General features: G+C 33.6%; 55 protein-coding genes, 1 riboswitch and 3 other annotated features (1 of these 59 running past the window's edge). Of the genes, 48 read left to right on the forward strand and 7 right to left on the reverse strand.

Annotated features, from left to right (window positions below; genetic code table 11):
- Window positions 1-296: 296 nt before the first annotated feature.
- From gap to RSB60_RS00100, 20 genes are all read left to right on the forward strand, one after another.
- Window positions 297-1,310, forward strand: a complete 1,014-nt coding sequence (gene gap, locus RSB60_RS00005) for a type I glyceraldehyde-3-phosphate dehydrogenase (RefSeq protein ID WP_323382421.1) — start codon at window positions 297-299, stop codon at window positions 1,308-1,310.
- Between the two features lie 185 nt (window positions 1,311-1,495).
- Window positions 1,496-3,499, forward strand: coding sequence for a helix-turn-helix domain-containing protein (locus RSB60_RS00010; RefSeq protein ID WP_332613701.1), 2,004 nt, complete (start codon window positions 1,496-1,498; stop codon window positions 3,497-3,499).
- Window positions 3,500-3,513: 14 nt separating this feature from the next.
- A complete protein-coding gene (locus RSB60_RS00015; RefSeq protein WP_332613703.1) occupies window positions 3,514-3,705 on the forward strand; it encodes a GYF domain-containing protein in 192 nt (63 codons plus the stop codon).
- An 85-nt stretch (window positions 3,706-3,790) separates the two neighbouring features.
- Entirely contained in the window at window positions 3,791-4,507 is a 717-nt protein-coding gene (locus tag RSB60_RS00020; RefSeq protein WP_332613705.1) for a hypothetical protein, read from the forward strand.
- Between the two features lie 32 nt (window positions 4,508-4,539).
- Window positions 4,540-4,725, forward strand: a binding site (T-box leader).
- Window positions 4,726-4,759: 34 nt separating this feature from the next.
- Complete coding sequence (gene cysS / locus RSB60_RS00025) at window positions 4,760-6,094, forward strand: cysteine--tRNA ligase (RefSeq protein WP_332613707.1); 1,335 nt, start codon at window positions 4,760-4,762, stop codon at window positions 6,092-6,094.
- Window positions 6,094-6,477, forward strand: a complete 384-nt coding sequence (locus tag RSB60_RS00030; protein WP_323381389.1) for a Mini-ribonuclease 3 — start codon at window positions 6,094-6,096, stop codon at window positions 6,475-6,477. The genes cysS and RSB60_RS00030 overlap by 1 nt, the downstream gene beginning before the upstream one ends.
- A gap of 1 nt (window position 6,478) precedes the next feature.
- Window positions 6,479-7,198, forward strand: a complete 720-nt coding sequence (gene rlmB / locus RSB60_RS00035; RefSeq protein WP_332613710.1) for a 23S rRNA (guanosine(2251)-2'-O)-methyltransferase RlmB — start codon at window positions 6,479-6,481, stop codon at window positions 7,196-7,198.
- A gap of 14 nt (window positions 7,199-7,212) precedes the next feature.
- Window positions 7,213-7,827 carry a sigma-70 family RNA polymerase sigma factor gene (locus RSB60_RS00040; RefSeq protein ID WP_332613712.1) on the forward strand — a complete coding sequence of 205 codons (615 nt, stop codon included), beginning with the start codon at window positions 7,213-7,215 and terminating at the stop codon, window positions 7,825-7,827.
- 103 nt (window positions 7,828-7,930) lie between these two features.
- On the forward strand, window positions 7,931-8,089 hold the full coding sequence (rpmG, locus tag RSB60_RS00045; protein WP_323381386.1) for a 50S ribosomal protein L33: 159 nt from the start codon (window positions 7,931-7,933) through the stop codon (window positions 8,087-8,089).
- Between the two features lie 12 nt (window positions 8,090-8,101).
- Window positions 8,102-8,287 (forward strand): preprotein translocase subunit SecE, encoded by a 186-nt coding sequence (gene secE / locus RSB60_RS00050; protein ID WP_323381385.1) that lies wholly within the window; start codon window positions 8,102-8,104, stop codon window positions 8,285-8,287.
- 1 nt (window position 8,288) lies between these two features.
- Window positions 8,289-8,861 (forward strand): transcription termination/antitermination protein NusG, encoded by a 573-nt coding sequence (nusG, locus tag RSB60_RS00055; RefSeq protein WP_323381384.1) that lies wholly within the window; start codon window positions 8,289-8,291, stop codon window positions 8,859-8,861.
- A gap of 92 nt (window positions 8,862-8,953) precedes the next feature.
- On the forward strand, window positions 8,954-10,045 hold the full coding sequence (gene msrB, locus RSB60_RS00060; RefSeq protein WP_332613715.1) for a peptide-methionine (R)-S-oxide reductase MsrB: 1,092 nt from the start codon (window positions 8,954-8,956) through the stop codon (window positions 10,043-10,045).
- 197 nt (window positions 10,046-10,242) lie between these two features.
- Window positions 10,243-10,665, forward strand: a complete 423-nt coding sequence (gene rplK, locus RSB60_RS00065) for a 50S ribosomal protein L11 (protein ID WP_323381382.1) — start codon at window positions 10,243-10,245, stop codon at window positions 10,663-10,665.
- Window positions 10,666-10,668: 3 nt separating this feature from the next.
- Window positions 10,669-11,346, forward strand: coding sequence for a 50S ribosomal protein L1 (rplA, locus tag RSB60_RS00070; RefSeq protein ID WP_323381381.1), 678 nt, complete (start codon window positions 10,669-10,671; stop codon window positions 11,344-11,346).
- Between the two features lie 111 nt (window positions 11,347-11,457).
- Window positions 11,458-11,958, forward strand: coding sequence for a flavin reductase family protein (locus tag RSB60_RS00075; RefSeq protein WP_332613718.1), 501 nt, complete (start codon window positions 11,458-11,460; stop codon window positions 11,956-11,958).
- Between the two features lie 60 nt (window positions 11,959-12,018).
- Window positions 12,019-12,678 (forward strand): helix-turn-helix transcriptional regulator, encoded by a 660-nt coding sequence (locus RSB60_RS00080; RefSeq protein ID WP_332613720.1) that lies wholly within the window; start codon window positions 12,019-12,021, stop codon window positions 12,676-12,678.
- Window positions 12,679-12,944: 266 nt separating this feature from the next.
- On the forward strand, window positions 12,945-14,135 hold the full coding sequence (locus RSB60_RS00085) for a MalY/PatB family protein (RefSeq protein WP_332613722.1): 1,191 nt from the start codon (window positions 12,945-12,947) through the stop codon (window positions 14,133-14,135).
- Window positions 14,136-14,138: 3 nt separating this feature from the next.
- Window positions 14,139-15,359 carry an amidohydrolase gene (locus RSB60_RS00090; protein ID WP_332613725.1) on the forward strand — a complete coding sequence of 407 codons (1,221 nt, stop codon included), beginning with the start codon at window positions 14,139-14,141 and terminating at the stop codon, window positions 15,357-15,359.
- Window positions 15,346-16,530: a hypothetical protein gene (locus RSB60_RS00095; protein ID WP_332613728.1), complete on the forward strand. Its 1,185-nt coding sequence runs from the start codon at window positions 15,346-15,348 to the stop codon at window positions 16,528-16,530. The genes RSB60_RS00090 and RSB60_RS00095 overlap by 14 nt, the downstream gene beginning before the upstream one ends.
- 190 nt (window positions 16,531-16,720) lie before the next feature.
- On the forward strand, window positions 16,721-17,914 hold the full coding sequence (locus tag RSB60_RS00100) for an amidohydrolase (protein ID WP_332613730.1): 1,194 nt from the start codon (window positions 16,721-16,723) through the stop codon (window positions 17,912-17,914).
- 24 nt (window positions 17,915-17,938) lie between these two features.
- Here the strand turns inward: RSB60_RS00100 and RSB60_RS00105 are convergent, their stop codons facing one another.
- Window positions 17,939-20,305 carry a PRD domain-containing protein gene (locus RSB60_RS00105; RefSeq protein ID WP_332613732.1) on the reverse strand — a complete coding sequence of 789 codons (2,367 nt, stop codon included), beginning with the start codon at window positions 20,303-20,305 and terminating at the stop codon, window positions 17,939-17,941.
- Between the two features lie 302 nt (window positions 20,306-20,607).
- Between RSB60_RS00105 and RSB60_RS00110 the strand changes: the two genes are divergently transcribed.
- From RSB60_RS00110 to RSB60_RS00130, 5 genes are read left to right on the forward strand one after another with little or no spacing between them, the layout of a single operon-like run.
- Window positions 20,608-21,000 carry a PTS sugar transporter subunit IIA gene (locus RSB60_RS00110; RefSeq protein WP_323381373.1) on the forward strand — a complete coding sequence of 131 codons (393 nt, stop codon included), beginning with the start codon at window positions 20,608-20,610 and terminating at the stop codon, window positions 20,998-21,000.
- 18 nt (window positions 21,001-21,018) lie between these two features.
- Window positions 21,019-21,498, forward strand: a complete 480-nt coding sequence (locus RSB60_RS00115; RefSeq protein WP_323381372.1) for a PTS sugar transporter subunit IIB — start codon at window positions 21,019-21,021, stop codon at window positions 21,496-21,498.
- Between the two features lie 27 nt (window positions 21,499-21,525).
- Window positions 21,526-23,124: a PTS system mannose/fructose/sorbose family transporter subunit IID gene (locus tag RSB60_RS00120; protein ID WP_332613734.1), complete on the forward strand. Its 1,599-nt coding sequence runs from the start codon at window positions 21,526-21,528 to the stop codon at window positions 23,122-23,124.
- Between the two features lie 31 nt (window positions 23,125-23,155).
- Window positions 23,156-23,995 (forward strand): class II fructose-bisphosphate aldolase, encoded by an 840-nt coding sequence (locus RSB60_RS00125; RefSeq protein ID WP_332613735.1) that lies wholly within the window; start codon window positions 23,156-23,158, stop codon window positions 23,993-23,995.
- Between the two features lie 4 nt (window positions 23,996-23,999).
- Window positions 24,000-25,040, forward strand: coding sequence for a zinc-dependent alcohol dehydrogenase (locus tag RSB60_RS00130; protein WP_332613737.1), 1,041 nt, complete (start codon window positions 24,000-24,002; stop codon window positions 25,038-25,040).
- Window positions 25,041-25,142: 102 nt separating this feature from the next.
- On the opposite strand, the gene RSB60_RS00135 is transcribed toward RSB60_RS00130, so the two are convergent.
- From RSB60_RS00135 to RSB60_RS00145, 3 genes are all read right to left on the reverse strand, one after another.
- Entirely contained in the window at window positions 25,143-25,511 is a 369-nt protein-coding gene (locus RSB60_RS00135) for an IS3 family transposase (RefSeq protein ID WP_332613739.1), read from the reverse strand.
- Between the two features lie 44 nt (window positions 25,512-25,555).
- The gene (locus RSB60_RS00140) at window positions 25,556-26,269 is read right to left on the reverse strand and encodes a transposase (protein ID WP_332613741.1); all 714 of its coding nucleotides are present in this window, start codon (window positions 26,267-26,269) and stop codon (window positions 25,556-25,558) included.
- 103 nt (window positions 26,270-26,372) lie between these two features.
- Entirely contained in the window at window positions 26,373-26,675 is a 303-nt protein-coding gene (locus RSB60_RS00145; RefSeq protein WP_332613743.1) for a Dabb family protein, read from the reverse strand.
- Window positions 26,676-26,921: 246 nt separating this feature from the next.
- On the opposite strand from RSB60_RS00145, the gene RSB60_RS00150 reads away from it, so the two are divergent.
- From RSB60_RS00150 to RSB60_RS00170, 5 genes are all read left to right on the forward strand, one after another.
- Entirely contained in the window at window positions 26,922-28,253 is a 1,332-nt protein-coding gene (locus RSB60_RS00150; protein WP_332613745.1) for a dicarboxylate/amino acid:cation symporter, read from the forward strand.
- Window positions 28,254-28,303: 50 nt separating this feature from the next.
- Window positions 28,304-28,468, forward strand: a riboswitch (Lysine riboswitch).
- A gap of 76 nt (window positions 28,469-28,544) precedes the next feature.
- Window positions 28,545-29,381, forward strand: a complete 837-nt coding sequence (locus RSB60_RS00155) for a transporter substrate-binding domain-containing protein (protein WP_332613747.1) — start codon at window positions 28,545-28,547, stop codon at window positions 29,379-29,381.
- Between the two features lie 2 nt (window positions 29,382-29,383).
- Window positions 29,384-30,151, forward strand: a complete 768-nt coding sequence (locus tag RSB60_RS00160) for an amino acid ABC transporter permease (RefSeq protein WP_323381365.1) — start codon at window positions 29,384-29,386, stop codon at window positions 30,149-30,151.
- A 1-nt stretch (window position 30,152) separates the two neighbouring features.
- Window positions 30,153-30,884, forward strand: a complete 732-nt coding sequence (locus RSB60_RS00165) for an amino acid ABC transporter ATP-binding protein (protein WP_323381364.1) — start codon at window positions 30,153-30,155, stop codon at window positions 30,882-30,884.
- Between the two features lie 268 nt (window positions 30,885-31,152).
- Entirely contained in the window at window positions 31,153-33,822 is a 2,670-nt protein-coding gene (locus RSB60_RS00170; protein WP_332613750.1) for a calcium-translocating P-type ATPase, PMCA-type, read from the forward strand.
- Between the two features lie 38 nt (window positions 33,823-33,860).
- Here the strand turns inward: RSB60_RS00170 and RSB60_RS00175 are convergent, their stop codons facing one another.
- Window positions 33,861-35,786, reverse strand: coding sequence for a BglG family transcription antiterminator (locus RSB60_RS00175; RefSeq protein ID WP_332613752.1), 1,926 nt, complete (start codon window positions 35,784-35,786; stop codon window positions 33,861-33,863).
- Between the two features lie 174 nt (window positions 35,787-35,960).
- Between RSB60_RS00175 and RSB60_RS00180 the strand changes: the two genes are divergently transcribed.
- From RSB60_RS00180 to RSB60_RS00210, 7 genes are all read left to right on the forward strand, one after another.
- Window positions 35,961-36,269 carry a PTS sugar transporter subunit IIB gene (locus RSB60_RS00180; RefSeq protein ID WP_323381361.1) on the forward strand — a complete coding sequence of 103 codons (309 nt, stop codon included), beginning with the start codon at window positions 35,961-35,963 and terminating at the stop codon, window positions 36,267-36,269.
- 12 nt (window positions 36,270-36,281) lie between these two features.
- A complete protein-coding gene (locus RSB60_RS00185) occupies window positions 36,282-37,526 on the forward strand; it encodes a PTS sugar transporter subunit IIC (protein WP_323381360.1) in 1,245 nt (414 codons plus the stop codon).
- Window positions 37,527-37,529: 3 nt separating this feature from the next.
- Window positions 37,530-37,865 (forward strand): PTS lactose/cellobiose transporter subunit IIA, encoded by a 336-nt coding sequence (locus tag RSB60_RS00190; RefSeq protein ID WP_323381359.1) that lies wholly within the window; start codon window positions 37,530-37,532, stop codon window positions 37,863-37,865.
- Window position 37,866: 1 nt separating this feature from the next.
- On the forward strand, window positions 37,867-39,288 hold the full coding sequence (locus RSB60_RS00195; RefSeq protein WP_332613755.1) for a glycoside hydrolase family 1 protein: 1,422 nt from the start codon (window positions 37,867-37,869) through the stop codon (window positions 39,286-39,288).
- 172 nt (window positions 39,289-39,460) lie between these two features.
- Window positions 39,461-39,675, forward strand: a binding site (T-box leader).
- A gap of 147 nt (window positions 39,676-39,822) precedes the next feature.
- Window positions 39,823-40,632: a transporter substrate-binding domain-containing protein gene (locus RSB60_RS00200; protein ID WP_332613758.1), complete on the forward strand. Its 810-nt coding sequence runs from the start codon at window positions 39,823-39,825 to the stop codon at window positions 40,630-40,632.
- A 1-nt stretch (window position 40,633) separates the two neighbouring features.
- The gene (locus RSB60_RS00205; RefSeq protein WP_323381356.1) at window positions 40,634-41,311 is read left to right on the forward strand and encodes an amino acid ABC transporter permease; all 678 of its coding nucleotides are present in this window, start codon (window positions 40,634-40,636) and stop codon (window positions 41,309-41,311) included.
- Entirely contained in the window at window positions 41,304-42,026 is a 723-nt protein-coding gene (locus RSB60_RS00210) for an amino acid ABC transporter ATP-binding protein (RefSeq protein ID WP_332613760.1), read from the forward strand. Before RSB60_RS00205 ends, RSB60_RS00210 begins: the two co-directional genes overlap by 8 nt.
- A gap of 51 nt (window positions 42,027-42,077) precedes the next feature.
- Here the strand turns inward: RSB60_RS00210 and RSB60_RS00215 are convergent, their stop codons facing one another.
- Window positions 42,078-42,464 carry a PepSY domain-containing protein gene (locus tag RSB60_RS00215; RefSeq protein WP_332613762.1) on the reverse strand — a complete coding sequence of 129 codons (387 nt, stop codon included), beginning with the start codon at window positions 42,462-42,464 and terminating at the stop codon, window positions 42,078-42,080.
- Between the two features lie 231 nt (window positions 42,465-42,695).
- Window positions 42,696-42,831: a sequence feature (ribosomal protein L10 leader region), on the forward strand.
- A gap of 33 nt (window positions 42,832-42,864) precedes the next feature.
- Between RSB60_RS00215 and rplJ the strand changes: the two genes are divergently transcribed.
- The 7 genes from rplJ (at window position 42,865) to RSB60_RS00250 (ending at window position 53,588) form a co-directional block, all read left to right on the forward strand.
- Window positions 42,865-43,488, forward strand: coding sequence for a 50S ribosomal protein L10 (rplJ, locus tag RSB60_RS00220; protein WP_323381353.1), 624 nt, complete (start codon window positions 42,865-42,867; stop codon window positions 43,486-43,488).
- 21 nt (window positions 43,489-43,509) lie between these two features.
- The gene (gene rplL, locus RSB60_RS00225) at window positions 43,510-43,878 is read left to right on the forward strand and encodes a 50S ribosomal protein L7/L12 (protein WP_323381352.1); all 369 of its coding nucleotides are present in this window, start codon (window positions 43,510-43,512) and stop codon (window positions 43,876-43,878) included.
- A 54-nt stretch (window positions 43,879-43,932) separates the two neighbouring features.
- Window positions 43,933-44,529 (forward strand): class I SAM-dependent methyltransferase, encoded by a 597-nt coding sequence (locus RSB60_RS00230; protein ID WP_323381351.1) that lies wholly within the window; start codon window positions 43,933-43,935, stop codon window positions 44,527-44,529.
- Window positions 44,530-44,639: 110 nt separating this feature from the next.
- Window positions 44,640-48,770 carry a DNA-directed RNA polymerase subunit beta gene (rpoB, locus tag RSB60_RS00235; protein ID WP_332613765.1) on the forward strand — a complete coding sequence of 1,377 codons (4,131 nt, stop codon included), beginning with the start codon at window positions 44,640-44,642 and terminating at the stop codon, window positions 48,768-48,770.
- Between the two features lie 11 nt (window positions 48,771-48,781).
- Entirely contained in the window at window positions 48,782-52,633 is a 3,852-nt protein-coding gene (gene rpoC / locus RSB60_RS00240; protein WP_332613767.1) for a DNA-directed RNA polymerase subunit beta', read from the forward strand.
- Window positions 52,634-52,833: 200 nt separating this feature from the next.
- On the forward strand, window positions 52,834-53,106 hold the full coding sequence (locus RSB60_RS00245; protein ID WP_332613769.1) for a hypothetical protein: 273 nt from the start codon (window positions 52,834-52,836) through the stop codon (window positions 53,104-53,106).
- A 2-nt stretch (window positions 53,107-53,108) separates the two neighbouring features.
- Window positions 53,109-53,588 carry a hypothetical protein gene (locus tag RSB60_RS00250; protein WP_332613771.1) on the forward strand — a complete coding sequence of 160 codons (480 nt, stop codon included), beginning with the start codon at window positions 53,109-53,111 and terminating at the stop codon, window positions 53,586-53,588.
- 83 nt (window positions 53,589-53,671) lie between these two features.
- Here RSB60_RS00250 and RSB60_RS00255 read toward each other — a convergent pair whose 3' ends face one another.
- Window positions 53,672-53,932 carry a zinc ribbon domain-containing protein gene (locus RSB60_RS00255; protein WP_332613773.1) on the reverse strand — a complete coding sequence of 87 codons (261 nt, stop codon included), beginning with the start codon at window positions 53,930-53,932 and terminating at the stop codon, window positions 53,672-53,674.
- A gap of 333 nt (window positions 53,933-54,265) precedes the next feature.
- On the opposite strand from RSB60_RS00255, the gene RSB60_RS00260 reads away from it, so the two are divergent.
- From RSB60_RS00260 to RSB60_RS00275, 4 genes are all read left to right on the forward strand, one after another.
- The gene (locus RSB60_RS00260; RefSeq protein ID WP_332613775.1) at window positions 54,266-54,601 is read left to right on the forward strand and encodes a hypothetical protein; all 336 of its coding nucleotides are present in this window, start codon (window positions 54,266-54,268) and stop codon (window positions 54,599-54,601) included.
- Between the two features lie 133 nt (window positions 54,602-54,734).
- Window positions 54,735-56,750 (forward strand): hypothetical protein, encoded by a 2,016-nt coding sequence (locus tag RSB60_RS00265; protein WP_332613777.1) that lies wholly within the window; start codon window positions 54,735-54,737, stop codon window positions 56,748-56,750.
- Between the two features lie 4 nt (window positions 56,751-56,754).
- The gene (locus tag RSB60_RS00270) at window positions 56,755-57,399 is read left to right on the forward strand and encodes an ATP-binding cassette domain-containing protein (RefSeq protein ID WP_332613779.1); all 645 of its coding nucleotides are present in this window, start codon (window positions 56,755-56,757) and stop codon (window positions 57,397-57,399) included.
- Window positions 57,396-57,671, forward strand: the 5' portion of a protein-coding gene (locus tag RSB60_RS00275; protein WP_332613782.1) for a hypothetical protein. It continues 246 nt past the right edge of the window; the window shows 276 of its 522 coding nt (coding positions 1-276); its start codon is at window positions 57,396-57,398; its stop codon lies beyond the right edge, outside the window. The genes RSB60_RS00270 and RSB60_RS00275 overlap by 4 nt, the downstream gene beginning before the upstream one ends.

Below are 57,671 nucleotides of genomic sequence, written 5' to 3' on the forward strand. Positions count from 1 at the left end.
AGAAACAGTCAAACTTGAATATATTTCAAGTTATTTCTTCTAGCCTTTCACTATCTTAAGTTTCCTCATCTCTCTATCGTTCTATTCATCGTGGAGAACTTTCCTGGTAAGATAAAAAATATTGTCTTCAAAGGGAAAAAAAATTCATAAAGAAAATTTATGTAAATTGTAAGCGCTTTATTGCGATATATAGGCTTTTTATGGGCTTTTTTTGGATTATTATTAGTTTTTTCACAATTGACAATTAGGGTCTAAAAAGACTATAATTTTATTGCATCATAAGGAGGTCAAATAAAATGGCAGATGTTAAAGTAGCAATTAATGGTTTTGGTCGTATTGGACGTTTAGCGTTCAGACAAATGTTTGGAACAGCAGGATATGAAGTTGTAGCAATTAACGACTTAACAGATCCTAAAATGCTAGCACACTTATTAAAATATGATTCAGCTCAAGGTCCTTATAGAGGTCATGAAGTAGTAGCTGGTGAAGCATCAATTACAGTTGATGGAAAAGAAATTAAAATTTTCAAAGAAGCAGATGCTTCTAAACTTCCTTGGGGAGATTTAGGTGTTGATGTAGTTCTTGAATGTACAGGTTTCTACTTATCAAAAGCAAAAGCAGAAGCTCATATTACTGCTGGTGCTAAGAAAGTTGTTATTTCAGCTCCTGCAGGGAATGATTTACCAACAATCGTATTCGGTGTTAATGAAGGTACTCTTACTGCTGCAGATACAATTATCTCAGCTGCATCTTGTACTACAAACTGCTTAGCTCCTATGGCTAACACATTAAACAAATATGCTCCAATCGCTAGTGGTATCATGACTACAGTTCATGCTTACACTGGAGATCAAATGGTTCTTGATGGACCTCACCGTAAAGGTGACTTACGTCGTGCTCGTGCTGCAGCTTGCAACATCGTTCCTAACTCAACAGGAGCAGCTAAAGCTATCGGTCTAGTTATTCCTGAATTAAATGGTAAACTAATCGGTTCTGCACAACGTGTACCAGTTCCTACAGGTTCATCTACAATTTTAGTAGCTGTAGTTAAAGGAACAGACGTTACTAAAGAAGGAATCAACGCTGCAATGAAAGCTGCTGCAAATGATTCATTCGGTTACACTGAAGAAGAATTAGTATCAAGCGACATCATCGGGGAAACTCATGGTTCATTATTTGATGCTACTCAAACAATGGTAACTAAAGTTGATGACAATACATTCCAAGTACAAGTAGTTTCTTGGTATGACAATGAAAACAGCTATACTAGCCAAATGGTTAGAACAATCAAATACTTCTCAAACATTTAATAATTAAGAGTAATTGAGTATGAAGCCGATAGAGAAATCTATCGGCTTTTTCTATGGGAAAAGTAAAGGAAAACCTCTTAGTGAGGGCTGTTTAAGTACGTATTTAGTATGTAAAGTTTGCTAAAAGTCCTAAAACCAAGTAAAATAGAATTGGTCAAATGACAGTACCTTAAGGAGTGACAAACATGGTAAATCGATTACCTGAAAAATTAGTTTTACTTAGAAAACATTTCGGATTCTCTCAACAAGAGTTGGCTGATAAAATGGGAGTCAATGTTGTTGAGTATATGGGATGGGAAAATGGCAGAGCTATATGTAATTTAGCTCAATTTAAACGTCTTTCCACAATATTTCAAATTTCATTGGATGATATGTTAAAAAATACAACCGATATTCTTTTGCCAAACTTGGGATTAGAAGACAGTATCCAAATTCCATTTTTAAAGAATGAAGGAAATGAGTCGATGGTGAACATACCTTCGATGAATCCTCAACCCACAGTTGAACAAAAAACAGCACAGATTCAACGCGTAAAACAAGTTGAAGAAAGACAACAAGCGAAACCACAAAAAGCGCCTGAGAAACCTGTTAATACAATTCATCGTGTAGATGTGAATACACAGACTTCAAAAAACAAAGGTAAAAAACCAAACAAAAAGATGTTTGCAATAATAGGTGGAATTGTAGGAGTGCTTATTTTAGGAATTGCTATATTTATTTTCTTAAATGGGAATAAGGGAGGCGATGGCTTAAATCTTAGAATGGCACAAGATGAACGTCTTACTTTATCACAAACATTTTCAGTTTATATTACTGATGATGGAAGTGCGAAGGCAACAGGACAAACACCACAACTTACAAACTTTAATGATTTAGTACAAGTTAGTTCTTATAAAGATTTTGTGATTGGTTTGAAAAAAGATGGAACACTTGTTGGTGCAGGATCAAATAGTTATGGACAACTAGATACAAAAGATATTAAGAAAGCAATTGATGTTGCGGCAGGTGATAAACATACGGTTGCGGCATTAGAAGATGGAACAGTGGCTTGTGTAGGGGATAATTCTACAGGAGCTTGTGACATCAAAGAATGGAAAAATATAGTTGATGTAGAAGCGGGTGCAGGCTTCACGTTGGGAATTGATTCAAGCGGATCTGTATTTGTGGCAGGAAATGTTGTGAATTCAGCATCAATGACATCACAACAAAATGTAACAAAGATTGCGGTAGGGTCAAATGAAGTTGCATTCTTGAATAAATCACAAACAGTTGTGACAGTTCCATTAACAGGAACTGCAACAAACGTTTCTAGCCTTAAAAACATTTCTCAAATTGCAGTAGGAAATGGCTTTGTAGTAGGATTAGGAAATGATGGTAAAATTCAAATTGCTACAAGTAATGAAGAAATTAAGAAAATTGTGGATGCGTGGACAGGAATTGGAAGTATTGCAGCGAATGGAGATACTATCGTTGCTTATACAACGGCAGGAGTTTTAGTAGGTGCAGGTAATAATGCTTATTCTGTTTATCAAAATACATCTATCTCTGGCGAAGTTGAAAAATTAGAAAAAGTGACTAATGTTCAAGTTTCACAAGATAAAACAAAAATTAAACTTTCTTGGAACAAAGTAGAAGGTGCTGATTATTACGAAGTTAAAATAAGCACAAATCCTGAATATGTTGCAAAGAGTGTAGAAGCATCATTGAGTATTGATCAATCTAAATTCCAAGATGGTGAAAAATATACAATAACCATTACAGCAGCATCAAATACTGATAAAGAAATGAATTCTGAACCATTCACAACAGAATTTACATTTACGCTAGCAACACCAGAACCAACACCAACTCCAACATATACGTTAACAATTAATTATGTATACGATGATAATGGTTCAACAGCTTATCAACAATTTACAGGTACATTTAATTCAGGGGATACTTATAGTGTTAAGAGTCCAACAATTGATGGATATTCACCATCTGTTGCGACGGTTGAAGGAAAGATAGCGGATAAGAATTTAGAAATTACAGTTCGTTATATGAAAAAGGCAACACCAACGCCAACTCCAACACCGACGCCAACCCCAACCCCAACTGCAACACCAGATACAACAACTGAAGAGGGTTGTCATACAGCGGGTGGAACTTGGAACCCAGATACAAGTACTTGTACACCTAAAAGTTAGAGGAAGATAAGAATATGGATAAAATATGGTATGTAAGAAGTTCTAAACGTAAAGGTGGACCATTTACGGAAGAAGAATTGATACGTCTAATTCGCCAAGAAATTGTGGATGAGGAGTATGAAATTTGGAATCCAGATATGGAAAAATGGATGCGTCTTGTGGATAGTGTCTATAGTTTCTATATTCCAGTAAAGGAAGAAGAATAATCAGAGGGAGTGGTGAAAACCGCTCCTTCATCGTTTTAGTTGTAAGATTTGAGTAAGTTATGTAAAATATTAAACAGGTGAGAATATGAAAAAAATAAATTGGGAAAAAGTACTCTATATATTTGTGTTTATAAGTTTGATGATATCAGCGATTTTTATAGGGTATCGTATCATTGTTGCTCCAGCAACAATTGAACCAGGAATGGAATATGTGCGAATAAAATCGGAATATACACTTATGTTTGCGCAATGCTTGTTAGGATTGCTTGCGATGGTTTTACCAAGTATATTTGAAAAAAGATTTAAAGTAAGAATACCGAGTTATATGATGATTCTTTATGTCGTATTTCTATACTGTGCAATCTTTTTAGGAGAAGTAAGAAGTTTTTATTACAATGTAAATCATTGGGATACAATATTGCACACGTTTAGTGGGGGAATGTTAGGAGCACTTGGGTTTTCATTTGTAAGCTTATTGAACCAAAGTGAAAAAGTTCCAATGAATCTAAGTCCGTTATTTGTTGCAATTTTTGCGTTTTGTTTTGCTGTAACATTAGGTGTTGTTTGGGAAATTTATGAATTTACATTTGATGGTATTTTAGGATTGAATATGCAAAAATTCATGTTAGAAAATGGTACACAGCTTATTGGTAGAGCTGCTCTGGCAGATACAATGAAAGATTTAATCGTTGATGCGGCAGGGGCACTCGTTGTGTCTATTATTGGATATATTTCGATGAAGAAACAAAAAGATTGGTTAGAAAAAGTACAACTTCGTCGAGTTAAGCACGTTGAAAATTGACTTGAGTCATAGTTTATAGTAGTCTATACTTAAATAAACTGATGACAAGAAGAGTAGAATAAACAAAATCTTTAGAGACAATTGGGTTGGTGAAACAATTGGGTAGACTTTATTTGAAATGCATCTATGAGGGCTTATCCGAAATGTAGGGTAAGACGTGACTCGCGTTAAGAGATTGAGAAGTAAGAAAAGTGGAACCACGCAATGGCGTCTTTTTAAAAGAGATGCCATTTTTATATGGAGGAGAAAAATATGCGTTTATACAATTCAAGAACATTAAAAGTAGAAGAATTCAAACCGCTCGTTGAAGGGGAAGTAAGCATGTATGTATGTGGACCAACGGTCTATAACCATATACATATTGGAAATGCTCGACCAATTATTGTGTTTGATACATTACGTCGAGTATTTGAAGCGGAAGGATACAATGTAAAATATGTATCAAATTATACAGATGTCGACGACAAGATTATAAAAAAAGCCCATGAAGAACATAGACCAGAAGTAGAAATTACACAAGAATATATACAAGCTTATAACGATGTGCGTCATAAACTAAATGCACATGACTTATATAAAACACCTAAAGTAACTGAAACAATGGATGATATTATTGATTTTATTGATGAACTTATTGAATCAGGCCACGCTTATGAAGTTGATGGGGATGTTTTCTTTCGCGTGAATAGTGTAAAGACCTATGGAGAAATTTCGCATCAAAACATTGAAGATTTACAAGTAGGTGCAAGAATCGATGAGAATGAAAAGAAAGAATCACCGCTCGACTTTGCATTGTGGAAAAATACGGATATGGGAATTAAGTGGAAAACAAAATGGGGAGAAGGTCGCCCAGGTTGGCATACTGAATGTGTCGTAATGATCCAAAAAGAGTTTGGGAAAAATATGATTGATATTCATGGTGGGGGTACAGATTTAAGATTTCCGCACCATGAAAATGAAGTTGCACAATGTCGTGCAATTCATGATACATCACTTGCGAATTTTTGGTTGCATAATGGAATGATTAATATTGATGGTATCAAGATGAGTAAATCACTTGGTAATTTTACACTTGCAAAAGATGTGTTAAATATTTACGGTCCACAACTAGTTCGCTGGGTAATGCTATCTGCACATTATCGTATGGAACTAAATTTTAGTGATGAGGTATTTGAAACAGCAAAAAAAGAATTAGACAAAGTTATGACATCTTATAAACAAGCAAACATTAAATTAGGATTAATGAATGAGAAATTAGGGGTAGAATTTGATACTCAACTTTACCGTGAATTTTTAGATCAAATGAATGATGATATGAATACACCAAATGCTTACGCTATTATTTTTGAAACAGTGAAAAAACTAAATCAAGTATTACGTGTGAAGGAAATTGATTCAAATGAAGTAAGTAAATATGCGGTAACCTTGGAGAAGATGTTAGAAGTATTAGGTATTGAATATAGCCGAATACCATTAACTGATGATGATAAAATTGTTTTTGCGAAATGGAATGAAGCCAAATCAGAGAAGAATTATGAATTAGCGGATACCTATCGTAATCAACTAAGTGAAAGAGGACTTGTTTAATGCGAAGCAATGAAGTTTCAGGAAGTACGCTTGCTTATTTGGGTGATGCGATATGGTCATTGAAAGTACGTGAATATTTAATTGAAAAAGGATATGCACGTGCTAAAGATTTGCAGACAAAAAGTGTGAAATTTGTAAGTGCAAAAGCGCAAGCAGCTTTTTACTATAAACTTGAAGAAGAGAAATTTTTCACTGAACAAGAATTGGAAATCTTTAAACGAGGCAGAAATTTTAAAAGCGACAGTGTTCCAAAGAATACTGATGTAGCTACATATCGTGTCTCAACAGGATTTGAAGCAGTATTAGGATATTGGTTTATGGAAAAAATGATGGATAGAATTGATTTGTGTTGGGACAAAGTTAAGACCATGGTGGAGGTGTAATATGGCACAATATGTTTATGGGAAAAACGTTATTCAACAAATACTTCAAGACAATAAGAAGATAAATGTATTGTACATATCAGGCGACCAAAAGCAGATTGAACAAGAAGCTAAACGCAAGGGAATACGAGTAGAAAAAGTAGATAAAAAATACTTGGATAAGTTAAGTAATAATGGAAATCATCAAGGAGTTATTGCGAATATTGATGATTATAAAACTTATACAATCGAAGAAATACTAGATTCTATTCCTAGTGATAAAAAGGGCTTGTTGGTTTTACTGGATGAGTTGGAAGACCCGCATAATTTAGGTGCGGTACTAAGAACTGCAGATGCGGTGGGAGTTGATGGAATAATCATTAAGAAAAATAATGCGGTGGGATTAACACCAACTGTAGCGAAAGTTTCAGTAGGTGCCATTGAGACGGTAAAAGTTGCGATGGTAACTAATTGTACCCAAACGCTTAAGATGCTTAAGCAAAAAGGTTATTGGGTGGTTGGAACGGATATGAAGAATGCTCAAGATTATCGTCAACCGCAATATGATACCCCACTTGTTGTGGTTATTGGCAACGAGGGTAAAGGGATAACTCGTCTTGTTAAAGAAGAATGTGATTATATGGTTAAACTTCCGATGGTGGGGGAGATTTCTTCTCTCAATGCATCAGTTGCTTGTGGAATATTGTTGTATGAGGTATATAATAAACGCTTTCCTTTATAAGAGGGAGAAAGCTTATGTGGAGTACAATGCCGGGTGATTATGAACTTCTCTATTATTGCAGACAGATGGATGAGCAAGCGCTATATTTTTTGATTGAAAAATATGAAGCATATATGGCGAAGATTGCGGCAGATGCAGTTGCTAAAAATACTTTTTGTGAGATTTATCGTGATGAATTTGTGGCGGAAGCACTAGAAGTAATTTATAACGCAATTTGGAATTATCGCGAAAATAAAGAATGTAGTTTTGGAACGTATTTTTATACATGTGCATCACGAAGAGTAAAAACATTAATGCGACATTATTTGCGTGAATCAAATGCAGCTAATCTATATGCATTGTCTTTGGATGCGATAATCAAGGATGATTGTGAATCAACATATTTAGATCATTTCGGCACGGAAAATGATTGTGGTAACCCAATATATCATTTGGACTATAAAGAGGCCGTGATGCGGGTGAATGAGGTTCTAGCAGGGTTTAGTGATGTAGATAAACAAGTGCTTTATTACTATTTAGATGATGTAACCTATAATGAAGCTGCAAAGAATCTTCAATTTTCTTTAAAAAAGTATGACAATCATATTCAAAAGATAAAACGGAATATTAAGGAAAAAGTCTATAAATAGAACGAGGGGAACCTCGTTTTTAATTGAAACAGTATTTATTGACGGGTTTAAACCTTTATGTTAGAGTAAATAAGCATAGAAACCGAAAGGAGTTGTTTTAATAGTGGCAACAAAAGAGGATAAAGTTATATTAACTTGTACGGTGTGTTTGTCTAGAAATTATACAACTCATCGTAATAAGAAGTCATCGACTGAAAGACTTGAGTTAAACAAGTTTTGTAAGAAGTGTGGTACACATACACTTCATAAAGAGACGAAATAGGAGGTCAACGATATGTTGAAATGGTTTAGTTTTGACGGCATTATGAAAGAGGCGAAACGTATTCGCTGGCCAAAGACAAAAGAATTAATGTCAACTATGGCAGAAGTTTTATTATTTATTGTATTCTTTGGAACTTTCTTCGTAGTTTGTGAGTTTTTAATTACATTCTTCTTGAAAGTGATTGGAATAGGAGCTTAGTATGACAGATATAAATAAAGATTTTATCGATGAAACTGAGAAAAGATGGTACGTTGTAAATACATATGCTGGTCATGAAAACCGTGTTAAAGAAAATCTTGAACGTCGTGTTGAATCAATGGGTATTACAGATTATCTATTCAGAATTCTAGTTGCAGAAGAAGCTGAAATTGAATACAAGAATGGAAAAGAAATTACTAAAATGCATAATCTTTTCCCAGGGTATCTTTTTGTAGAAATGATTATGACAGATGATGCTTGGTATGTTGTTCGTAATACACCAGGTGTTACAGGATTTATCGGTTCTTCAGGAGGAGGGGCTAAACCTTTCCCAGTATCTCCAGATGAAATTGATTCAATCTTGAGAAGAATAGGTTTAGGAGAAACAGTTGTAAATGTTGACTTTAAAGTTGGCGATACTGTTAAAATCTTATCTGGACCATTTAGCGGTATGGAAGGTAAAGTTAATGCAATGAATGACCAAACTAAAGTTGCATCTGTACTTACCATTCTATTTGGACGTGAAACTCCTACAGATATTTCGTACACAGATTTAGTTAAAGCAGATCTATAAACGTTACTCATTGAGTAGCGTTTTTTAATTCTTGAGCATAATAATTGCACTGAGAAATAAAACGCTTATTCTATAGATACAGGAGGTGTTATGTGAAGAAACTAATAATTATAATCCTGTTAGGTATGAGTTTTCTGATTAGTGCATGCACAGTCGAAAATCAAGATAATAAAATAAAGGAGGTTTATGACGTGAATAAAATTGGAAAAGATAATAATTATGTACCAAAAGAGAATACAAATGTTATTTATTTAGCTGGGGGATGCTTTTGGGGTGTTGAAAAATTAGTACAAAGTATACCAGGTGTCATTGAAGGCGTATCGGGATATGCAAATGGAACAATTGAGGCACCAACATATGATCAAGTTAAGCAAGGAACTACAGGTTTTAGAGAGACAGTAAGGGTTGAATATGATCCAAGTATTGTAAGCTTAGATACAATTTTATATGCTTACTTTTCAGTGGTGGATCCAACAGTTGAAAACCGCCAAGGTAACGATATTGGTTCACAATATCAAACTGGAATTTATTATACCGATGAAAAATCAATGGAGACAATTAGAAAAATTGTAGAAATTGAAAAGCAACGAACAAATAAATTTTCAGTTGAAGTTAAACCACTAGAAAATTTCTTTGAAGCTGAAGAATATCATCAAAATTATTTAGATAAAAATCCAACAGGATATTGTCATATTTCTAAAGCAGAGTTTGAACGTGTGAAGAATATGGTCGTTGATGCATCAAAATATCAAAAACCAAGTGCAGAAGAAATTAGTGAAAATTTGACTGCTGAACAATATGCCGTGACACAACAAGCGAAAACAGAGAAACCTTATGATAATGAATATGATGAATTCTTTGAAGAAGGTATTTATGTGGATGTGGTAACAGGAGAACCTTTATTCACGTCATTTGATAAATATGATAGTGGTTGTGGATGGCCAGCATTTAAGAAAGCAATTGACGAAAATACAATAGTTGAAAAAGAGGATACATCATTTGGAATGGAACGTATAGAAGTAGTAAGTCGAGTAGGTAATTCACATTTAGGACATAAATTTGAAAATGATCCAACTTCACCAAATGGAGTGCGTTATTGTATTAATAGTGCATCTCTACGATTTATTGCGAAAGATGATTTAGAAAAAGAAGGATATGGCGAGTATTTGGAACTTTTTAAGTGATTTTTCAATTTTGATTAAAAAGTGGGTAAATAATTAAAAACACCTTATTTTATAGGCTAAAATGCAAAAAATAGTTGACGATTACCCTATATTGGAGTATCATTTTTAATGCACACATGTGCATTCTATGCGTGGGAGGACTGCAACTAGTCCATTGTACCACTGCACTGACAAACAAATACAAGGAGGTATGTCAAGTGAGTAAGAAAGTTGCGAAAATCTGCAAACTTCAATTTGCAGCTGGTGGAGCAAAGCCAGGACCAGCATTAGCATCAGCTGGTATCAACATGCCACAATTCTGTTCAGCATTTAACGATGCGACTAAGGATCGTGGGGGAGATATCGTACCAGTAATTATTACAGCGTACGAAGATAAGTCATTCGACTTCGTGTTAAAAACAACACCTGCAGCATCATTAATTAAGAAAGCTGCAAAAGTACAAAAAGCATCAGGAAGCCCTAAGGCTATTAAGGCTGGTAAAATCACAGTGGATCAATGTAGAGAAATTGCTGAATATAAAATGCCAGATTTAAATGCAAATGATGTTGAAGCTGCTATGCGTATTATTGCGGGTACAGCACGTAACATGGGTATTGTTGTAGAAGGCATGGAGGACTAAGAAATGGCAGGAAAGAAATATTTAGAAGCTGCTAAGTTAGTTGACCGCAGCAAAACATATAGCTATACAGATGCGATTGCACTTGCTAAAAAGACAAGTACAGTAAAATTCGATGCTTCAATTGAAGCATGTTTCAACCTTAACGTTGATCCTCGTCATGCTGATCAACAAATCCGTGGAGCTATCGTGCTTCCAAACGGTACAGGTAAAACACAAAAAGTTTTAGTAGTAACTCAAGGAGCAAAAGAACAAGAAGCTAAAGACGCTGGCGCAGATTTCGTTGGTGGAAAAGAAATTCTTGAAGAAATCAAAAAAGGTTGGTTTGAGTTTGATGTTATCGTTGCTACTCCTGATATGATGGGAGAGCTTGGTAAATTAGGTAAAGTATTAGGTCCTAAAGGATTAATGCCAAACCCTAAAACAGGAACAGTTACAGTTGATGTAACTAAAGCTGTTAATGAAATCAAAAAAGGTAAAATTGAATACCGTGTTGATAAAGAAGGAAACATTAATGTAGCTATTGGTAAAGTATCATTTACTGATGAAGCATTAGCTGAAAACTTCAAAACTTTATATGATATTATCGCTAAAGCTAGACCAGCTGCAGTTAAAGGTATCTTCATGACATCAGTGACTCTTGCATCTACAATGGGTCCTGGCGTAAAAGTTACAGTAGAATAGTAAATTAGAATGTCGAAAGACATTCTTTTTTTTGCGTAAAATTATCAACTAGGCTGGTGGATATCTATTGTGTTAAAATAGAAAAAGAGAGGGTTAGAATGGAGCGATAATATGTTAAAAGCTATTGGTATTTCAGAGTTAGATAATAATATTTTTGATTTGATTTCGAAGGACTGGGGAGTAATAACAGTAAATGCTAAAGATAAAGTAAATGGAATGACTGTAAGTTGGGTGCAAATGGGACACTTATGGAACAAAGATGTAGTTACAGTTTATGTCAGACCACAACGCTATACGTATGAATTTATTAATCAAGAAGATACGTTTTCACTAGCCTTTTTTGATGATAACTATCGGAAAGAACTTGCGTATTTAGGAAGTGCTTCAGGACGTAATGAAGATAAATTAACTCATTGTAATTTTACTACTTCAATTGTGGATAACACACCAGTGATAGATCAAGCAAAGCTTGTTTTTGTTTGTAGAAAACTATATGAAGTGGATTTAAAAGAAGAGAATTTTGTAGATAATGATATCATGAATAAATGTTATCCAGACAAAGATTTTCATCGAGCTTATACTGCAGAAATTATGAGTGTTTTGGTTAAGTAGTAAAAAGCAATCAATATAAATTATGTTATAATATGAATAGAAAATAAAAGGGTGGATAATATGGATGATATTTTGATTGAACAGTATAAGAAAATAGCAAAGTTTTTAGCTGCTTGTCTAGGTAAAGATTATGAAGTAGCCATCCATGAGATAAAGAATGATGAACTTAAATTAGTGTGTTTAGAAAATGGAGATATTTCTAAAAGAACAATAAATGCACCACTCAGTGAATTAGCATTACGATTTATTAGTGATGAAAAATATAAGAATTCAGATTATGAAGTAAACTATAAAGGTTTATCAGGTGATAATGTATTACGTAGTTCAACATTTTTTATAAAAAATGATAAAGGTAAACTTATTGGATTATTATGTATTAATTTCAATATTGGTCATATCAATAAGAGTATTAAAAAAATTAATGATGAACTAAAAGAATTGTTTGATATTGTGGATACAAATAATTATGTTGAAGAGGCGAATGTAGAATATTTCACCGAAGATATTTCTACTGTGATAAGCAATATAATTGAACCGATTATTAGAAAGAAAAATCTACCAGTAGCACGATTAAGTTTTGATGAAAAAATGTTATTGATAGAGGAATTAAAAAAACAAGGAGTGTTCTTGTTAAAAGGAGCAGTAAGTGAAGCAGCTATTCAACTTCATTCATCAGAAGCAAGTATTTATCGATATTTAAAGAAAACTAAAGATGCTTAATTGATAGAAATCAGTTAAGCTTTTTTAATGGATAATAAAAAATTATTGACGTGATAAAAAATTATCACTATAATTAAACTATGGAATAGAACTAAGAAAGTATTAGAAAGTCCCATAAGGAAATTTCCCTAGATTGATATTTTACAATTCATTAATTAAAAATGTTTTAACTAAAACATTCTTTTAATTATGGTTTGTTTGAGCTTTTCTGACTTTTTTATCTGTTCAGTAGAAAGGGAAACTATAAAAATATAGTGAGGTAGTATATGTATTATGATTTTGAAACACTCATAAATAGAAGTGAATTAGGTTCCTCTAAATGGTTAGGTATGATACAAAAGAAACCTAATGTTTCAAAAGAGATAGTTCCATTTTCAGTTGCGGATATGGAATTTAAAAATGCTCCTGAGATTATTGAAGGCTTGAAAGAATATTTAGATGAAACTATTTTAGGATATACAAGTCCAACAGAGAATTATTTGGATTCGGTAGTGAATTTTATGAATCGTCATCATAATTGGGAGATAGATAAATCTTGGATTGTGACAGCACCAGGTGTTGTACCAGCACTTGCACACGCAATTAGAGGCTTCACTAACCCAGGTGATGGAGTAATCATTATGACTCCAGTATACTATCCGTTCTTTGCATGTGTTACTATGAACAACCGCGTGATTGTTGAAAATCCGCTTGTTGATAATGAAGGACATTATGAAATTAACTTTGAAGATTTAGAACTCAAAGCAAGCAATGCAAAGAATAAAATTCTGTTATTCTGTTCTCCACACAATCCAATTGGTAGAGTGTGGACAAAAGACGAATTAGAAAAAGTAGCGGCCATTTGCCTAAAGTATGATGTGTTAATTATTTCTGATGAAATTCATTTTGATTTGATTATGCCAGGGTATGAACATACTGTGATGGCTACACTTTCTGATGAGGTTGCGGATAAATGTATCGTGTGCACAGCTCCATCAAAAACGTTTAACTTAGCAGGGATGCAGACAAGTAATTTAGTTATTAAGAATGAAAATTTAAGAGAACGTATGAAAAGTGCAATGCTTGAAGTAGCATTTCTAAGCTGTGGAACATTAGGTTATAAAGCATGTGAACTTGCGTATACGCGATGTGATTTATGGTTAGAAGAATTAATAATGAAAATCAATGAGAATAAAAATATTGTGGAAGAATTTTGTAAAGAACATATACCTGAAATTAAAGTATACCCATTAGAAGGAACTTATTTACAATGGTTAGACTTGCGAGCCTTTGGGTTAAATAATGAAGAATTAGAAAAAGCAATGATTGAAGACTGTGAACTTTTCTTTGATGAAGGATACATCTTTGGAGAAGCAGGAACAGGCTTTGAACGAATTAATATTGCATGCCCAACAGATGTTTTGTTAGAAGGTTTAAGACGACTAGCAAAATGGGCAGAAACAAAAAGAAAGGAATAATGTATGAGATTTAAAGATGCTTTTGAACATGTTGAAAATTATGTAATTGAAACAAGAAGAGAGCTTCATCGATTAGCTGAACCAAGCGATCAAGAAAAAAATACATTTGCATTCATTACTGAAGAAATTAGAAAACTAGGATTTAGTTACGAGATTGTTGAAGAATTTACGGTTGTTGCGAAATTACAAACAGGAAGAAATGGGAAAACGGTTGCATTACGAGCGGATATTGATGGTCTCCCTGTCAAAGAAAATAAACATAATTTAAAACGTGAAAGAACATGTATTTCTAATCGTCCAGATGCTAGTCATATGTGTGGCCATGATGCCCATGTTGCCATGCTATTAGCGTCAATGAAAGTATTAAAAGAAATACAAGATGAACTTGTAGGAACTTATTACTTTTGCTTTGAACAAGGAGAAGAATTAGGAAGAAGAAAAGGTGTTACGGCAATACTCAATTATTTAGATGAACAATGTATAGATACCGTTTGGGCGATTCATGTTTATAACAAATTAAAAGCTGGAAAGATATGTGTTGATGCGGGTCCAAGAATGGCAGGTGTTGCGGGTGCCATGGTTAAAGTGATAGGTAAAGGTGGACATGGTTCAAGACCGGACTTATCAAATAATCCTGTTTATGCAGCTGCGAATATTTTGGTTAATTTAGGTGGTGTGTTTACCAATAGAATTGACGCGAATGAGACTGTGACATGTGGAATTACTACTTTAACAGGTGGTGGAACACCTAATGTATTTAGTGATGAGGCAATACTTGCAGGAACATTTAGATTCTTCAATGTTGAAGAAGGAAGAAAAGCGGTTGATTTGTTTAAAAATGTGAGTGAACATACGGCTGCGATGTACGATTGTTTTGTTGAGTTTGATGAAAAAACAAAAGTATTAGGTGTACCAGTTATTACGAATAAAGAATGCAGTGAGTTCGCTAAGAAAAGTCTGCCAGAATTTATTGGAGATAATTGTATAACTTCTTGTGATAAATGGTATGCGTCAGAATCATTCTCAGCATATACAAGTATGTATCCATCTGTCTTTGCGTTTTTAGGAATTGATAATGAAGAAGAAGGCTCGGGAGCAGAACATCACAGTGAATTTTTTGATATAGATGAAAAGGTTTTAATGATAGGGGTTAAGGCAACAGTTGGTTATGCAACAAGTTTCGCTAAGATAAATAAGGAGGAGAAAATAGATGTGGGATCTTAGTACAGGATTTGCGGTAATTGCAGTTATCATGCTTGTTGGTGAAATTATTTCCTCGAAAACAGGAGGTAAACTTCCACAAATGTTTATTGTCGCAACACTATTCTTATTTGGATACTGGACATTTTTACCGAAAGATATTCTTTCGATTTCAGGATTGAATGTGGTAGCTGAAATATGTAAACTGTTTATTCTTATTCATGTAGGATCAATGTTTAATATCAAATCATTAATTAAAGATTGGCGTGTAGTAGTGACAACATTATGTGCAATTGCTGGAATACTTGCACTTGTGTTAACGGTAGGAACTTTAATATTTGGAAAAGAAATCGCAATCATCGGTGCAGCACCATTAACAGGTGGAGGTATGGCTGCAATGATTATGAATGAAGGTGCAATTGCATTAGGTAAAAATTCATTAGGTGTAGTTGCCTTTGTTATCTTCATCATGCAAGGATTTGTTGGTTTCCCAGTAACTGCCTTCTTCTTACGTAAAGAAGGAGAACGATTAGCAGAAGAAATTAGAAAGAATCCAAGTTTAATTCATGAAGTTAAAGGTGAAGAATCACAAGATCAAGCAACTTCGAAAAAACGAATCTATGAATATGTTCCAAAGAAAATTTGTACACCTACTTATTATTTGACAATCATGGGTGTTTTAGGATGTTTAGGGCTAATTATCTTTAAGCTTTTAAACGGTGTTGTTGATCGAAGCATTATTATGATTATTGTGGGTATAACTGCAAGCCAAATTGGAATAATACCTCCGAATCCGATGAATAAAGCAGATTCTGCAGGGATTTTGAACTTAGCTCTATTTGCGAGTTTTATGTCAGGGTTTGCGGATACAACGCCAGCATCAATTGGTCAAATGGTAGTGATTGTATTTGGATTATTAATCATTGCGACAATTGGAATATTGATATTCTCAATTCCAGTAGGTAAGAAATTTGGGTATTCTACATGGATGGCTTCAGCGATTGGATTGAATTGCTTTTTAGGATTTCCATACAACTATAATTTAACAAATGAAGCTGTTGCGGTTGTAGCAAAAACAGAAGAAGAAAAGGCATATTTAACCGAACAAATGCTACCTAAAATGATAATTGGAAGTGTTGTTGCAGTGACTTTGGTGAGTTGTATAGTTGCAGGATTCTTAGTTAAAATGTTGTAAGGTTACAAATGAAGAAAGTGTAAAGTTAAACTTATTTAATTGTTAAAAAATGTATGAAAATTACAAATTTTACCAAATGAAGAAAGTTAAATACACTTTCTTTTTTAATTTTGTGAGACTATAATGCAAGTATCTTAGATGACTTTAAATAATAATTTATAGAACTAAAAATTAATGAGGAGGGGTAATAATGAAGTTTGAAAGAGAATTTGGGCAAGTTAATGAATATGTAATTGAAACAAGAAGAACATTACATCGCTTAGCTGAAATTAGTGATGAAGAAGTTCAAACGTTTGCGTTTATTAAAAATGAAATTGAAAACATGGGATTTGATTATGAGATAGTTTCTACGACGTCATTAGTAGCAAGACTAGAGACGGGAAGACCTGGGAAAGTAGTTGCAATGCGAGCGGATATTGATGCGTTGGCAGTTAAGGAAAACAAAAGGAATTTGAAATATGAAAGGACATGTATCTCAAATAATCCAGATACATGCCATGCTTGTGGACATGATGCTCATGCGGCTATGCTTCTTGCAAGTATGAAAGTATTAAAACAAATTAAAGATCAACTTGTTGGTACTTATTACTTTTGTTTTGAACAAGGAGAAGAATCGGGGAGAAAAAAAGGTTCAGTACCAATCATTAATTATTTAAGTGATAAAGCAGTAGATACGGTGTGGGCTATCCATGTTTACAATAAACTTGAATCAGGAAAAATATGTGTAGATGAAGGTCCACGAATGGCTGGTATTGCCGGGGCAATTGTAAAAGTAATTGGTAAGGGTGGACATGGGTCAAGACCTGACTTATCAAAGAATCCCGTATTTGTAGCTGCCAATATTGTTGTGAATTTGGCGGGTGTATTCGAAAATAAAATTGATGCGAATGAAACAGTAACACTGGGCATTACAACAATTGAAGGCGGAGGAACAATGAATGTCTTCAGTGATGAAGCGAAAATACTAGGTACTTTCCGCTTCTTTAATGAAGAAGAAGGCAATAAGGCAGTAATAGCATTTAAGTCGGTATGTGAGCATACAGCGGCTATGTATGGATGTAGTGTTGAGTTTGATGAAATAACACGTGTATTAGGAAGACCAATTAAAACAGACGCAAAATGTAGTCAATTCGCAAAACAAGTATTACCTAGTTTTATAGATTCATCGTGTCTAGCGTCCTGTGTTCCTTGGCTAGCTTCAGAATCGTTTTCTACATATGCACGAACATATCCATCTATCTTCGCATTCTTAGGTATCAAAAACGATGAGAAAGGTGCTGGGGCTGAACATCATAGTGAATTTTTTGATATAGATGAAGATGCATTACTTGTTGGGGTTAAAGCGACAGTAGGGTACGCTATAAGTTATGCGGCAAAAAAATAGGTCGAGCAAATAGGCTCGACTTATTTAATTAGCACGCTTGTTTTCCATTGCGCCAATAAAGATTTGACATAAATAAACTAATTCACTCAATGGTATTTTAATACCGAATTGATTTTCTATATCCTCAACATTCTTTTCTAATATTTTTAATACATCACCATTATTTCTTACAAATTCATTCACTTTCTTATAACTAGCAGGTTGATTGCGAATAATGCGTTCAACGACAAAGGCCATATGTACAATGTATTTTACCATGAGGATATCATCGTAGATAATATCTAAGTCATTAATAATTCCATCAAAAGATTCTTTTGCAAGATGCATTACTTTATCTGGATTTAAAAATGAAAGTGACTTAATCAAAATTTCATTTCGTATCAAGTCAAGAATATCGAGATTGTTCATATCAATAGATTCATCTAAAATTGAATTATTGAAATCCTTGAAATCTTCAATGAGGGTAGATTTATCTTCAAGTTTTTTAAGAATTTGAGGAATGGTATGAATGCTTGTGTTTTCAACATAAACAGCACGAGTGCAATGTTCATTAATACAGTTCATAATTTCATCAGACAATCGTTCATCTGTAAGAACAAGTATTCCTACGGTACTCTCCATTTTATTTAATAACTGGATAAGTTCATTTTTCTTTTTTACAAAATTATATAAACCAATATCAATGCTGTAATGTTTTACTGGAGTTTTTAATGAATCGATAAAGAGGGAATAGTTTTTTGTAGTGCTTGGATTAGAGAATATTAATAATAATGGTATCTCATGATTTTCTGCAATACAGTTTGCGAGCGAGATATATTCACTTAAAAAATATTTTTCTTGTTCTGGTAATTCCACATTGTAAGTTGTATTTAATAAATTTTCTACAGTATCAAGTGTAGTCATAATAGCAGGATTGAGTTTTAAATTATTTACTTTATAATACTGATAACTTAGTTTTTTCAAGCTTTCAATGACTTCACTAATGTGTGTTAGTAAGCCAGAATATAACTGATCATTTTTTGTGAAAGACTCATTGCTTAATGTTTCATTCAATAAATAGTAATAATCACGTGTAGAGGAAGCAGTTAAGGTGGTTAGTGGTGTGTTGAGAGCTTTTTTAATACTTAAACTACATAATTCATAAATCGTAGTAATTTCATTTTTAAGAGCTTCATTTGAATCAACCAGTGCAATTTGATCTTTAGAGACATAGAGTAATTGACCGAAAATCATTTTGCGATAAGGGCTATTTACATGGGGTGTAATTGCAAAGTAGTTTTTATTAAGCAATGAATAAATGTTACTTAATTCGTCGATATGATTATTTACATTAGCAATATGAATAAGTAGTTCATCACTTAAATCATCAAAGGTAATTTCAAGCGGTGATTTATTGTGATTAAGCAAGGCTGTGGCAATGGCGATTTTTATTTCGCGCTTTAACTCGAAAATGTTTTCTTTATAGATTGACATGATAAAACAGTTTAATACATTCTTTGTGATTTGTATTGTGCGGTTAATATTGTCAGCTTCTTTTTGGAGAATATCGAGAACAAGACACATTCTTTCTTTAATTGTTCTTTGTTCGAACGTGGGGATTCTGATGATAAGTGGTACAAGGTGTCTATACTTAAACTTCTCAGCAAAACGACTACTACTTGTAGCTAAGACAATACTGCAGTTATAATTTTTATACATACTTAAATTTGATAAAAGACGGCCTAAATAAAATTGACTGGTTGAATTCAAATTCTCAAAGTTGTAGAATACAATCATTTTATTATTGCATTTTTTATTTTTAAACCAATCATTAACAATGTCATTTATATCGATGTCTTGGCAATTAAATTCTACAAAATCAGAAGTATTACGAAATATATTTTTAGCCATCCCATATTCAAATAAGCGCATGATGAGTGATTGCTTGCCAGTACCACGGTCACCAAAAATAATGCAAGGAAGCGGATTGTTAGGATAAGCGATAGCTGCTTTCATTCGTTGAATAGGCATATATAGACTTTCAAAGGTATTATAACCAATAACGGTTTTGAAAGGATCAATGCTAGAAATAGCTTCTTCTATTTCCTCATTAATTGATTGAAGAAAATTGTCTTTTGTTGGGAAAACATCAGAACAATAAAAGTTAGGATAGTGATTATTAATTACTTCTTTTGAAAAGAAGAGCGAAGGTCTTCCTAATATTTTAGAAATTAAATTTTCTCGACAAAGTTTGTTGAGCATTCTAGAAACATTGGCACGGTCTAGAAAAAGCTCATTACTGATTGTTTGAGCATCTTGACCGATATCGGCTAAATTATTCTTCTTTACCTGTTTCTCGGTGTGATTATAAATGTACTCTCTTATTTCTTGTTCACGATTAGATAGTTTCATATTATTTTCCTTTCAAAACAATTCGTGCAGAATTTTGTTAATAGTTGGACAAATAGGTAGATAACTAAATCATAAATTGTACATTGTGTGTAAAAGTTCTTGTAGTAATTGATTTAATATTACACACAAAAGGTAATCAGTGTCAAATGTTAAATATTTCACATACAAAAGCCAAGTAAAAGGCTTTTTTTATGCAATTTTAATTACACACAAGGTAAATTTGTGATAATTTCACAAATTTTGACTTAAAAAAATTGGTGCTGTAACGTAGTACTCAAGAAAGGAAATCGTGGAAAAAAACTATGATCGAAATAATTGTTGTATCCCACGGAACATTATCGGAAAGCTTGGTGAAGAGTGCCGAACTTATAGCGGGGGAAGTGGATAATGTAAAAGCCTTTGGACTACATGCCGGTGATGATATTGATAAGTTCAAAGCAATAATTGAAGAAGCAATCAAAAAAGGAACGGAGGAGTCAAGCGTATTGGTTTTAACAGATTTAATGTATGGAACTCCATTTAATGTAGTTTCATCATTAATGGACAAATATAAGTTTCATCACATAACAGGTATAAACTTACCTATTTATTTAGAAATTGTAACATCAAGAAAAATCATGGGAATAGACGAGCTCTGCAAAACAATCAAAGAAATTGGCCCGACAAGTTTTGTCTATATAAACGAGATTATATAAAAGGCAGGAGGTGAAAATATGAAAAATGTCGTACTCGCACGAATCGATGATCGTTTAATTCATGGACAAGTTATTACAGCTTGGATTAAAACAATTAAAGCACAATCAATCTTAATTATTGATGAAGCATTAAGCAATAATATAATGATGCAAAGAATTTATAAAGCTTCAGCACCAACTAATATTGAACTTGTGATTAAAACACCTGCTGATGCAGTGGAATGGCTAAATGAAGATAATCCAAAAGGTAATGATGTCATAATTCTTGTTAAAACTCCAGAAAGACTAGAAGAGCTAGTTGATCAAGGAATAAATATTAAAAAAATTATTCTTGGCGGTATGGGGTCTAACAATACGCGTAAACAATTTGTTAAAAATGTATTCGCAAATGATGATGAAGTTGGATGTATGAAACGATTAATTGATCACGGGGTAGAAATTGTGTTCCAGTTGGTACCTGATGATAAACCAATCGATTTATTAAAGATAATGAAATAATTATAAACTCATAAGGAGGGATAAAATATGAGTCTGATTCAAGCTATATTAATTAGTTTAATCTATTTCCTAGCAAGTTCAACACTGATTGGGGTAGGATTCTTCACCTTGTGTAAACCAATGGTTTCAGGATTCTTCGTAGGATTAATTTTAGGTAATCCAGTACTAGGTACACAAATTGGAGCATCAGTTAACTTAATGTATATGGGCAGCTTATCAACAGGTGGATCACTATCAAGTGATTCAACATTAGCTTGTATCGTTGCTACATCATTAGGAATTGTAGGGGGACAACCAATTGAAGCATCAATGGCTGTTGCAGTTCCTTTAGGATTACTTGGTACCATGTTATGGTTTGGACGTTTAGGATTATCTACAATGTTTGTACCTTTAGCAGATCGTTATGCTAGAGAAGGTAAAGCAAGTAAATTCTGGATTGTAAACGTATTAATTCCACAAGGATTTTTATTCCTAATTTCAGCAGTTCCAGTATTTATTATCATTTATTTCGGAACTGAATTTATTCAAGGTATCTTAAATTTCTTAGGTGCAAATGTTCTTGGAGCATTGATTATCATTGGTGGTATGTTACCAGCATTAGGGTTGGGATTAACACTTAAAACAATATTCCAAGGTCAAGCAAAAGTATATTTCTTTATTGGTTTCTTATTGATTCAATATTTCGGATTAAATACTATCAGTATGGCATTCATCGCATTAATAATCGCGATTCTATACATGTATGGTCAAAATAAAGATGGTGAACCAATTTCTCTAAGTTTCTCAAGTGCTGGAGATACGCCACCAACTTCTGGTTTAATCACAAAACGTGATTTGATTCAATCTTGTATCAACTGGGGATTCCATGCTCAAGCATGTTACAACTATGAAAGAATGCAAGGTATTGGATTCTGTCATGCCATGGTTCCTATATTTAAAAAATTATACAAAGAAGGTTCTCCTGAAATGGCAGAAGCAATGCAACGTCATACAGGATTCTTCAATACAGCACCACAATTTGCAGCTATGATTCCAGGTCTTATCGCTGCAATGGAAGAAAAACGTTTCCAAGGTGCAACAGATATTGATGAAGGTGCATTAACTGCTGTTAAAACAAGTTTAATGGGTCCATTATCAGGTATTGGTGATACAGTTTGTCAAGGAATTCTTGTTCCACTTCTATTAACATTCTTTATTGGAATGGCAATGGATGGAAATATCTTAGGACCAATCTTGTACTTCATCATCATCACAGTGATTGTTGTTGCAATGTGTTATTTCTCTTACATGCTTGGATATCGTAAGGGAAGCGAAGCGATTCTAGCTTTATTGGAAAGTGGTTTAATTAACAAAATTATTGATGCAGCTAAAGTAATGGGTTGCGTTGTTATTGGAGCATTGGTTGCTAGCTTTGTTACTGTAAATACAGGAATTGTATTGAGTGTAAATCAAACTTCATTCAATCTTCAAACTCAATTATTTGATGTCATCGTTCCAGGCTTACTACCATTAATTCTTACATTAGGATGCTACAAATTAACAGATAAAGGTGTTTCTTCAACAAAAATCATGTTAATCCTTGTTGTAATTGGTGTAATTGGTGGTTTAACAGGAATATTAGTTTAACTAGAGTATAGAAAAAAGGAGGAACTAGTTTATGTTAGTAACAATGAAAGAAATCCTAGACAAAGCCAAAGAAGGTCATTATGCAGTCGCAGCACCAAATGTGGACAATGAACACAATTTGCGTGCATGTATTGAAGCAGCAGAGGAATTGAATTCACCAATTATTATTGGTGTACCAATTCATTCAAATCCAAATCCAGATATTTGTTATTTTGGACGTATCATGCAAGATATCGCAATTAGAGCAAGTGTTCCAGTTGCAATTAACTTAGATCATGGTGGATCTTATGATGAATGTGTAATGGGTATTCGTGCTGGATTTACTTCAATCATGGTTGACCGTTCTAAATTATCATTCGAAGAAAATGTTGCAGAAGTTAAGGAACTTGTAAAAGTTGCTCATGCAGTTAATGTTTCAGTAGAAGCAGAATTAGGACATGTTGGTGGTGGAGAAACTTATGCTGTTGATGGTTATGAAAATTTAACAGAACCAGATCAAGCGGCAAAATATGTTGAAGAAACAGGTGTAGATTGCTTAGCGGTAGCAATTGGAACAGCACATGGATTCTATAAAGGTGAACCATTCATTCGTTTTGAATTATTAGAAGAAATTGCTAAAAAAGTTTCAGTTCCTCTAGTATTACATGGCGGTTCTGGTACAGGAGATGAAAATCTTGCAAAAGCTGCAAAACTTGGAATTTGCAAAGTAAATCTTTCAATTGATTTACGTCAAGCAGCAATTGATGAATTAAATAATGCTGACTTAACAGGTTATGGATTATATGGATTCTATAAATATATCGCTAAAGGATATAAGGATAAATTATCTCACTACATTCGCATTTTAGGTAGTGAAGGAAAGGCTTGGTAACAGTATGTCAGAAAATAAGGCAATTGTTGTAACGGCAGTTAAAACGCTTGAAATTCAAGATTTAGAAATGCCAAAAATCGGGCCGAATGAAGTATTATATGAAGTTCATTCTTGTTCACTATGTACAGTAGAACAACGTGTATATAGCGGTGCAAAAAACTTTGGATTCCCTTTATTAGGTGGACATGAAAATGCGGGAGTTGTTATAGCTGTCGGTGATGATGTTCGTGAATATAAAGTGGGTGATAAAGTAATCGCTACACTTGGATATTGTGGTGAATGTGAATATTGCAAAACAGGAAAAGGCAGTAGTTGTAAGAATAGTATGAAAGCAAAGAAACGTGTTAATTTCCCTGGGCCAATCATTGGTGGTGGATTAGCAAAATATCTTGCAGTGCCTTCTTGGCAATTATGCAAAATTCCTGATAATGCAAACTTTGACCATTTCGCATTAACTGAACCACTTGCTTGTTGTGTTCATAGTATTGAAAAAGCACGTGTTGAATTTGGGGATGTTGTTGTTGTTATTGGTGCAGGAATTATGGGTATGCTTCATGTTCGTTTAGCTAAACTAAAAGGGGCTTATGTCATTGTTAGTGAAGTTGATCAAGCAAGAAGATTGAAAGCTACTGAAATGGGAGCTGATGTAACAGTAGATCCATCAACTGAAGATGCTGTTGCTCGTATTAAAGAACTTACAAATAATAAGGGCGCAGATGTTGTTATTAATGCCATCGCTACTCCTAAAATCTGGCCTGATGCTATTGGAATGTTAGCTCCTTACGGTCGCTTGGTTGCTTATAGTTCTCAAGATAGTAAAGAACCAGTAGGAGTTGATATGGACAAATTGCATAGTAAAGAATATGAAATTATTGGTACTGTAAGTCCAACAATGGAAAGCAATTTACGTGCAACTAAACTTATTGCCCTTGGTATGGTAGATATGGAAGCATTAATTGATTCACGTTATGAAAGTGCAGATTGTACAAAAGCATTTGATCGTGCAAGCTCTCCTAATACTTATCGTTGTATCATTCATATTTAAATTAATAAAAAGCTGTAACTTTGATCAGCACCCTATCAAGTAGACAAATGAAATAAATAAAAGTTTGAGATGACTTATCATATAAGATAGGTCATCTTTTTCTTATGCAATAACACAACTCAATTGTTTAGATTCTAACTCTAGGTAATATTTTTGTATACGTTTATTTTCTTCTATTGGATATTGTTTAACTTCAGGTGTTGTTTTTCCATATTTGTTTTTCTTTCTCCGAATGATTGATTTTATACCTAAAAGCTTCATAAGTCGGCGTATTCTTCGTTTACTATATTTTGCACGATTAAACTTATTAATCCATCTCGTCATTCTTCGATAGCCAAGGATATGATTAAATCGTTCATCATATTCTTGAATGAGTTGTAGTAGTATACGATTTTCTATTTCTTCCTTTGTTTCTTTTCTATTCAACCACTTGTAATAACTGGCTCTTGCTATTCCTAAGATGTTACACATCCAACTTATACTCCAATGACGTTCTTCGTATAGTTCTTTAATTGCTATGTATTTTGGTTCTTGTTTCCCTTTGGCAAATATCGCCTCCTTTCGATTTCCTTCACTTTTTTTAAGAGGATATTCTCTCGTTCTTTCTTTTCAAGTCGTTGTTTTAGTAACTGGTTTTCTCGTTGAAGTTTTTCAACTTCGCTTAATTGTTCAAGTGCTTTACGTTGTCCACGATAATCCTCTAAGCCGGATTCACCTTGCTCATCGTGTTTTTTTACCCACTGATAGACTTGTGCATAGGACACATTAAAATATTCTGCCGCAAGCTTATATTCATTATTGTGGTCTTTGCAGTACTTCACGACTTCTTGGCGTTCCTCGATTGTTGTTTTTCTAGCTTTGGTCATATAAACTTCCCCCTTAGGATTATAGTCCTTTAGTTTTTCATAACCATTATACTTGAAAAACCATTGTTCTAAAATGGAATGACTGGTTATACCATATTTCCTCGTAATATCGATATAGGAACCCTTACCAGACACATAATCATTGACTGCAGATACTTTTAGTTCTTTCGAATAGGATTTGTTGCGTGCCTTACTATAGAATCCTTCTACTCCTAAATCATCATAAACAGTATTCCATTTATATACCGTATGTTTACTTATTCCCAAATCATTACAAATCTGTGATAATCCTCGTTTTCCACTTTTATAATCAAGTATCGCTTCTTTCTTCTGCTCTACTGTATATTTACTTTTCCTTCCCATAAGAAAAGATCACTCCTTTCATAGTCAATGTTTTATTTATTTACATTGTCTACTTTAGAGTGATCTTATCACTTGAGGGAATCCTCTCTTACAGCTTTTTTTATTAGATTTCGTAATCGATACAACTTCTAGATACAACGTATGGCTTAATGTAGTTATCAGCAATATTGGTGTGAAGTGGGTTAGTAGCGTAGTTATTTAAATCTTCAATAGTTTCAAATTCACTATCTAAACACATATCGACGGTAGAAGAATCTAAACCATGAATAATTAAAGTCAATTTGTGTAATCCTTTAAAATGAGGTTTTAATTTTTCGAGACAGATTTTTGCATCTTCCTTCACTGCCTCAGCCTCAGCGGCAGTGAGTGATTCTCTTAATTTCCATAATACGAGGTGTTTTATCATTTGAATATCTCCTTGATTTTATTTTATATCAAAGAGCATATCCTTTGACAGTATAATGATAAATAAATAAACTAATAGTATCAAGGAGAAATTGTATGAAAAAAGCAAACGTATTATTTGTTAGTTGCTGTTGCTCTTCACTAAAAAGTTAGAAGAGTATTTTCGTGGGATTTTTATGCGATATTGGAAATGAGACTACTCTATTTGAAAAATGTGAGTAGTTTTTTATTTTAAAGGAGATAAATTATGATAACAACATTTCTACAGGATTATTTATTAATTAGTAATTGGGAAACAATTTTATTTTTGGGGTTACTTGTAGTGGGTGTAGGGTTAATCTATTGGTTAGATAAAAAAGAAGTTAACTTTACAAAAATTTTGTTACTTTCAATGCTAATAGGAGCAGGAATTGGATTACTAGGTAATTTTATGATTAACCAAAATCCAAGTGTTTCTAAACAAGTTTCAGGATGGTATGGTTTAATTGGTTATGGCTACATGGACTTATTAAAGATGATTGTATTGCCTCTTGTATTCTTATCTATGATTAGGGTCATCATCACTACAAAGAAAGATTTTAAACGACTAGCTTTAAAAACAGTTGGAGTATTAGCTTTTACAACAGCTATAGCTGCAATTGTTACAATTATTATTGCGATGTTAATTCCTTCAGCACAACTTTTACCAGAGGTAGTGAATCAAGAAGGAACAATTCGAGAAGTGGGGACATTTATTACAACACTTCGATCAATGATTCCTAATAATATAGCGGATATTTTTGTGAAAGGAAATATTCTTGCAATCATCGTTTTAGCATTTTTAATCGGTGTTTCTTTGAAATCATTTGAAGATAAAAAAGAAGTTCAATCTGTTATTGATTTTATTGAAGCGAGTTTTAAAATAGTTCGTCAATTAGCGATAATGATTATGGATTTTATGCCATATGCATTGATTCCGTTATTAGCGAATATCTTGATTACGCAAGGCGGATCAACGTTATTAAGTGCATTAAATTTCATTGTGATTTTATATATCGGAATTATTGTTATGTTAATCATTCATTTAATTTTGGTGAAGTTAACAGGTCGTTCTATCAAAGAATATATTCTAGCGGTTCGTGAACCATTGATGCTTGCCTTTACATCACGTTCAAGTTTAGGGACACTTCCAGTAACAATTGAAGCGATGACGAATAAGTTACACTTACCAGCAGGATTGTCAGATTTGGTAGGTAGTTTTGGGGCAAATATGGGAATGAACGGGTGTGCTGGAATTTATCCAACACTTGTTGTAATTGCTCTTGCAACAATGTTGCATATACCAATGGATATTTCATTCTTTGTGACACTAGTATTTGTTGTTGTATTAGGTTCATTTGGTATAGCAGGTATTCCTGGGGCTGCTACTATGTCGGTTGCAGTTGTATTAACAGGAATGGGGCTTGTTGAATATTATCCACTACTAGGCGTAATCTTAGCGATAGATCCAATCTTGGATATGGGACGTACAATGTTAAATGTAAATGGTACAATTGTTGCGGGTGTAGTTGTAGATCGATTAGAAAAAAATAATAAATAAAAATATTAAAATTTGACATATTTTGAAAATAGCGTATTATGTTTAGTAACAAAACGTATAGAGGTAGCGGTGCAGAAAAGTAACTCAAAGAGCTGGCAAGCGATGAAATGAGTGAAAGGCAATCACCGCCGAATAGGTTTTCTGGCAAGAAAATTCTATGGGGTTATAAGGAATACTTATGACACTCCTTCATTTGAAGTGGCGCTATTATACACCTTTACTTTATTCAAGTAAATCGTATGTGATAGAGCATACGATTTTTGTTTGTTTACAAGAAAGAGGAGAAAGAAAATGAAGAAATTATTAGGAATTTTATTAGCGGGTATGATGCTTGTAGGATGTTCAAGTGCACCTGCAACACCAAGTGAAACACCAGCATCAACAACAGGTGCAGGAGGAACATTTACAGTAGCGATGGAATGTAACTATGCTCCATTTAACTGGTCTCAAACAGAAGCAAACGAAACAGCAGTAAAAATTACATCAGCTGACTATTGTGATGGATATGATGTTGCGATGGCTCGCAAAATAGCAGATGCAATGGGTAAAGAATTACAAATTAAAGCAGTTGCATGGGAAGGATTAATCACAGCATTAAATAATGGAGAAGTTGATGCGATTATCGCAGGAATGACTGCAACTCCTGAACGTGCAGAAGCAGTAGATTTTACAAAACCATATTATGAATCAGAAATGGTTATGATTGTACGTGGAGACGATCAACTTGCGAATGCTACATCAATTCAAGACTTCACAGGTAAAAAAGTATTGGGACAAATTAATACATTGTATGATGAAGTTATTGATCAAATTGAAGGTGTTAATCATTTAACTCCACAAGCGACTTATCCACGTATGGTATTAGCTCTTCAACAAGGTGAAGCAGATGCACTAACAGCAGAACTTCCTGTAGCACAAGGTGTTATTGCAGCTAACCCAGAATTAAAAATTGTGACTTTTGCGGAGGGTAAAGGTTTTGAAGCAGATACAACGGTATCAATCGCTGTTAAAAAAGGAAATACAGAATTACTAAATCAAATCCAATCAGCACTTGATTCAATTACTGAAGAAGAAAGAGTTGAGATCATGAAACAAGCAACTGATCGTCAACCAGCAACTGCTGAATAATCATGGATTTTGATGCGATAGTTAAGATTCTTACAAAGTATGGACCTTCGTTATGGTTGGGTGTTCAAAACACTTTACTCGTTGCGTTAGTTGGTACAATTGTAGGGTTAGTAATTGGTTTAGTGATTGGTGGATTAAAGGCAATTAAAGTTGATTCAACAGCATCTTCTTTAGCTAAAGTAGTGAAAAGGATTTATGATATTTTTGCTACAATATACATTGAAGTTTTTCGTGGAACTCCAATGATGGTTCAAGCTTTATTTATCTATTATGCATTACTTAAGATTTTTAATTGGACACCGATTGTTGCAGGGATGTTTGTTATCTCTATTAATACAGGTGCTTATATGTCGGAAATTATTCGTGCAGGTATTCAATCTGTTGATAAAGGACAAACAGAGGCAGCACGTTCACTAGGAATGTCAAATATCCAAACGATGTTACTTGTGATTTTGCCGCAAGCAGTTAAAAATGCATTCCCGGCGATTGGTAATGAGTTTATTGTCAATATAAAAGATAGTTCAGTTTTATCAGTAATCACATTAACTGAATTGATGTTCCAAGCAAATCGTATAGCTGGTAGTGTTTATAAATTCCCAGAAACTTATTTTGTAACAGCTTGTATTTATTTGATTCTTACAGTGACTATGAGTTTTATCTTACATATTATAGAAGGTCGATTATCAAATACACGTACAAGTTACCCACATTCAGATAGCACATCAAGTAGTGTTGTTGTCTTACCTAGAAATGGAAAGAGGGTAAAATAAGATGAGCTTATTAAATATCAAAAATATACATAAAAGTTTTGGCGATTTAGAGGTTCTTAAGGGAATTGATTTTACTGTAGAAAAAAATACGGTTACTTGTTTAATTGGTGCATCAGGTAGTGGAAAATCTACATTACTTCGTTGTATTAATTTACTGGAGACACCCGATGATGGTGAAATACTTGTCGGTGGTGAAAATATTACACATACAAAAGATGTTAATAAATATCGTGCACGTGTAGGAATGGTTTTCCAACAATTTAATCTATTTAATAATATGACTGTACTTAAAAACTGTACAATTGCACAAATGAAAGTTTTAGGACGTTCAAAAGAAGAAGCAGAAGAAAAGGCAATGAAATATTTACGTAAAGTAGGTATGGAGAGTTTTGCGAATGCCGCAAGTACAACATTATCTGGCGGACAAAAACAACGTGTAGCGATTGCGAGAGCGTTGTGTATGGATCCTGAGATTTTACTATTTGATGAACCTACTTCAGCGCTAGATCCAGAAATGGTTGGCGAGGTTTTGGAAGTAATGAAAGACTTAGCGCGCGAAGGACTTACAATGGTTGTGGTTACTCATGAAATGGAATTTGCAAAAGATGTTGCGAATCATGTTGTATTCATGGACCAAGGTGTTATTGCCGAAGAAGGATCAGCGGAACAAATATTTACTAATCCAACACACGAAAGAACCAAAGCATTCTTAAATCGTATTTTAAAGAAATAGCAGAATCGCATCGAATAAGGTGCGATTTTTCTTTTTGTTTCGGTTAGTGTTGACTAACTTGGTGTGAGAATGTTATTATTTGCGAACAACAAAATATACCCAACTGGGGGAGTAGTTTGCGCTAATCAGTGTGGCAAGTCAACAAACTGACCAATAGGTCTGGCTTGTCTTAAATAACGAGACTCATGTATGGAGGAAATACAAATTTATTTTTGTGTTTCACTCATATGTGGGTCTTTTATGTTGTAGAAGAAAAAGGAGGTTTCTCATGAAGGATTACACAGAAACAATGGAATCGTTAATTGATCAATTAAATTCGAATGCAACTGCAGGTCTAAATGATGAACAAGTAAAGAAAAGCTTAGCAACACATGGTGCAAATACGTTAACAAAACAAAAGTCTGAATCGTTATGGAAACGATTGTGGGATGCGGCAACAGAACCGATGATTATTATGTTGATAGCGGCTGGGCTAATCGCGCTAGGCGTTAATATCTTTAGAAGTGTAACAGGTGGCGAAGCGGACTTTTTGGAGTGTGTAGGTATCTTCATTGCGATTTCGCTGTCGGTGGTAATTAGTGTTGTTATGGAAGGAAAAAGCGCAAAGGCATTTGAAGCTCTTTCTAAAATAAGTGATAACACAGTGATTAAAGCAATTAGAAACAACACAACAGTTTTATTGAATCAAGCAGAGTTGGTTGTAGGAGATATCTTACTTTTAAGTACGGGTGATAAAATCCCAGCTGATGGAAGACTATTAGAAAGTTTTGGGTTAGCGAGTGATGAATCTGCATTAACAGGAGAAAGTGTACCTGCCAATAAAGATGCTGGATTTGAAATTGAAGATGAAAAATTGCCTTTGGCAGAGCGAGCAAACATGTTATATAGTGGGACTTATATAACTAGTGGACACTGTAAAATGATTGTGACTGCAGTTGGTGATTCGACAGAGTTTGGTAAAATTGCAAATGAATTAGGTAATGAAAGAAAAGAAAGTACTCCTTTACAAGAGAAACTAGCACGATTAGGAAAGACAATAACAATCTTAGGGGTTATTGCTGCGTCTATCGTTTTCATCTCCCAAGTGATTTCATTTGCGATGAATGATGGCTTGCATATTGAAGAAGTTATGGAAGCATTTGTTACAAGCATTGTCTTAATTGTTGCGGCAGTTCCAGAAGGACTACCAACAATTGTGGCAGTATCTCTTTCGATTAATATCATTAAATTATCTAAACAAAACGCTCTTGTTAAAAAGATGATTGCATCTGAAACAATTGGATGTATCAATGTAATTTGTTCAGATAAAACTGGTACACTTACTGAAAATAAAATGACAGTTCGGGCATTTTATGATCAAGAGTGGCACACAAATCCAACGGAATTATCGGGAAATTATTTCGCGCATAATGTTTGTTTGAATACAACGGCGGATATTGGTGAAGATGGAACATTTATTGGCAATCCAACAGAATGTGCACTATTACAATTCTATGAAAACTCAAAAGAACGCACACATTCTGGAATGAATTACAAAGAAGAAAGACTTGATCATGAAATACTTCATTCTTTTCCTTTCTCATCAGAATTAAAGCACATGACAACAATTTCGAAAGTTCATGGCGAAATTGTTACCTATGTTAAAGGGAGTCCTGAATGTGTTTTGAAAATGTGTAATTTAACAGATAAACAACGAAATGAAGTAGAAAACTATATTGAAAAAGCACAAGAACAAGCTATGCGTATAATAGCATTCGCACATAAATCAATAACATCAATGAAGGATTTTGAAGAAGAAACATCACATAAAGAACTTGAAAGTAATATGGAATTTGATGGGTTTGTCGCGATTGCTGATCCGTTAAGAAAAGAAGTATTTGAAGCTGTTAATTCATGTCGAAAGGCAGGGATCGATTTAAAGATTTTAACGGGTGATAATATTGTCACTGCGACTGCAATTGCGAATGAATTGCGCATTTTGAATGAACAATCAATCGCAATAGAAGCGAGCCAAGTAATTGAAATGAATGATGAAGAATTATTAAATAAACTTCCTCATATTGCAGTAATAGCCCGAAGTACACCAACTGTAAAAATGCGAATTGTAAAATTATTAAAAGGTTCAGGTAATGTTGTTGCGGTTACTGGTGATGGTATAAATGATGCACCAGCATTAAAAAATGCCGATGTAGGTGTTGCAATGGGAATCTCTGGAACCGAAGTATCTAAAGAAGCAAGTGATATAGTTTTACTAGATGATTCTTTTGCGACAATTGTTAAAGCAGTTGAGTGGGGGCGTAATATTTATGAGAATTTTAAGCGTTTCATTAGTTTTCAATTAACAGTTAATCTTGCATCAGTTATTGTTGTTTTTACATCTATTTTATTAGGATTACCAGCACCATTTACCGCATTAGAATTATTGTGGATAAATATTATTATGGATGGTCCACCGGCACTTACATTAGGATTAGAACCCAACTATGAAGATTTAATGAGTCGTAAACCTACAAAAAGAGATGAGAGTATAATTTCAAAAAATATGTTGATAAGAATTGTGATTACTGGTGTTTATATGTCGATTGTATTCTTATGTCAATATGTCTTCAATTTTCTAAATGTATCACAAGGAGAAATGCCAACAGTCTTATTTACGATGTTTGTATTATTCCAATTATTCAATGCCTTTAATTGTCGAGAATTACATGATGGTAGTATATTTAAAAATTTATTTAAGAATAAAATTATGTTGATTACAGTAGGTTGTACATTCATGTTACAAATACTAATCATTCAGTATGCAGGAGCGTTCTTTAGTACAGTGCCATTAGAATTATCAATGTGGTTAAAACTAATTGGTATTGGTTCGACTGTTGTAATTTTATCTGAGTTAATTAAATTTATTTATCGCAGAATAAATAAACAAAAAAGTTTCTAGAAAAAAACTACACTCTTGTAAGGACAGGAGTGTAGTTTTCATTCTTCAATTTCATCAATGTATTTAATTAGTTTATCGGTAAAACTGGAGTAGTCTGTTGATTGAATTAATTCAGCGAAACAATTTGAATTTGTTACAACTTCAATTAGTCCATCAAAAATTTGTGAAAATATTTTTCTTGTATCGTTATTGACACCAATAAGAATTACCATTTGAATTTCTTTATTGTCCCATAGAATTGGCTCTTGAAAGAGTGCAATGGAAATAAAACTCTTTCTCGCATTGTTTCCTAAAGAATGTGGTACAGCTACATTTTGAAAAGCGGTACTAGACATTTTTTCTCTTGCGAAAACATCATCAATAAAACAATCATCAGCGAAATTATTATCGATTGCATTTCTACATAGTTTTTCGATGATACGATTTTTATCATTTAAATGAATGTTTGAATAAAACAATTTTTCATTGAATAAATCAAGGATAGTTGATTTCAATTCACGATTATTCTTTTCAGCAATTAGCTTGTTTATTTTATTTTGAATTTTAGTAATATCTTTTTCAGTTAAAAAAGGATTAATAATAACAGAAGGCAAGCTAAAAGGAATTTCAACTGTCGAAATAATCAAATCGGCATGTACAAAATTGGGATTGTAGTTGTTGATAGATAATGCATATTTAATATTAATTTTATCATTGAATTTTTGTGAAATTTTATCAAGTGTTTTTTTGTGGATACTATAATAATCAGCATATAAAAAGAGAATAGAAATCTTATTTTTAGATTGCACATTATTTTCAAAATATGATCCAATATGAAAAGAAATAAATGCAATTTCATCTTCAGAAAGAATAACAGAATAACGTTCTTTAAACTGTTGTGCAATGAATACTGCGATATCATAAATAAGAGGATAAGTTGCTTTTATTTTGGCAGTAAGAGGATTCTTTGTGGAGTAATTATTCTCTATTCGATTAAATAAGTTTTTGACATGAATTGTAAATTTACATATAAAATCTTCTGAGAATGAATCTAATAAATAACAGTCTTCAACACTATGAATTAAATCATGAGCTATATCAATGTATTTCTTTTCGATATATTGATGAATGTTGGCTTCGGATACTAAAGAGTAATCAATGATTGTCGTGTTGTTATCAATGATAAGAATTAAGTTATATAATTCAGAATTATTCATTTCGATTTGATATTTTGATTGAATGTATTCTTTAATTTCAGTGGCAACATCAAATTGTGGTGTATGCATTAATGAACTGAGATCATCATCGTCACAAAGCATACAATTATTTCTAATACGGTCAATCATAACAACAAGATGGAGAGCAGTATTGTTTAAGGTGTAATCATTTACGAAGATGTTCTTTCGTGTAAAAATTTCTAATAAGTCTTTGCGAAAATCCCAAAAATGATAGTGGAATGTTAGCAAGCGAATTTCATTTTTTAGAATAAAATTATCATAACTATCTGAAGAAATAAGCGAACTCATTAGTTTTCTTTTTTCTTTTTCTGTACCTAACAAAGTAACGATATTTTTATTCTTTACTATTTCTAAATGAAATGATGACAAAGCTTTAGAGAGAGTTCTGATATCGCTATTAATTGTCGATTCAGAAACAAAAATATCTTCTGCAAGTTCATAAATATCTAGACCTTCTTTTTCAGAAATTAAGCGCTGAATTATATAATTTTGTCTTGTCTTAGGAGTTTCGATTTTCTGTTTGTTTACGGTTTCTTTATAAATAACATACAAATCAGAATTCAAATGATATCCTTTGTTTGTGGAATAGATCAAATTATCATTTTCAAACATGCTGTTTAATTGATTTACATATTTGCGAACTTGACGGGTGCTGATTTTTAAGACTTGAGAGAGTTCATTGGATTGAACATCACGCTCAAAGTTATGCCATAAATGATCGAGCAAGATTGATATTTTATCTTCCATGATAAGTTCCTTTCTATTTATTATTATGGGTTTATAGTCGATTACAATATAATCTTAGCTTGTAATACTGGGGTGAACAAATTTAAATAGTTCCACCTACTAGGAACAATATAAGTTTGTTTTAAGAAAAAATATATTGAATAATTGGGTTGTAGAAAAAGAAAGGAGAAAATAATGAAATTTAAAAATGTCTTACTTGTATGTGGTACAGGGGCTTCGAGTGGCTTCATGGCTAAAAACATTCGTGTAGCAGCAAAAGAAAAAGGCTATGACATTAGTGTTAAAGCACGCGGAGATGCAGAGGTAGAAGATTTTATTGAAGAGATTGATCTACTATTAGTTGGTCCTCATTTACAGTATATGTTAAATGATTTAGAAGGAATTGCAAATCCTTATCATGTTCCTGTCAAAATTATTCCTAAAGATGCCTATGGATCTTTAGATGGGGTAGCAGTATTAGAGTTTATGGAAGAAATAGAATAAAAGGGGAAAAATATGAAAAAAATAATGGACTGGATGACAAACAAATTTGCACCAGTAATGAATAAGTTAGCACGTAACCCATGGATTGCATCAGTGCAAGAAGCAATCTTAACAGCGATGCCAGTTATCTTAATTGGATCATTCGCAACCGTATTTAATATTTTAAGAGATTTTATTCCAAGTATGCCGGATTTATCAATGGTGAGTCAATTCTCATTTGGACTACTCTCATTGTTCTTAGCGTACTTAGTGCCAGAAAAAATAATGGAAAAGAAGAAACATAAAAAGACTGCAAAACAAGCGGGACTTGCGGGAATTGCATTATTCCTAATGGTATGCTCACCAGTTTTTGATGAAGCTGGGAATATTGTGATTCAAGCTTGGCAATTAGGCAATGGGGGCATGATTGCAGCGCTAGTTTCAGGAGTTTTTGTTGGAGCGGTAATGAATCAGTTCGCAAAACACTCATTCTTTAAAGAAGATTCTGCAATGCCAGATTTTATAACTGTTTGGTTTGATACATTAATTCCAATCACGTTAATAATTGTTGTGGGATGGATATTGGTATTCCAAATGCAAGTAAATATGTTTGATATGATTACAAGTTTATTTTCACCATTAATGAGTATCGGACAATCTTTCTGGGGATTTGTACTTTTGAATTTTATTGGCTATGCTTTCTTATATACATTTGGTATCTCTACTTGGGTTATTTATCCAATTACATCAGCTATTTGTATGCAAGGGTTGGCAGCTAATCAAGCAGCAGTTGCAGCAGGACTTGCACCTGTAATGATACACACAAGTGAAGCAACAAATTTATTCTTATTAGGTGGTGGCGGTTGTACACTGGCTTTAGGCATTATGTTATTAATCGCTAAATCAAAACGTTTAAGAGTAATGGGAAAGGCAAGTATTGTCCCTTCGCTCTGTAATATTAATGAACCGTTAGTGTTTGGAGCGCCAATCGCATTTAATCCAATTCTCATGGTTCCAATGTGGATTATTGGATTAGTAGGTCCAATGCTTACATACTGGGTATTACAATTTGGACTCGTTCCAATTCCTGCACAAACATTTGGATTCTGGTACTTACCATTCCCATTTGTTGCGTATGGTGTTACCCAAAGTATTGCCGGCGTTATTTTCTCACTAGCAATGTTTGCGTTATCTTGGGTTATTTACTATCCGTTTTTCAAAGTATATGATAAACAATGTGTAGAGGAAGAAGCAAAAAAAGAAAAGATAGGTGGTTAAAGAATGGCTAATATTACAAATGAGGAGTTAAATAATGCAGCGATGCAAATTATACTGCATGCTGGGAATTGTCGAAATTTATTAAATGAAGCGCTGTTGCTTTTAGAAGATGAAGAAAATAATGAGTTGGTTGATAGTAAAATGAAAGAAGCAAAAAAAGAAATAACTGAGGCGCACAAAGTACAAACAAACATGATACAGGCTACGATAGAGGATGATCAATTGAATTCAACCTTATTATTTAGTCATGCACAAGATACTTTGATGACAATTTACTCCGAGTTAAATATTGCTGGGCATATCATCCGTTTATTTAAAAAGATGAATGAGAGGAAATAAAATGGAATCTAAAATAACAGGGTTTCCAAAAGACTTTTTATGGGGTGGTGCGATTGCAGCAAACCAAGCAGAAGGTGCATGGAATGTTGATGGAAAAGGACCGTCTATGGCGGATATTGAAATCTTACCTGAGCAATATTCAAGAACTTCTGTTGTTGGATTTAAGCATACAAAAGAAGAAATAGAAAATGCATTGAAGGATGATAAAGGATTTTATCCAAGAAGAAGTGCAATAGATTTCTATCACACATATAAAGAAGATTTAAAACTAATGGCAGAGATGGGATTCAAGTGTTTTAGAACATCGTTTAATTGGGGGCGAATATTTCCTACTGGGGAAGAAACAGAACCAAATGAAGCTGGTTTAAAATTCTATGATGACATGATTGATACGATGATTGAATTGGGAATAGAGCCAATAATGACGGTTAGTCATTATGAAATGCCAATTCATTTAGTTACAAAATATAATGGGTTCTTAAGTAAAAAAGTAGAAGATGCGTTTGTAAAACTTTGTGAGACATTATTTAAACGATACTCGGGCAAAGTAAAGTATTGGATTTTGATAAATCAAATTAATTCTTTGGGTGGTTGGGGAGAATTTTCATCATTAGGTTTACTGGAAGGTTATACTAAAAGTGATGTTTATCAAGCAACCCATCATCAATTTGTAGCGTGTGCAAGAGCTACAAAGATTGCACATGAAATAAACAAAGAGATGAAAATAGGAATGATGTTAGGTGATGATACTCGCTATCCAGCAACATGTAAAGCGGAAGATGTTTTTAAAACAACACAAACAAATCAAATGTCACAATATTTCTATTCAGATGTTTTATTACGTGGAGAGTATCCAGGATATGCAATCCGTTATTTTAATGATAATGGTATAACTATAGAAATATCAGAAGAAGAGAAAAAACTCCTTAAGGAAAACACAGCCGATTATCTTTCATTTTCATACTATTTTACACGCACTTGTAGTAACGATGAAGATGCACCAATAGATAATCCGTATTTAGAAAAATCAATTTGGGGATGGGCAATTGATCCACTAGGATTTAGAAATTCATTAAATCAATATTGGGATCGATACCAAGTGCCAATGTTTATTGCCGAAAATGGTTTAGGCGCACTTGATGAAGTTGTGGATGGAAAAATACATGATGATTATCGTATTGCCTACCTTGAAGGAAATGTAAAAGCAATGAAAGAAGCGATAAAAGATGGTGTTCAAGTCTTTGGGTATGCTTCATGGGGTCCAATTGATATTATTAGTTGTTCACAAGGTGAAATGAGTAAACGATATGGATATATTTATGTCGATATTGATGATCGTGGAAAAGGAACAGCAAAACGTCTTAAAAAAGATAGTTTCTATTGGTATAAAAAAGTAATCGAAACCAATGGTGATAATCTCTAAATAAATGAGATGGATAGTAGAAAATATCCATCTTTTTTAATGGAAATCAGTATTGATAACATAAACAAAAGCATCATTATAAGGACAGAGTATTTATAATGTAAGAATTTGCAATGAATTGTAAAGTTTTACATTTTATTCTTGACTTTTAGTTTGAATCATCATAAACTAAGTTACATCGAAGAGAAAGAGTAGTACTTTGTTGGAAACTTTAGTAGAGAGCCCAGTTAGGTGAAAGTGGGAATGAGGAAGACAAACGAAACGAGCTTTTGAGATTCATCGTATGTTAGTAAGATGGATGTGAGCCTGCATTAAAGGAAAGCGATCTAGTTTTTTAATGACGACTAGATAATCAGAGTGGTACCGCGGAAATTTTTCGTCTCTATATGTTTAATATAGAGGCGTTTTTTATTTATTAGGGTTTGGAGGATAGAAGAATGATTTTAAGAAAAATGCGGTGGGATGAACGACGATGTAGTTCAACCATCATGATGTAAAGAAAATAAAATAAGAAAATAAATGAGGAGAAAGAAAATGAAAAAATTAGGATTAATATGTTTAGCGATGTTCCTTTTAGTGGGATGTTCAAGTAAACCAGCAACACCAACTGCATCAACAGATCCAAGTGCTACTCCAGTAACAACAGATGAAGCTGCATGGGATTCAACATTGATTCAAGACAATATAATTTCGATTGGAGTGTCACCAGATTATCCGCCATATGAATCACTAGATACAACAAATAAAATCGTTGGGTTTGATGTAGATTTCATGAATTTGATTTTAGAAACAATCAACAAAGATGGTGGCAACTATTCAATTGAATGGGTACAAATGGATTTCTCTACAATTATCTCAGCTATCCAAATGGAACAAGTTGATTTAGGGGTATCAGGATTCACATATGATTCAGAACGTGATGTATTATTTTCTACACCTTATACAGAAAGTGCTGCAGTTGTTGTAGTAAATCCCAATAGTGATATTAAAACACTTGAAGATTTAAATGGTAAAGTACTTGCGGCTCAACTAGGTTCAACAGGTGAAGTTGCGGCTAAGAATGTTGAAGGTGCTGAAGTGAATAGTATTGCGAATGTAAATATTATGATGGAATCATTGAAAAATAATGCTTATGATGCGGTAATCATTGATAAACCGGTTGCGGAAAACTATGTTAAGAATGCAGGGTTTGTGATGTTAGAAGAACCAATTCAAGATGATGATACATACATTATTGCGAAAACAGGGAATACAGTTTTAATGGATAAGATTAACAGTGTAATTGAAGAAGTTAAACAATCAGATGCTTATAAAGCTCTATTAGAAAAGTGGGAACTAAACTAGAATGAATATTCAAGACATGCTTACAATTGAGAATGTTGGATATTTATTAAATGGGGCGAAGATGTCTTTGTTCATTGCGTTACTTTCATTCACATTTGGAACAATGCTAGGTGTAGTGGGTGCGGCGATGAAGATATCCAAAAATAAACTCTTACAATGGATTGCGAAAATCTATGTTGATTTCATTCGTGGAACACCGATGCTACTTCAAATTTTATTCTTATATCTAGGATTCCCACTTATCTATAAAGCGATTACAGGTAGCTTTATACGTGTTAATCCATACTTTGTTGGAATCATTGCGATTAGTATCAATAGTGGTGCATATACAACTGAATTAATTCGTGGAGGAATTCAATCTATCGATAAAGGACAATGGGAAGCGTGTCAAACTTTAGGGTTACCTTATGGGTTAACGATGCGTAAGATTATCTTGCCACAGGCTTTTAAAAATATATTACCACCACTTGTTTCAGAGTTTATTGTATTGATTAAGGATTCATGTTTAATTTCGTGTATTGGAGCTGTAGAGCTTTTGCAAAGTGCACAAATATTAGGAGCACGTTATTACAATTATGTTGTTTTCCTAGTTGCAGCTTCGATAATCTATTTGGTGATGACGAGCTTTGTATCCTTCTTGGCGAATCGATTAGAAAAGAGGTTAGCAGCTCATGATTAAGGCGACGAATTTAGTTAAATCATTTGGCAAACTCCATGCGTTAAATGGGGTGTCTGTTGAAATAAAAAAAGGTGAGATTGTTTGTTTGATTGGACCTAGCGGAAGTGGGAAAAGTACGCTGCTAAGAGCAATCAAGGGACTTGAACAGATTGACTCAGGTGAAATATTTATTGATGGAGAGAAGTTTGATAAAAAGAATGTTGCGCAACAAAATAAAACAGGATTTGTTTTCCAACATTTCAATCTATTCCCACATTTATCGGTGCTTGATAACTTAACCTTGGCACCTATTGAGATATTAAAGATGTCGAAAGAACAGGCGGTTATTTTGGCGAAAGATTTACTCGTAAAAGTAGGTCTTGAAGATAAGGTGAATGCCTTTCCTAATCAATTATCTGGTGGTCAAAAACAACGGGTAGCCATTGCGCGTTCATTAGCGATGAATCCTGAATTTATGTTGTTTGATGAACCGACATCAGCCCTTGATCCGGAGATGGTTTGTGAAGTTTTAAAAGTAATGCAAGATTTAGCCGAACAAGGAATGAGTATGATAGTTGTAACTCATGAAATGGGCTTTGCGAAGAAACTTGCGTCACGTATCTTATTCTTGGAAGAAGGAAAGATTGTGGAAGAAGGAACACCGAAAGAATTTTTCGAAAATCCAAAAACAGATCGGGCAAAAGAATTTCTTGAAAAGATTACATATTTGCAATAAAAAAACTGTGCGGATGAAGAATTTACTTCAAAGCACAGTTTTCTTTAGTTATTAATCATCAATCTTCCAGCTAATTATATCACCAGTATTCGCATCGATTTTGACATCGTATTGATTATTGTTTAAATAGATTTCAACATCATAAACAATTTGGTTTTTCTCATCATCCAGTTCGTATTTCGTAATAATTGCATTGGGTTCTTTTTCAAGGACAATTTTGCTAACATCATCAGTAGTTAAAGAGACTGCATAATCTAAGCCGTTTAAATCAACGGTAGCGCTAGTTGTTCCATCATATGGTGTAGCAGCACTAGTGGCATCGGAACTTGGAGAAGGATTTTTAGTTGGAATTGTCGTATTTGCGGGAGGGGTGTTTATCTTAGATGTACAACCAGCAAGTAACAAAACTGACGAAAAGAATATCAATAATTTTTTCATACTATATCCTCCTTTCTACTTAGATTTTAGAAGAGAATTAAAGTTGAATCAACTAATGCGCTTTTTATTTTTGGTGGGGATGCACAGATAGCTTGGGGCGAAATGATTTACCTAATATAATAGATATGCGCAAAATGAGGAAGCGATGTTAGCGGCAATTCATATATAATCCTATAAAAATATAAGAAAAGGCCGAATTTAATTGACAACTAAGCACTTTATAAGTATAATTACAACGTTATCAATATACCATAGACAGCAACGGCCAAGCGCTTAATCAAGTTGCCGAGGTAGAAAGATTCTTACTTATATAAAGTATACTTTCAAACCCATGCTGTCTTTACACATGGGTTTTATTTATATATGCGTATATTGGGACGTTAAAGATGGAGGTGTCGCAATGAGACAAACGGTATTAGAAGCTAAACAAGCCGTAGTTGCTGAAATTCAAGACAAACTTAAGAGTTCTGCTTCTACAGTTGTGGTTGAGTATCGTGGGTTAAGTGTTGCAGAAGTCACTGAATTAAGACGTGAATTACGTAAAGAGAATGTAGAATTCAAAATTTACAAAAACTCAATGTCTACTCGTGCAGCAGAAGCTGAAGGGTTCAATGATCTTGTACAACATTTAACAGGGCCAAATGCTATCGCATTCAGTAGTGAAGATGCAGTTGCGCCAAGCCGTGTTTTAGCTAAATTTGCTAAAAAACACGAAGCATTAGTTCTTAAGAGCGGAATCGTTGAAGGAAATGTAGTAGACGTTAATGTACTTAAAGAACTATCAGTCTTACCTAACAGAGAAGGAATGCTTTCAATGTTATTAAGCTGCTTACAATCACCAGTTCGTTCATTTGCTTGCGTAGTTAAAGCTGTCGCAGATGCAAAAGAAGCAAACGGTGGTGTAGCACCTGTAGTTGAAACTACAAATGAAGAAACAGTTGAAGCTGCGGCTACAACTGTAGAAACAGCTGAAACACCAGTTGTTGAAGAAGCTGCTGCTCAAACTGAAGCAGCTGCAGAATAGTCCATAAGGAGGAATAATAAAATGGCAAAATTATCACATGAAGATATCCTAGCTTACTTAGAAGGAGCTACAATTCTTGAACTAAATGATTTAGTAAAAGCAATCGAAGAAAAATTCGGAGTTACTGCTGCTGCTCCTGTTGCTGTTGCTGCAGTTGCAGAAACAGCTGACGCTGCACCTACTTCAGTATCTGTAGTACTTGAAGCTGCTGGAGATAGCAAAGTTGGAGTTATTAAAGTAGTTCGTGAAATCACTGGTTTAGGCTTAGTTGATGCTAAGAAATTAGTTGATGGAGCACCAAGCGCAATCAAAGAAAATATTTCTGTTGATGAAGCTGAAGAAATCAAAAAGAAACTTATGGAAGCTGGAGCTACAGTAGTAATTAAATAGTTCCATTCTTAAGTTATCATTGGTTAATAACCGCCTAAAGAAAGGATGCGAACTATGAGTCATTACTTTACTGATAATCGCAATCTAGAAGAAAACCGGAAAGAAATTCCTTTCCGGTTTTTGGGCGTTTATTATACCTTTATCACAGACAACGGTGTATTCAGTAAATCCGAAGTGGACTTTGGTACTTGGGTTTTGCTGAAGACAATTTGTAAAGAAAACCTAGGGACAAGGATGCTTGATCTAGGCTGTGGTTACGGTGTGGTTGGAGTTGTATGTAAAAAGCAATTTCCAGAACTTGATATTTTAAGTGTGGACGTTAATCCTAGGGCAGTTGAACTAGCAAAATTGAATGCGGAAAAGAATCAAGTTCAAATCAATGTGGATGAATCAGACTGTTATTCAAATGTGACAGGCACATTCACAAGTATCGTAACAAATCCCCCAATTAGAGCAGGGAAACAAGTAATCTATAAAATGTTTGAAGAAGCATTTGATTTTCTTGATGTAAATGGTGTTTTGTGGATAGTCATTCGCAAACAACAAGGAGCACCAAGTGCAAAGAAAAAGATTGAAGAAATCTTTGGAAACTGCGAAATTGTGGAAAAAGAAAAAGGGTATTACATTTTGAAAGCCATCAAAAACAATTGACAGATTGACAAAATGATGGTAGTATAGTAAATTGCAAAAAAGTCTAAATTGAAAATAGGGTTAATGCGCCCTTTTAGACGTTATGAAGGTGCATTGAAAGGATGGCGTACATGGAAAAAAAGCAAACTTACCGTATTTTAGAACTAGGTAAAAAGGCAAGTCGTCGCGATTATTCAAAAGTTAGTGGTGAGTTAAATTTACCAGACTTAGTTGAGATTCAAACGGCTTCATTTGACTGGTTCAAACGTGAAGGAATCAAGGAAGTATTTGATGATATTTATCCTATTTCTAACTATGGAGGAAATATACAACTCCGTTTTGTTGGGTATGAATTTGGAGAACCTAAGTATTCTCTTAATGAATGCAAATATCGTGAAACAAACTACGCAGCCCCTTTAAAAGGAAAAATGGAATTGGAAATGGTGGACCCAGAAACTGGGGAAGTTCTTACTAAGAATGAAGAAGTATTCTTAGGTGAATTCCCACTTATGACTGATACAGGAACATTCATTATTAATGGTGCTGAACGTGTAATCGTATCTCAAATCGTTCGTTCTCCAGGAGCATATTTCGATATCGTTTCTGAAGACAAAACAGGACGTGACACATATCAATGTGAATTAATCCCAAGTCGTGGTACTTGGTTAGAGTTTATGTCAGACAGTAAAAAAGTGGCTCTTGGAAGAATCATCAATATGTCTGTTGACCGTAAACGTAAAATTCTATCAACCATCCTATTTAAAGCAGTGGGGTTATCTTTAGATCTTCAAAGTGGTGAAGATGCATTTGATACGGCTGAAATTAAAAAATTCTTGAAAGCATTAGGTCTAGAAGTTTTTGATGATGTAATTGTCGATGGAGAACCTAGAGAATTTTTAAATCTTTATATGTTACTTTATACTTCAATTTTTGGTAACTATGAAGAAATTAAGAATACCCTTGCTGCTGATAAAATTAAAACTACGCATGAATCATTATTAAATATTTATGAAAATCAACGTTCTGATGAAGTTCCAACATTAGATGGATCTATCACTCTCATGAATGCGAAGTTCTTTGATCATCGCCGTTATGATTTAACCAAAGCTGGACGTTATAAACTAAATAAGAAATTAAGTATTCTTGATCGTATGGAATCAGCAATTCTTAAAGAAGATATAATTAGTGCTACAGGTGAAGTTTTATATAAAAAAGGCACATTTATCACAAAAACTGAAAGAAATGCATTGAAAGAAGAAATTGCGAAAGGTATTCACATGAAAGCAGTTCCTTTCAACCATAAATTCTCTCATCCAGATATAGAAACAGTTCCTTCAAGTTGGACTACTTCTTTAGTTGGTCGTATTCTTGCGACTGATTTAGAAGGTAAAAAAGTTAACCTTGAAAGAGGTACTGTATTAACAGCAACAGATATTAAAGAAATTGCGAAAGAATTTACAGATATTAGCATTTATACAGGTATAATTGCACAACCTGTAAAACTTACTAAAGACAATGTAAATAGTGTACTTAACTATGGACAACGTTTCTTTGTAATTGGACGTTTAACAGAAAACGATCAAGACCTTGAAGGTAGTGAAGGTTTAATGATTGAACGTTATATTGCAGATGAAGCTGTTTATCCACTTTCTACTGAAAATAGTGAAGTTGTATGTGCTATGGCAAAAGATAAGCATGAAATCACTGCGTGGTTAGTTGGTTCGGCTGTTCAAACCATTCAAGTTGCTCCAATGAGTGATCCTGATCATTCAGTAAAAGTAATGGGCACAGATCCACTAAACAACAAAAAGACAATCACAATTTCAGATATGATGGCATTCTATAGCTATCAATTAAATATGTTAGATAGTATTGGTTCAGTAGATGATATTGACCAATTAGGAAATCGTCGTATCCGTACGGTGGGTGAATTAATTCAAAACCAATTCCGTATTGGATTATCTCGTATGGAAAGAGTTGTTAAGGAAAGAATGTCAATCGCAGAGATTTCTGGATTAACACCAAAACAACTTACAAATATTCGTCCATTAACTGCAGCGATTAAAGAGTTCTTCTCAAGTTCTCAATTATCACAATTCATGGACCAACAAAATCCTCTTGCAGAACTTACAAATAAACGTCGTATTTCTGCGTTAGGCCCAGGTGGATTAACACGTGAACGTGCCGGTTTTGAAGTACGTGACGTTCATAACTCTCACTATGGTCGTATTTGTCCAATTGAAACACCAGAAGGACCAAATATCGGTTTGATTTCAAACTTAACAACATATGCTCGTATTAATGAATATGGATTCATCCAAACTCCTTACCGTCTTGTTAAAGAAGGTGGAATTGTTACTGATGAAGTAGTTTATTTATCAGCTGATGAAGAAAATGACTATATTATTGCTCAAGCCAATGAAGTTGTTGATGGAACACTTCATGGTGATCAAATCGTTGCTCGTAAAGCGGGAGAAACTGTCATGGTTGATATCGAAGATATCGAATTAGCCGACGTTTCGCCAAAACAAATCGTATCAGTGGCTACTGCATGTATTCCGTTCTTGGAAAATGATGATGCTTCTCGTGCTCTAATGGGTGCAAACATGCAACGTCAAGCAGTACCTCTATTAAATCCTCATTCACCATATGTAGGTACAGGTATCGAACACCGTATCGCAGCTGACTCAGGTTCTGCATGCGTATCAACAGGTGATGGTATCGTTACATATTGTGATGCACAAAAAATCGTTGTAAGTGAAAAAGATGGTGAGAAAGTTTATGAACTTCAAAAATTCCGTCGTTCAAATGCAGGTACATGTATTAACCAACGCCCAATCGTAAGAACAGGTGAAACAGTTAATCGTGGAGATATCTTAGCAGATGGTCCATCTATGCAAGATGGTGAATTAGCACTTGGACAAAACGTTACTATCGCATTCATGACATGGCATGGTTACAACTATGAAGATGCAATCATTATGTCTGAAAGAATGGTTAAAGATGATGTTTATACATCAATTCATATTGAAGAATATGACATTGAATGTCGTGAAACAAAACTTGGACCTGAAGAAATTACACGCGATATTCCTAACGTATCTGAAAATGCATGCCGTCATTTAAATGAACGTGGTATTGTTATGGTAGGTGCGGAAGTTAAAGAAGGCGATATCCTTGTAGGTAAAGTTACGCCTAAAGGACAAAGCGAAGTATCACCAGAAGAAAAATTATTATTAGCAATCTTCGGAGAAAAATCTCGTGAAGTTCGTGATAACTCATTAAAAGTTCCTCATGGTGGGGCAGGTATTGTACATTCAGTACGTGTATTCAAACGTAGTGAAGGTCATGAACTACCTCCAGGAGTTAATGAAGTAGTTAAAATTTATATCGTTCAAAAACGTAAAATCTCTGAAGGAGATAAGATGGCAGGACGTCATGGTAACAAAGGGGTTATCTCTAAAATCCTTCCTGCTGAAGATATGCCATACTTACCAGATGGTACTCCAGTTGATATCATGTTGAATCCATTCGGGGTTCCTTCACGTATGAATATTGGACAAGTATTAGAAATTCACTTAGGATTTGCAGCTAAAAAATTAGGTGTTAAATTCGCAACACCAGTATTTGATGGTATTAGTAATGAAGAACTAAAATCAATTATGGAAGAAGCTGAATGCACATCAGATGGTAAACAAGTTCTATACGATGGAAGAACTGGTGACTCATACGATGAACGTATCTCTGTTGGGGTAATGTATATGATTAAACTTGCCCACATGGTTGACGATAAGTTACATGCTCGTGCTACTGGACCATATAGTTTAGTTACACAACAACCATTAGGTGGTAAAGCACAAAATGGTGGACAAAGATTTGGAGAAATGGAAGTTTGGGCACTTGAAGCTTATGGTGCTGCGCATACATTACAAGAAATCTTAACGGTTAAGTCAGATGATATTAATGGTCGTACTAAAACATATGAATCAATTATTAATGGTAGGGAACTTCCAGAACCTGGTATTCCTGAATCATTCCGTGTATTAAAACATGAGTTCCAAGCTTTAGCAATTGACGTTAGAATGTTAGACGAAAATGGCTCTGAAGTAGATATTAAGAAAATGGAACAAGAAGAAATAGATGAGTCTGTTGGAATCGAAAATATGGTAGCTGATACTGAGGGATTAACAATCAAAGATGGTATCGAAGAGGAAATCCCAGAAGCTGCTGAAGTCGGTTTTGATATGGACGAATTGGACTAGGAGGAATGCAAATGACAGGAATTAACAAATTTTCAGCAATTCAAGTTGGATTGGCATCTCCTGAGAGAATCTTAGAATGGTCTCATGGTGAAGTTAAAAAACCAGAAACAATTAACTATCGTTCTCAAAAACCAGAACGTGACGGATTATTCTGTGAAAGAATTTTCGGTCCATCAAAAGACTGGGAATGTTATTGTGGTAAATATAAGAAAGTAAGATATAAAGGTGTAGTCTGCGACCGTTGTGGCGTAGAAATTACAAAATCAACAGTACGTCGTGAAAGAATGGGTCACATTCAATTAGCGGCTCCTGTTGCACATATCTGGTACTTACGTGGAATTCCTTCACGTATGAGTTTACTTCTTAATATCACTCCAAAACAATTAGAAGAAGTTGTATATTTCGTATCATGGGTTGTTACTGATCCAGGAGATACAAAACTAGATTACAAACAAGTTATTTCTGAACGTGAATATCGTGAAAGTACTGCACTTTATGGGCCTGGTTCATTTAAAGCTCAAACAGGTGCTGAAGCAATTGAAACATTACTTCAACAAGTTAAGTTAGAACCTGAACATAAAATGGTACTTGCAGAACTTGAAGGTGCTACAGGTGATAAACGTAAGAAATTAATTAAGCGTTTAGAAACTATTAATGCATTTTTAACATCAAACAATAAACCTGAATGGATGGTATTAACTGTATTACCAGTAATTCCACCAGATTTACGTCCGATGTTACAACTTGATGGTGGACGTTTTGCTACAAGTGATTTGAATGATTTATATCGTCGTGTTATTACTCGTAATAACCGTTTAAAGAAATTATTAGAACTTGGAACTCCTGCGATTATCGTACAAAACGAAAAACGTATGTTACAAGAAGCAGTTGACGCATTAATTGATAATGGTCGTCGTAGTAAACCAATTACTGGAGCTGGTGGACGTGCATTAAAATCACTTTCTCATAGCTTAAAAGGTAAACAAGGACGTTTCCGTCAAAACTTATTAGGTAAGCGTGTTGACTATTCTGGACGTTCAGTTATCGCGGTTGGACCAGATTTGAAAATGTATCAATGTGGTATTCCACGTGAAATGGCTATTCAATTATTTAAACCATTCGTTATTAACGAAATCGTTAATCAAGGAATTGCAGGAACTCGTAAGACTGCAGAAAAACTAATTGATCGTCAAGATGCTCGTGCTTGGGATGTGGTTGAAGAAGTTATTACGAATCACCCAGTATTCCTTAACCGTGCACCGACACTTCACCGTTTAGGTATTCAAGCGTTCATGCCAAAACTTGTAGAAGGACGTGCAATTCGTCTTCATCCATTAGTATGTACAGCATTTAATGCTGACTTCGATGGTGACCAAATGGCTGTCCATTTACCATTAAGTGAAGAGGCTCGTGCTGAAGCAGAAATCTTGATGCTAGGTTCAAACAATATCCTAGGGCCTAAAGATGGAAAACCAATCGTTACACCATCACAAGATATGGTGCTTGGTAACTTCTACCTTAACATGGAAGAAACAGCAGAAGAATTCTATAAAAAAGCAGATTTAATTGAAACAATGGGTGATGTTGAACTTGCGAAAATATGGAGATCATATGGTGATAATGAAGGTCATGTTTTCAAAAACATGAATGAAGTATTAATGGCCTATGATAATAAAGTTGTACACTTACATACACGTATTGCGATTCCAGGAAAATCATTAAACAAAGATGCATTCACTGAAACACAAAAGAATTCATATTTGATTACTACAGTAGGTAAAATAATTTTCAATAATATTTTCCCTAATGATTTCCCTTATATTAATAGAGTTACAAAAGCTACATTACAAGCTACACCAGAATCTGACTTCTTACCTATGGGTTCAAATATTAAGGAAGAAATTAAAACTCGTCCTTTAAATCCTGAATTCAAGAAAAAAGATTTAAGTAATGTAATCGCTGAAGTATTTAATCGTTATCGGACAGAGGGATCTGCGGATATCCTTGATAAGATTAAAGACATGGGATTCAAATATTCTACAGTTGCTGGTATGACTGTATCACTAGCTGATATTAACGTTGCACCAGACAAACAAAAATTCGTTGATGAAGGTAAACACCAATCTGCAATCCTTCAAAATTTATTGAAACGTGGACGTTTAACTCCAGCAGAATGGGAAAGACACTTCTCTAAATTATGGGCTGATATCAAAGATGAAATCGGACGTAAAGTTATGGAAAGTCTACCTCGTATGAATCCAATCAACATGATGGCTGTATCAGGTGCTCGTGGTAATGCGTCTCACTTTACACAGCTTGCAGGTATGCGTGGATTAATGGCTCGTCCAACACAATCAAAATCAAAGAAAGAATATCAACCATCAATTATTGAGGTTCCTATCTATTCTTGTTTCCGTGAAGGATTAAACGTATCAGAATTCTTTATTTCTACCCATGGGGTTCGTAAAGGATTAACAGATACTGCCTTAAAAACTGCCGAATCAGGATACTTGACACGTCGTCTAGTTGACGTTGCACAAGATGTAATTGTCAATGAAGAAGACTGTGGTACAGATCGTGGTTATTTAGTTGAAACAATTGTCGATCGTAAAAATAATTCTATCATCGAAGGACTTTATGATCGTTTAGTTGGACGTTATGCAAAAGATGCAATCGTTGATCCTAAGACAAAAGAAGTAATTGTTGAAGCTGAAGAATTTATTGATGAATCACTTGCACAAAAAATTGTTGATGCAGGTGTTGAAAAAGCATATATCCGTAATACATTTACATGTTTAAGCACAACTGGTGTTTGTCGTAAATGTTATGGACGTAACATGGCAACAGGTAAACTTGTTGAAAATGGTGAAGCTATTGGTATCATGGCTGCCCAATCTATTGGGGAACCAGGTACACAGTTAACAATGCGTACTTTCCATACTGGAGGGGTTGCATCAGGTAACGACGGAGATATCACTCAAGGGTTACCACGTGTTGAAGAACTATTTGAAGCACGTTGCCCTAAACACGTTGCAGTTTTAGCTAAAATTGATGGTGAAATCACTGAAATCACTGAACTTGAAGGCGGAACTGGAATGAGAATCGTTGTAACAAACGAAAAAGAAAGTATTGAACATAAATGTGACTTAACTCAAAATATTCGTTCTTGGATGAAAGTTGGAACTGAAGTTAAAGCGGGAGATAAGCTAACTGAAGGACAAGTTAATCCAAAAGAATTACTTGAAGTTGCCGGTGTACAAGAAGTTCAAAAATATATCCTTAAAGAAGTTAAAAAAGTTTATGCTTCTCAAGGTATCGATATTTCAGATAAACATATCGAAGTTATGATTCGCCAAATGATGAAGAAAGTTGTAATTATTGATGGTGGAGACACTGGACTTACAACTGGACAAACACTAAGCTTACAACGTATGACAGATATTAATACAGGTGTATTATTATCAGGCAAACGTCCAGCTAAATTTGGACCTACATTATTAGGTATTTCAAAGGCTTCAGTAGAAACAGATTCATTCTTATCAGCTGCATCATTCCAAGAAACTACAAAAGTTCTTACAGAAGCTGCAATCAAAGGTAAGATTGATAAACTAAAAGGATTAAAAGAAAATGTTATCATTGGTAAGTTAATCCCAGCAGGAACAGGATCTGATTTTGAAAGAGAAAGTACTACGCGCATTATTGAAAGAGCAAGTGAGTTACGTATCGAACGTGAACTTATGAATGCTGAAGCAAATGATGATGAATTACTTCCAAAAGAAGTTATCTCTACAGCACAAGATGTTGAAGATGAAGATGAAATTGAAGAAGTAGTAGTCGTTGATGAAGAAATAACTGAAGAATAAAAAGAAGCAGATCACTTATTAGGTGGTCTGCTTTTTACATGTTAAAGTGAATTTATTGTAGATGCAATACAAGTTAATAATCATTTAAGTAAGATTAAGAAATTACTTAAGCGTAATTATACCTTGAAAAGTGATAATTATAACACTTTGCTGGAATACATTTCTAACATGTGATACGTTTTAAAAAAGGAGAGGGTTATATGAAAAGAATAATTAGACTTTTATTAGTTTTTGCATTTATTACAATTTCTATATTACCGTTATCAGCTGAATTAGAAAGAGGCGCAATTTATCAAAATCTTTTAAAACGATATTGTAATAATTTTTCAGGAGATAGAATAATTGAAGTGTATGCGGACATTGAAGTTTATTCCGGAGGAACATTGCAAGGAAGAAAAGAAATACCAGATATTTGGGTGGCTCATATGGATTGTTATGATATCTATTATGAAAATGGATATTGGATAAATTAATGATGAAAAAAATTATTGCTGTTGTCTTCATGTTGATTTTCATCTCCGGCTGTACAAATCAAAATTTGCCGCAAGAAACTATTATTACAAATACACCAGGAATCGATAGTAACATTGAAGTGATTGAAAATGATCCAGAAGTTATGGGAACATATATTTTATACTACGATGGTGAAAAAGGAAGTTCTGGAATAATCGTTGTTTTAGGCCCATCTTCAGAACTTACAATGTTGATACCAAAAGTTAATAATGTTTTGCAATCGTATGAGGGTACCTATACAGCAGTAGATGGTATTTTATCATTTGCGATGTTAGAAATTCCAACATCACCAAGTGGATGGTTTGGTCATCGAAATTTTGAATATGAGTTTGATGGTGAAAATATACTACTAACACATACAGATAAATCAAATGACAGGAATGAAAAATCATATTTCTCTTTGAACTATGTCGACACATTAAAAATGGTTGAAGTTAAATAAGAAGTATTAGTTAAATTTAATTATAATATGAAACATAAAAAAATCAGATCGCGATATGAAACCGTGAACTGATTTTCTTTTACTTAATCTTTTTTCCAACGTTTTAATGTTGGAAGTACTTCTGACATAAATTTGCGTGATTCTTTTTCATCCATACCTTCTTGTACCATCATTGGAACACAGAAATCAATCATCTCTTGCATTGTGCAGTTTGAAGTAAAATCTCCCTTGTCATAACAATACTTACAGTAATCTTTATTGATACTTCCATCAGCGTTTGTACCAAATAAGTTATCTTCTTCTTTCATTGGCATAGCACAACATTGGCAAATCATTTCTTCCATTTTTAGTCCTCATCTTCTAACAGATATTTCTGTAACTTAATACTAACAAGAGTAAGTTGACATCTATTGTCAGTTTATTAAATATAGTTAATAAAATATATGCAATAAACGCGACACACCTTATTGTGTCTGTGAAGTATCTAAAGTGAATTAATTTCAACGGGATATTGATTTTTTGCCTAATCATACCGCAAAAGTAAGCGATTATACCAAGTGTATTGATATCATGTTGACATGTAGTAATAATGAACTTAACAAGATTTTGTCACAAGAAGTGAAAGCTAAATAAAAATCAAAACTCACAAATCAAATCAATAAAGGAGAAAATTGAAGATGAAAACAAAAACTAAAATTATTATGCTAGTGGGAGTAATGCTCGCCGTAATTACAACACCAGTATTTGCCAAACAAGGTTCATTTGAGGATGAAAATGTAAATTACATCTATTGGGATGAAAATAGTACTACATTTTGGACAGGTGTAACAAATAAGATAAGCTATAATCGCTATGCACCTTGCGTCGGGCCAAAAAAATATAGTCATGATGAGATATATTGTGGTATATTTGCTAATCAAAATGTTTATAGAGAGAAAAGTGGACAATTATATAATGGTCATAGCCATAGTTTACTAAGTGATTATGGAACGTATGATTATTGGGAAGAATAACGCTAAATTAAATTTGATACATTGCTAATGTTTATTAAGACAAAACTAGTGTAGTTGTTTAAGTATCACTTTTCAACTACGCTAGTTTCTTAAATTATTAGGAGATAATATTTATTTGATAAGGAAGGTCATTATGAAAAAACAAATTATATTTTCATCTTTGATTGTTTCAATTCTTGCCTTTTTATTTTTAATACCTCATTTTAATAATGAGGTTGACCATAATTTTACATATATGCATAACTACATTGATAATGGTCAATATGTAATCATGGGGCAAATTACTGAAAACATTGCGATTAGTGATGTTGACTATCGTATTTTCCACAAAGACTTGAATGAATCTGCTATTAAGAATAACTTAGTTGCTGTTCAGTTTTTGACAACTAAGGATGAAGGCGTAAGAAAAGAAGTTATATATTTATCAACAAATGATTTGTATGCTAAAGATATCTTCATGCTAGAGGAAGGACTTGTAGATGTAAACTCTAATCAAAACTATAGCACAACAAGTAATGAAAAAAGTACAAAGATTGCAGGTATTTACCTAACTAGAGATTATGAGTTAGATAGTATATTGAACTCTCATGAAAACGCAGGAGGATATACTTTTGCAAACATACAAGGTGATTTAGATGAAAATTTTAATAACTTTATTCAAGATATGGATGAAATATATCCAGGAATAATTATACATAATGCAAAAACATTCACAGAATCGATGTCTAAAAATGCAGTAGATGGATTATTCTTTGTCAAAGTGTTATGTATCTCTTTTCTAATGATTATCATGGCGGCTAAGATGTTCTCTATGCAAAAATTAGTATCACTCTACAAAATAGAAGGGTATACGAACATAAAAATATATAATCAATTATTTCTAAAACCATTTGCTGTATTTAACGGTATTTTGTTAATTATAGTATTCATTTGTTTTACAGTTTATTATCAGAGCCCGATAACATTGAGGTTGTTACTTCAACTATATTTAATTCAGTTTGGTTTATTGATACTTATCGAATTGGTGGCCTCACTATTATTTTATCTTATTATTAATTATGTACCGAAGGTTACTTCAATAAAAGGTAAGAATGAACTAAATAAGATACAACTTTGTGCATATATATTAAAAGTCGGTATTGTTGTCATTACAATACCAATATTAACTAATCAATTCCTGCCTGCTATCGATTTCATCAAAATGAATTTAAGATATAATCAAGTTATCAAAGATTTAGAGAATTACTATAGTTTTGGTTCAATTATAAGTTCAAATTATCACATTGATCGAGGTAGTGATAATTATATTTCTCTTAGTCATGATTTAGCTGTAAATAATAATTTATTTGATTTATCAAAAGCTGGATATTTTGATTTTGATAATTTTGATCCTAATAATGTTAATTATTTTTATACGGTAGATGAAAACTATTTGGAACAAGTGGGATTAAGAGGTGAAACATTTAATAAAGAAGAATGTTATATCTATACTCGCCCAAACACAAAGTTTGACTTGGAGTTGCTTAAGGTTGATATTGTAAATAATGATCCTAATCCACCCAAAATAAATTATGTTGATTATGATATAAGTTTGAAAAGTTATGATATAAGGACACTTTTATTCAAGGATGAAATTGATAATATACCACTTGTTTACATGCCAATAGAAAAACAGCTTCAAGGACAATTGAACTCCAGTGTATTTTATTATGATAACGACGATGTTCCGGTCCAAGAGTATATCGATTATATTTTTAGGATGCATGGATATACTCCTGGTTACCGTATCGATTCTATGGTAAGCAACTATTCTACGGTTTTCAATGGTTATGTTGCGTTAAGCATTCAATCATTTATGCAGTTTCTTATCGCCATGTTTACGTTGATTACAGTCATAGTATTTTTATTTGAAGTAGATTTGGATAATAATCGAAAGCAATATCGGATATCTTATATTGAAGGAGTTAATGTATATAGCTTTACAACATATGTACTAAAATTTGCAAGTGCAAGTGTTGTTGGGTTAATCATAGCAATGGTAATGATTCCTAATATAATCAATAAACAATTTATTGGTTGTGTTGCTTTCATTTTGATTGTTGAGGCATTTATGTATCTGTTGTTTATGAAAAGATGCAGGAGGAGATAAAGTAATGGAAATTAAAATTGAAAATCTTTCTAAGAGCTATGGTAAACTTGAAATTTTTAAAGACTATAATTTGAAAATTGAAAGTGGCAAAATTACATGTTTATATGGTGAAAGCGGATGTGGAAAAACTACAATTCTTAACATTATTGGATTGATTGAGAATTATCAAAAAGGAAGTATTTATTATGATGGTCAAGCTATAAAAAAAGAGAAAGATATTCGTTCAATGCATAAGGAAAAGATTGGGTTTATCTTTCAAGATTTTGGATTGATTGAAAATATGACGGTGAAAGAAAATCTAAATATTGTTCAAAAGATAAGAGTAATGAAAAATAAAAATGAAGTGATGAATGATACTTTAAAAGACTTAAACTTAGAGTGTGTATTGGATAAGAAAGTATTTGAATTATCTGGTGGTGAGCAGCAAAGGGTAGCAATTGCAAAGTTATTATTAAAAGATCCAGATTTAATTCTTGCAGATGAACCGACAGCATCTTTGGATGAAAATAACCAACAATTGATATTGAACCTCATGCGTCAAATTTGTGAACAAGGTAAAACAATAATCATTGTTTCCCACGATGCCGCTACACGTGAATTTGCGGATATTAAAATTGATTTAACCAAGGAAAAGGAGAATAGAAAATGAAAAAGGTAATATTAGTGTTATGTGTTTTATTATTAGCTGGATGTGGAAAAAAAGAAGATAAACCAGTTGAGGTGCCAAAACCAGAAGACAAAGATATACTTGTTACAACTCCAGAATCAACACCGTCTTTGGATGCGAAAGAAGGTGAAAATATTTATGATAGTACCAAGACAAAACACGTTTATTCTGGTAATGGGGTGACAGACTCGGATTTCACATTTGTTATTGAGGGAAATCCTTGTGTAACAGAAGACTATATACTTGTAAAAATC

The organism is Anaerorhabdus sp., from assembly GCF_036657415.1.
In the GTDB taxonomy this organism is placed as follows: Bacteria; Bacillota_I; Bacilli_A; order Erysipelotrichales; family Erysipelotrichaceae; genus Anaerorhabdus.

Excerpts from the sequence above, each read along its gene's own strand:
- gap (WP_323382421.1), top strand. The coding sequence starts at position 297 with ATGGCAGATGTTAAAGTAGCAATTAATGGTTTTGGTCGTATTGGACGT.
- RSB60_RS00010 (WP_332613701.1), top strand. The coding sequence starts at position 1,496 with ATGGTAAATCGATTACCTGAAAAATTAGTTTTACTTAGAAAACATTTC.
- RSB60_RS00015 (WP_332613703.1), top strand. The coding sequence starts at position 3,514 with ATGGATAAAATATGGTATGTAAGAAGTTCTAAACGTAAAGGTGGACCA.
- RSB60_RS00020 (WP_332613705.1), top strand. The coding sequence starts at position 3,791 with ATGAAAAAAATAAATTGGGAAAAAGTACTCTATATATTTGTGTTTATA.
- cysS (WP_332613707.1), top strand. The coding sequence starts at position 4,760 with ATGCGTTTATACAATTCAAGAACATTAAAAGTAGAAGAATTCAAACCG.
- RSB60_RS00030 (WP_323381389.1), top strand. The coding sequence starts at position 6,094 with ATGCGAAGCAATGAAGTTTCAGGAAGTACGCTTGCTTATTTGGGTGAT.
- rlmB (WP_332613710.1), top strand. The coding sequence starts at position 6,479 with ATGGCACAATATGTTTATGGGAAAAACGTTATTCAACAAATACTTCAA.
- RSB60_RS00040 (WP_332613712.1), top strand. The coding sequence starts at position 7,213 with ATGTGGAGTACAATGCCGGGTGATTATGAACTTCTCTATTATTGCAGA.
- secE (WP_323381385.1), top strand. The coding sequence starts at position 8,102 with ATGTTGAAATGGTTTAGTTTTGACGGCATTATGAAAGAGGCGAAACGT.
- nusG (WP_323381384.1), top strand. The coding sequence starts at position 8,289 with ATGACAGATATAAATAAAGATTTTATCGATGAAACTGAGAAAAGATGG.
- rplA (WP_323381381.1), top strand. The coding sequence starts at position 10,669 with ATGGCAGGAAAGAAATATTTAGAAGCTGCTAAGTTAGTTGACCGCAGC.
- RSB60_RS00075 (WP_332613718.1), top strand. The coding sequence starts at position 11,458 with ATGTTAAAAGCTATTGGTATTTCAGAGTTAGATAATAATATTTTTGAT.
- RSB60_RS00080 (WP_332613720.1), top strand. The coding sequence starts at position 12,019 with ATGGATGATATTTTGATTGAACAGTATAAGAAAATAGCAAAGTTTTTA.
- RSB60_RS00085 (WP_332613722.1), top strand. The coding sequence starts at position 12,945 with ATGTATTATGATTTTGAAACACTCATAAATAGAAGTGAATTAGGTTCC.
- RSB60_RS00090 (WP_332613725.1), top strand. The coding sequence starts at position 14,139 with ATGAGATTTAAAGATGCTTTTGAACATGTTGAAAATTATGTAATTGAA.
- RSB60_RS00095 (WP_332613728.1), top strand. The coding sequence starts at position 15,346 with ATGTGGGATCTTAGTACAGGATTTGCGGTAATTGCAGTTATCATGCTT.
- RSB60_RS00100 (WP_332613730.1), top strand. The coding sequence starts at position 16,721 with ATGAAGTTTGAAAGAGAATTTGGGCAAGTTAATGAATATGTAATTGAA.
- RSB60_RS00105 (WP_332613732.1), bottom strand. The coding sequence starts at position 20,305 with ATGAAACTATCTAATCGTGAACAAGAAATAAGAGAGTACATTTATAAT.
- RSB60_RS00110 (WP_323381373.1), top strand. The coding sequence starts at position 20,608 with ATGATCGAAATAATTGTTGTATCCCACGGAACATTATCGGAAAGCTTG.
- RSB60_RS00115 (WP_323381372.1), top strand. The coding sequence starts at position 21,019 with ATGAAAAATGTCGTACTCGCACGAATCGATGATCGTTTAATTCATGGA.
- RSB60_RS00120 (WP_332613734.1), top strand. The coding sequence starts at position 21,526 with ATGAGTCTGATTCAAGCTATATTAATTAGTTTAATCTATTTCCTAGCA.
- RSB60_RS00125 (WP_332613735.1), top strand. The coding sequence starts at position 23,156 with ATGTTAGTAACAATGAAAGAAATCCTAGACAAAGCCAAAGAAGGTCAT.
- RSB60_RS00130 (WP_332613737.1), top strand. The coding sequence starts at position 24,000 with ATGTCAGAAAATAAGGCAATTGTTGTAACGGCAGTTAAAACGCTTGAA.
- RSB60_RS00135 (WP_332613739.1), bottom strand. The coding sequence starts at position 25,511 with ATGTGTAACATCTTAGGAATAGCAAGAGCCAGTTATTACAAGTGGTTG.
- RSB60_RS00140 (WP_332613741.1), bottom strand. The coding sequence starts at position 26,269 with ATGGGAAGGAAAAGTAAATATACAGTAGAGCAGAAGAAAGAAGCGATA.
- RSB60_RS00145 (WP_332613743.1), bottom strand. The coding sequence starts at position 26,675 with ATGATAAAACACCTCGTATTATGGAAATTAAGAGAATCACTCACTGCC.
- RSB60_RS00150 (WP_332613745.1), top strand. The coding sequence starts at position 26,922 with ATGATAACAACATTTCTACAGGATTATTTATTAATTAGTAATTGGGAA.
- RSB60_RS00155 (WP_332613747.1), top strand. The coding sequence starts at position 28,545 with ATGAAGAAATTATTAGGAATTTTATTAGCGGGTATGATGCTTGTAGGA.
- RSB60_RS00160 (WP_323381365.1), top strand. The coding sequence starts at position 29,384 with ATGGATTTTGATGCGATAGTTAAGATTCTTACAAAGTATGGACCTTCG.
- RSB60_RS00165 (WP_323381364.1), top strand. The coding sequence starts at position 30,153 with ATGAGCTTATTAAATATCAAAAATATACATAAAAGTTTTGGCGATTTA.
- RSB60_RS00170 (WP_332613750.1), top strand. The coding sequence starts at position 31,153 with ATGAAGGATTACACAGAAACAATGGAATCGTTAATTGATCAATTAAAT.
- RSB60_RS00175 (WP_332613752.1), bottom strand. The coding sequence starts at position 35,786 with ATGGAAGATAAAATATCAATCTTGCTCGATCATTTATGGCATAACTTT.
- RSB60_RS00180 (WP_323381361.1), top strand. The coding sequence starts at position 35,961 with ATGAAATTTAAAAATGTCTTACTTGTATGTGGTACAGGGGCTTCGAGT.
- RSB60_RS00185 (WP_323381360.1), top strand. The coding sequence starts at position 36,282 with ATGAAAAAAATAATGGACTGGATGACAAACAAATTTGCACCAGTAATG.
- RSB60_RS00190 (WP_323381359.1), top strand. The coding sequence starts at position 37,530 with ATGGCTAATATTACAAATGAGGAGTTAAATAATGCAGCGATGCAAATT.
- RSB60_RS00195 (WP_332613755.1), top strand. The coding sequence starts at position 37,867 with ATGGAATCTAAAATAACAGGGTTTCCAAAAGACTTTTTATGGGGTGGT.
- RSB60_RS00200 (WP_332613758.1), top strand. The coding sequence starts at position 39,823 with ATGAAAAAATTAGGATTAATATGTTTAGCGATGTTCCTTTTAGTGGGA.
- RSB60_RS00205 (WP_323381356.1), top strand. The coding sequence starts at position 40,634 with ATGAATATTCAAGACATGCTTACAATTGAGAATGTTGGATATTTATTA.
- RSB60_RS00210 (WP_332613760.1), top strand. The coding sequence starts at position 41,304 with ATGATTAAGGCGACGAATTTAGTTAAATCATTTGGCAAACTCCATGCG.
- RSB60_RS00215 (WP_332613762.1), bottom strand. The coding sequence starts at position 42,464 with ATGAAAAAATTATTGATATTCTTTTCGTCAGTTTTGTTACTTGCTGGT.
- rplJ (WP_323381353.1), top strand. The coding sequence starts at position 42,865 with ATGAGACAAACGGTATTAGAAGCTAAACAAGCCGTAGTTGCTGAAATT.
- rplL (WP_323381352.1), top strand. The coding sequence starts at position 43,510 with ATGGCAAAATTATCACATGAAGATATCCTAGCTTACTTAGAAGGAGCT.
- RSB60_RS00230 (WP_323381351.1), top strand. The coding sequence starts at position 43,933 with ATGAGTCATTACTTTACTGATAATCGCAATCTAGAAGAAAACCGGAAA.
- rpoB (WP_332613765.1), top strand. The coding sequence starts at position 44,640 with ATGGAAAAAAAGCAAACTTACCGTATTTTAGAACTAGGTAAAAAGGCA.
- rpoC (WP_332613767.1), top strand. The coding sequence starts at position 48,782 with ATGACAGGAATTAACAAATTTTCAGCAATTCAAGTTGGATTGGCATCT.
- RSB60_RS00245 (WP_332613769.1), top strand. The coding sequence starts at position 52,834 with ATGAAAAGAATAATTAGACTTTTATTAGTTTTTGCATTTATTACAATT.
- RSB60_RS00250 (WP_332613771.1), top strand. The coding sequence starts at position 53,109 with ATGAAAAAAATTATTGCTGTTGTCTTCATGTTGATTTTCATCTCCGGC.
- RSB60_RS00255 (WP_332613773.1), bottom strand. The coding sequence starts at position 53,932 with ATGGAAGAAATGATTTGCCAATGTTGTGCTATGCCAATGAAAGAAGAA.
- RSB60_RS00260 (WP_332613775.1), top strand. The coding sequence starts at position 54,266 with ATGAAAACAAAAACTAAAATTATTATGCTAGTGGGAGTAATGCTCGCC.
- RSB60_RS00265 (WP_332613777.1), top strand. The coding sequence starts at position 54,735 with ATGAAAAAACAAATTATATTTTCATCTTTGATTGTTTCAATTCTTGCC.
- RSB60_RS00270 (WP_332613779.1), top strand. The coding sequence starts at position 56,755 with ATGGAAATTAAAATTGAAAATCTTTCTAAGAGCTATGGTAAACTTGAA.